Genomic DNA, 55400 nt, shown 5'->3' with positions numbered 1-55400 from the left:
CGGCAGGACAGGCGGCTCTCGGCGCCCCGGAGCACGGCGACGGACCCGGCGGCGCGGGCGACCCCGGCGTGATCGTGCTCGCGCACGGCTTCAGCGGTTCCCTCGACCGGCCCGCCCTGCGCCGCGCCGCTGCCGCGTTCGCCCGGCACGCGGCCGTGGTCGCCTTCTCCTTCCGCGGGCACGGCCGCTCCGGCGGCCGTTCGACGGTCGGCGACCGCGAGGTCCTGGACCTGGCGGCGGCCGTGGCGTGGGCCCGCGCGTGCGGGCACCGCCGGGTGGCGACGGTCGGCTTCTCGATGGGCGGCTCGGTCGTCCTGCGGCACGCCGCGCTCTACCGGCCCGGCGCCCCTTCCGGTTACACACCGTCAACCCCCGATCCCGTGATGCACAGGGGGCGCACGGTCGCGCGCACGCAGGACCGGACCCGCGCCCACGACACGGCCCGCACGGACGACGGGCCGCGCGCGCATGACGGAGGCGGGGACGCGGGCGCCGACGCCCACACCGACGCCGTGGTCGCCGTCAGCGCGCCCGCCCGCTGGTACTACCGCGGCACCGCCCCCATGCGGCGGCTCCACTGGGCGATCCAGCACCCGCTCGGCCGCCTCGTCTCCCGCTACGGGCTCCGCACCCGCGTCCACCACCGCGACTGGGACCGCGTACCGCTCTCCCCCGTCGCCGCGGCACCGCTGATCGCGCCGGTGCCCCTCCTGGTGGTCCACGGCGAGCAGGACCCGTACTTCCCCCTCGACCACCCGCTCTCCCTCGCCGAGGCCGCCGGCCCCGCGGCATGCGAACTGTGGCTGGAAGCCGGCTTCGGACACGCCGAGAACTCCGCCGAGCCCGCACTGCTGCACCGCATCGGCGACTGGACGGCCACCCGGATACACGCCACCGCCGCGAGGCCGCATCATGGGAGCCGCGACAGGGCGGCCGGAGCACCCGGCAGCGAGGGCACGGACGGCTGAGAGGGACCCACCATGGCCAGCGGCACGATCCGCTACTGGGCGGCGGCGAAGGCCGCGGCAGGAACGGCTGAGGAGCCGTACGACGCCGGCACGCTCGCCGACGCGCTCCGGCGGGCCCGCGAAGCGCACGCGGAGCAGCCCGAGTTCGCGCGGGTCCTGCTGCGCTGCTCCTTCCTGGTCGACGGCGACCCGGTGGGCACCCGCGCCCACGACGCGGTCGGCCTGCGCGAGGGCGGCACGGTCGAGGTGCTCCCCCCGTTCGCGGGCGGCGCCCGATGACCGAGGACCGCACCCCCCACGGGGATCCCTACGCGTCCCGCGCCGAGTCCGCGGGGCGGCCCCTGCCGCCGTCGCAGCCGCAGCCGCAGCCCTCGGACGAGGAGTACGCGGCGTACCGGACGTGGGCGGGCCAGTCGTTCGAGCCGACCTACGAGGTGACCCGGATCACCGACCCCCTCCCGGACGGGACGGCACCGCCCGGTCCGGCGCCCCGCGGTGCGGACGCCACCTTCGAGCTGCCCCGCATCACCGACGACGGTCCTCTCCCGCCGGAGGCGCCCGGCTCCGGCACCCACCGGCAGGCGCACCCCGCGGCCGACGCCCCCGCCGGTCCCCTCCCGTACACGCACCCCGCCCCGCAGGCGGCGGACGACGCGGCGCACCGCCCGCTTCCCGACCCGTACCCGGACGGGTCCCCCCGCGCCGCCCGGCCCACGCCGCCCGGCACCCCCGGCGCCCTCCCGCCGGAGCACCGCACGGCCTCTTGGCCCCTGCCGGAGCCCGAGCCGCACGCCCAGCCGCTGCCCGAGCCGGGACAGCCGATGCCCACCCCCTACGGACAGCCGATGCCCGAGCCCCACGGACAGCCGATGCCGCACGGACCGTACGGCGGACAGCCGCAGCCACCCGCCGAGCCGGGCCCTCACGGCGGACAGCCGCAGCCGTGGACGGACCCGTACGCGGGCCCCGGTCCGTACGGCGGGCAGGCGCCGTCGCAGCCGTATCCCGCGCCCGGGCCCTCCAGCGCGGAGCAGCAACCGCACGGCGGGCCGTCGCAGCCGATGCCGTCCCCGCAGCCGTGGCCGGGCCGGCCGCATCAGCAGCCCGCACAGGCTCAGCCGTACGCACAGCCCGCGCCCGCCGCACAGTTCCCGGCCGCGCAGCCCTCCGCCGCCCCGCCGCCTCACGCGCAGCGGCAACCGCAGCCGCTCCCGCAGGGTGAGCCGCACGGCGCCGCGTTGCCGCATCCCGCCGGGCACCCGGGCGGAGCACAGGCCGGGGAGGGCACCGCCGGGGGACCGCACGCACCGGGCGCGGGTGCCTCGGCCTCCGGTTCCCGCAGCGGCGTGCGCCCCCGTACCGGATCGCCGATCATCGCGCCGGGCCTGCCCTCGGCGGGGGCCACCACGCTGCTGGCGGCGCTGTTGGCGGTGACCGCGCCGCTGGGGCACTGGGCGCTGTCGGGGGCCGTGGTGCTGCTCCAGGCGGTGACCGCGGCGGGCTGGTACCGCCTCAACGGCATGTGGCCCGCACGGCAGGGCATCGCGCTGGCGTTCGTGGCCGGGCTGACGGCCGACGCCGGCCTGCTGCTGACGGACGGGTCCGGCGGCCGGGCGGACGCGCCGACGGTGCTCCTCGGGGCCGCCGGGGTGTGGTGCGTCCTCTCCCTCGTGCTGCAGTTGCGCAACAACTCCAGTCCGGACGAACGCCTGTACGCGGTCACCATGGGCTTCGCCGCGACCGGCCTGACGGTGCTGGCCGCGGGAGTGATCCCCACCGCGCCGGAGGCGGTCACGGTGGGCGCGGCCGCCGTCGCGGGCGCCGCACTGGTGCGGGCCCTCCCGCTGCCCGCCGCGCTCTCCCTCCTCCTCGCGTCGGCCGCCGCGGCGGGCGTCGGCGCGGCGACCGCCAGGCTGAACGGCGTGGACCTGGTCACGGCGGCGCTGCTCGGGCTGGCTGCCGGGGTGTGCGCGCTGGTGGGCCTGCGGGTGGCGAGCTACGACTGGCCGTCCCGGTTCGTCCACATGACGGCGGGCGTCGCGCTGCCGCTCACCCTGGCCACCCCCGCGCTGTACGTACTGGGCCGCACCCTGCTGTGAGCCCGCGGCCGGGGCACCTCGACGGGCGCCCCGGCCCGATGGCGGCCTCCGCCCGGAAGGCCCGCGGCAAGTTACGCTCGCGCTAGCCAGCCGACTCATGGGGGATACGGACACAATGCGCGCACTACGCATAGGGCTTGTGATCCTGGTGGTTCTCGCCGGGCTCTTCGTGGCGGCCGACCGGATCGCCGTCAACCTCGCCGAGGACGAGGTGGCCAAGAAGCTCAAGAGCGAGCTGGGCTCCGCCTCCTCGGAGGATCCGGACGTCTCCATCGAGGGCTTCCCCTTCCTGACGCAGGTCGCCGGCAAGAAGCTGGACAAGGTGACCGCCTCCCTGAAGGGCGTCACCGCGAAGGCGGGCGGCCGGGAAGTGCGGCTGAGCAGGATCGACCTGGCGGCCGGTGACGTGAAGGTGGGGGACGACTACAACTCCGCCGTCGCCGAGCACGCCACCGGGACCGTCCACCTGTCCTACGCGGACCTGTCGAACGCGGCGGACGACGGGGTGCGGGTCGGCTACGGCGGTAAGAACACCGCGGGCAAGGACCAGGTCAAGGTCACCGCGAGCGTGACCATCCCGCTGGTGGGCAAGGCCATCGAGCGCAGCGTCTACAGCACGGTCAGCGTGTCCGGCAGCGACACGGTGCGGCTGCACGCGGACAAGGTGCCCGGGTCCAAGATCCCCGGCGTCGAGGACGCCATCCGCAAGAAGATCGACTTCGACCGCACGATCGACAAGCTGCCCGAGGGGCTGAAGCTGGAGAAGGTCGAGGCGGACAAGGACGGCGTCGACGTCGCCATGGAGGGCACCGGCGTCCACCTGGCCGGCTGACCCTCTCCCTTTTCCCGTTCCCCATCCCCCCCGCCCCCCCTTCCCGCCGACGCCCGCTCCGGGCCCCACCGGACAGCCGGACAGCCGGACGAGAATCGTGGTCCCGGCATGCGAGACGGCGGACCCGCGCAGAGGTTCGGCCCGGCTTCCTGCCGCGATGGGCGCCACCTGGGCGTACCGATCCATCCCACATCCTGGTCAAAGCCGTCTCAGATCGCGGATCGGCGGTGACACGGCCCCGCCGTCGTCCTTACGATCGGGCACATGAAGCGACAGGCGGACCTCACGAAGCGCCGGGCAGTGGACCTGTGCCGCATCGCCGCCATGCTCTGTCGCGGCTCCCGCTGACGCCGCGCGTGCAGCGCCCCCGGCGCTCCCGGCGCCCCGCGCACTCCGTGCCCCCGCACGCCCCCCGAGCAGCCCACCGTCCGGTATGCCGCACCACGCACGCGTACCCCGCGCCCGACTGCCGGGCGGACCGCGCTCCACGCCCGCGCCGGCCCGTACGCCCTACTCGCCCTCCCGCCGCATCACCCATCCCACGAGGAGAGACAGCATGAGCCGCAGCGACGTTCTGGTCGACGCCGACTGGGTCGAGGCCCACATCGACGACCCCAAGGTGGTCATCGTCGAGGTGGACGAGGACACCTCGGCCTACGACAAGAACCACATCAAGAACGCCATCCGCATCGACTGGAAGCAGGACCTCCAGGACCCGGTGCGGCGCGACTTCGTCGACCAGGAGGGCTTCGAGAAGCTCCTGTCCGCCAAGGGCATCGCGAACGACGACACCGTCGTCCTCTACGGCGGCAACAACAACTGGTTCGCCGCCTACGCCTACTGGTACTTCAAGCTCTACGGCCACAGCGACGTCAAGCTCCTCGACGGCGGCCGCAAGAAGTGGGAGCTGGACTCCCGCGACCTGGTCGTCGAGACCCCCGAGCGCCCGGCCACCCAGTACAAGGCCAAGCCGCAGGACACCTCCATCCGCGCCTTCCGCGACGAGGTCGTCGACGCGATCGACACCAAGAACCTGGTCGACGTGCGCTCCCCCGACGAGTTCAGCGGCAAGCTGCTGGCCCCCGCGCACCTGCCGCAGGAGCAGTCCCAGCGGCCCGGCCACGTGCCCAGCGCCCGCAACATCCCCTGGTCCAAGTCGGCCAACGACGACGGCACCTTCAAGTCCGACGACGAGCTCACGGAGCTCTACCAGGACGAGGGCGTCGACCTGGGCAAGGACACCATCGCCTACTGCCGCATCGGTGAGCGCTCCGCCCACACCTGGTTCGTGCTCCACGAGCTGCTGGGCCAGGAGAACGTCAAGAACTACGACGGCTCCTGGACCGAGTACGGGTCCCTCATCGGCGTCCCCGTCGAGCTCGGCTCGAACTGACCCCCGCCCCACGATCCACTGCAGGGAGAACCCCCATGTGCGGAGCACAGGCAGGCGGCCCGGACACCGCCACCCTCAAGCCCGGCGAGACCACGATCCAGGGCAGCGTCACCCGTGACGGCGAGCCCGTGACCGGGTACGTACGGCTGCTGGACGCCACCGGCGAGTTCACCGCGGAGGTCCCCACCTCCGCCACCGGCCAGTTCCGCTTCTACGCCGCGGAGGGCACCTGGACGGTCCGCGCCCTGGTGCCCGGCGGCACGGCGGACCGCACGGTCGTGGCCCAGGACGGCGGCCTGGCCGAGGTCGCCATCGCGGTCTGAGGCACCGGCACCACCGGCCCCTGCCCCTTTCCGGTCGCCGGCCGGGAGGGGGCAGGGGCCTCTCCTATGCTGGGCGGATGACAACCCGCAGCAAGCTCGTCATCAAGGTCACCGCGGGCGCCGACGCCCCCGAGAGGTGCTCGCAGGCGTTCACGGTGGCCTCCGTGGCGGCGGCCAGCGGCACCGAGGTCAGCCTGTGGCTGACGGGCGAGTCCGCCTGGTTCGCCCTGCCGGGGCGGGCCGCGGAGTTCACGCTGCCGCACGCGGCCCCGCTGCCCGACCTGATGGACGCCGTGCTGGCGGCCGGCGGCCGGATCACGCTGTGCACGCAGTGCGCGGCGCGCAGGGACATCGCGGAGAAGGACGTCGTCGAGGGCGTCCGGATCGCGGGTGCCCAGGTGTTCGTCAGCGAGATCATGCCGGAGGGCGTGCAGGCCCTCGTCTACTGACGTTCCCCCGGGCCCGCCGCGCCCCCGCCCCTGTCCCGCTGCACGGGCGCCCCCCTCCGCGGGCCGGCTGCGGCGACGGCGACTAGACTCGGCCGGGTCACAGCACCTCGTGCAAGAAACACCGTGCAAGGAGAGCCGCCCCGTGCTTGAGGCATTCTTCACCGCCCTGATGGTCCTGGTCTGCGTCGGCACCGTGGCCTTCGCCGGGCTGACCTTCAAGAAGCTGTACCAGGGCCAGCGCTGAGCGCGGCCGCTGCTGTCCCGGACCTTCGAGACGACTGAGCCCACCATGATCGAGATTCCGTCCGACCTCCACCCGGACCTCGTCCCCCTCGCCTTCCTGCTCGGCAACTGGACCGGCGCCGGAGTGGCGGAGTTCGAGGGCCAGGACAAGTGCAACTTCGGCCAGGAGGTGACCTTCACCCACGACGGCCGGGACTTCCTGGAGTACCTCTCGCACTCCTGGGAACTGGACGCGGAGGGCAGGAAGGTGCGCCCCCTGGAGACCGAGACGGGGTACTGGCGGATCGACGCCGACCGCAAGGTCGAGGTCGTCATGGTCCGCGACCAGGGCATCGCGGAGGTCTGGTACGGCGAGCTGGCGGACCAGAAGCCGCAGATCGACCTGGCGACCGACGCCGTGGCACGGACCGGGGCGGCGGGCGCGTACAGCGGCGGCAAGCGCCTGTACGGCTATGTCAACGGGGACCTGATGTGGGTGGGCGAGAAGGCCACGCCCGAGGTGCCGTTGCGTCCTTACATGTCGGCGCACCTGAAGAAGGTCGTCGACCCCAAGGAGTGGGCGAAGGACGTCGTGGACCTGCCGGACGACGGTATCGCCTTCTTCCGCTGAGAGGGGCGCCGGCGTCGTCACAGACCGACGCCGAGCGTTTCAGCAGTGTCACGATTGTGCAGCCTGCGCAAGAAGTGCTTCCCCCCGTGCGGCTCCTGTCCTTCTTCCCCCGACTGAGCACTCACTGAAAGTGCAGGTCAGCAGCGCTACACGTACGCTACCGGTCGGTCTTTTCACGGTCCGTACGCGCAGTTGATGCGCACATCTGAGTGATAAGAATGGCGTCAATCCATTCACCGGCACGGGCCTCGGCGGCCCGGTGACGCGCTCCCCACACGCTCCCGCCGCCGCGCCCTGCTGCCTCAACGGGGAAAAGGCTCTTTCTGTGAATCGTTCCCGTATCACCACCGCTGCCGCCACCGTCGCCCTCCTCGGCGGCCTGGCCGCCACCCAGGTGGCCACCGCGGCCGGTGCCTTCGCCTACGACAGCGGCGCAGACCTGAACGTCGGTCTCACCTCGGGCATCCTCTACGACAAGAACTCCGGCCGGGTCCTCGGCGACGGCATCGGCGGCAACTTCGGCAGCCACGGCCCGGAGGCCACCACGGCCACCGTCACCGTGACCGCCGTCAAGGGCGTCACCTTCACGGCCAAGCCGAAGGTCGACAAGGGCGCCGTGAAGTCCTGGAGCGCCAAGAAGGTCGTCATCGTGGCCGACCTGGCCGCCAGCGGCGACTCGCTGGAGAACATGGACCTGCCGGCCGCCCTCTCGGGCAAGAAGCAGACGCTGCGCGCCGAGATCAAGGGCGACAAGGCGGACCCGGACACCAGCAACAACAGCATCACCCAGAGCTACAGCGTGGACGCCACCAGGCCGAAGCCGAGCGAGAAGCCCACCGGGAAGCCGACGGACGAGCCGACCGGGAAGCCGACGGGCAAGCCCACAGAGAAGCCCACCGGCGAGCCGACCCAGAAGCCGACCCAGCCCACCCAGAAGCCGTCGGAGAAGCCCGGCGACGACTCCTCCGACGACGCCAACACCCCGGCACCCGCCGGTGGTTCCGACAAGGGCAACGGCTCCGGCGACCTCGCCGAGACCGGCGGCGGCTCCCACACCCCGATGCTCATCGGCGGTGCCGGCGCCCTCGTCGTCATCGGCGGCGCGGCCGTCTACCTGGCCAAGCGGAAGAGGACCGCCGGCCAGAACTGACCCCGCCCCCCTTCCGGCAGGCGGGTCCGGGTGCCACGGGGGCACCCGGACCCGCACCGCTTCTACACTGGACCTCGTGGCTACCACCGACTGGCAGAGCGATCTTCGGGCGCGCGGATACCGGCTCACTCCGCAGCGTCAGCTCGTGCTGGAGGCCGTGGACAAGCTGGAGCACTCCACACCGGACGACATCCTCACCGAGGTCCGCCGCACCGCCGGCAGCGTCAACATCTCGACGGTCTACCGGACGCTGGAGCTCCTGGAGGAACTGGGCCTGGTCTCCCACGCCCACCTCGGACACGGCGCTCCCACCTACCATCTGGCCGACCGCCATCACCACATGCACCTGGTGTGCCGGGACTGCACCGAGGTGATCGAGGCCGACCTGTCCGAGGCCGAGCCGTTCGCCGCCACGCTGCGGGAGCGCTTCGGGTTCGAGACGGACATGAAGCACTTCGCAATCTTCGGGCGGTGCGCCACCTGTCAGGCGAAGGCCGAGGAGAGCGGCGACGGCCCGTCGTAGGCTGGGCGTATGTCCTCCAGCAGTCCCGCCCCCGCCCCCAGCCCGCTGCTCACCCTGCCGGGCGCCGTCGCCGCCGAAGCGCCCGACGAGGGTGTCGCCGCCCACTACGGCGACCTGTTCAAGGAGCAGCGCGCGCTGGCCGACGGGGCCGGTTTCGTGGACCTCTCGCACCGCGGTGTGGTCACCGTCTCCGGCACGGACCGCCTCTCGTGGCTGCACCTGCTGCTGACCCAGCACGTCGAGCAGCTCCCCGCCGGGCAGGCCACCGAGGCGCTGATCCTCTCCGCCAACGGGCACGTCGAACAGGCCCTCTCGCTCGTCGACGACGGCACGGCGGTGTGGCTGCACACCGAACCGGGCAAGCAGGGCGAGCTGATCGCCTACCTGGAGAGCATGCGCTTCTTCTACCGGGTGGACATCGCCGACCGCACCGGCGACGTGGCCGTCGTCCACCTGCCGGCCGGCTCCATCGCCGAGGTGCCCGCGAGCGTGCACGCCGTGCGGGAGACCGCGCACGGGCGGGACCTGTTCCTGCCGCGGGACGAGCTGTCCGCGTTCGCCGACGCCCACGCACCGGCGGTGGGCGTGCTCGCCTACGAGGCGCTGCGGGTCGAGGAGCACCGGCCGCGGCTGGGCCGCGAGACCGACCACCGCACGATCCCCCACGAGGTCGGCTGGATCGGCACCGCCGTCCATCTGGACAAGGGCTGCTACCGGGGGCAGGAGACCGTCGCGCGCGTCCACAACCTGGGGAAGCCGCCGCGGCGGCTGGTCTTCCTGCACCTGGACGGGAGCGAGGTGCGGCTGCCGGTGCACGGCGACGCGGTGCGGCTGGCCGCGGGCGGCCTGGAGGGGCGGCAGATCGGTTTCGTCACCACCTCCGCCCGCCACCACGAGCTGGGGCCGATCGCCCTGGCCCTGGTGAAGCGGAACGTCGCCCCCGACGCGGAGCTGATCGTCGGCCCGGAAGCCACCGCCGCCGCGCAGGAGATCGTCGTCGCCCCCTGAAGTGCCCGGTGGGCCCTCACACCTCCAGCAGCACCGTGAACGGGCCGTCGTTGGTGAGGGAGACCTTCATGTCGGCGCCGAACTCCCCGGTGGCCACCTCCGCCCCCGACGCCCGCAGTTGAGCCACGACTTCGTCGACCAGCGGCTCGGCCACGTCCCCGGGCGCGGCACCGTTCCACGTGGGGCGGCGGCCCTTGCGCGCGTCACCGTAGAGAGTGAACTGACTGATCACCAGCAGCGGCGCACCGGTGTCCGAACACGACTTCTCGTCCTTCAGGATCCGCACCGACCACAGCTTCCGGGCGAGCCGCGCGGCCTGCTCCTTCGTGTCGTCGTGCGCCACTCCGACCAGCGCGCACAAGCCCTCCCCGACTATCCGACCAACGGTCCGGCCCGCCACGGTGACGCTCGCGCCGTCCACTCTTTGCACCACTGCTCGCATGCCGCCCATCATGCCCGGCCGCTCGCCGTCGGTGCGGCGCGGCCGCCACGAGGGGGACTGAGCGGTGCGAGCGGGGGGCACTCGGTGGCACGATGCGCACACGCGGTGCGTTCAGCAGGTACCGCGGAGCTACCGCGAATGGGATGAGGGGACACAAGCCCATGGGCACAACCGGAGCGGGCCGGGCTGAGACCTCGCGAGAACCCGGGGGCGGAACCCCCGGGGAACTACCGGAGGATCCCCGGCTGCACGCGCTGCCGCTGCACGAGTTGCGCCTGCACGAGCTGCGCGCCCTGCGGCGTTCGGCACAGCAGGACGAGGCGGACCTGAGCTACGTGCGCAGGCTGCTGCAGGGGCGGATCGACATCCTCCGCGCCGAACTGGCCCGGCGCAGCTCGGCCGGCTCCCCGCTGCTCGACCTGCTGCCGCAGATCCTGGCCGACAGCCCCGCGGGTCACCGCTCCGCCCGGCATGTGACTCTCGCCGCACCGCGCGGCGAGGAGTACCGCGCGCTCGCGGAGAAGATGCTGGCCGAGGTGGAGCTGAGCGATCTGAACGCCCGGACGGACACCGAGCTGCACGAGGCGCGGGGACGGCTGGAGGAGTACGAGGAGGAAGTCTCCCGCCGCCGCCAGTCGTTGCAGCACACCGCGGACGACTGCAGCACCGAGATCGCCCGCCGCTACCGGGAGGGCGAGGCACAGGTGGACGACCTGCTGCCGTGATCGCGCCCCGGTGCAGGCGGGGTACGCGGACGGCCGGGGACGGCCCGCCCGTGTCCGGGACGGCGGGGGTGTCCGTTTTGCGGGCCGACAGCTCCGGTTACGGTGAGGGGCACACTTTTTCGACTGCACTGTTCGTCAGTCGTCTGCCAGCCGTTCGTCAGCGCCGTACGCAGGTACGCCAGGTACGCCGAACATCACCGGAAGGTTCCGAGATGCCCGACATACTCCCCGTGCTCGCCGAGGTCGTCAGGTCCGGCTTCACCGAGGGGCGGCACCGGGGCTCGCTGGTGGTGCTGGCGGCGGACGGCAGCGTCACCTGCGCGCTGGGCGACCCGGAAGCACCCGTCTTCCCCCGCTCCTCGAACAAGCCCTTCCAGGCCGCCGCCGTCCTCCGCTCCGGCCTGGAGCTGTCCGGCGAACGGCTCGCCCTGGCCGCGGCCAGCCACTCCGGGGAGGGCTTCCAGCTCGACCTCGTCCGCACGATGCTCGCCGAACACGGCCTGACCGAGTCCCACCTGCGCTGCCCCGCCTCCCTGCCGCTGGACGAGGAGGAGGCCGAGACGTTCCTGGCCGCCGGGCACACCCGCACCCCGCTGGCCATGGACTGCTCGGGCAAGCACACCGCGATGCTCGCCGCCTGCCGGTCCGCCGGCTGGCCCCTGGACAGCTACCTCGACCCCACGCACCCGCTGCAGAAGCTGGTCCGCGAAACCCTGGAGGCGGCCACCGGCGACCCGGTCGCCCACACCGGCGTCGACGGCTGCGGCGCCCCGCTGATGGCCGTCTCCCTCACGGGGCTGGCCCGCGGCTTCCGCTCCGTCGCACTGGCAGACGCCGACACCCCCGAAGGACAGGTCGCCGCAGCGATGCGGGCCCACCCCGAGTACGTCGGCGGCACCCGGCGGCACGACACATGGCTGATGCGGGAGCTGCCCGGGGCCGTCAGCAAGATGGGGGCCGAGGCCGTGCAGGGGTTCGCCCTCCCGGACGGGCAGGCCCTCGCCCTCAAGATCGAGGACGGCGCCGGCCGGGCGCTGGGCCCCGTGGTGGCCCGCGCCCTCTCTTTGCACATGGGTGTCAGCTCCCCCGTGCTGGAACGCATGGCGACGGTTCCGGTGCTGGGCGGCGGCGTGCGGGTCGGCGAGGTCCGCGCGGCGTTCTGAGGCGTGCCGCGCCGTGCTCTGCGGCGCCCGGCTCCCGCCGCGGTCCGAGGCGTGCGGCGCCGTGATCCGGAACCCACGGCGGCTCCGGCACGGGACAGCGTCCGGTCGTCCAAAGCGTCCCGCCGGGGAAACCCGGATGCGGGCGGGCACCCACCGCGCCTAGCGTGATCGCATGGTGAACGGTCCGCAGATCCGCACCCTGTCCCCCGACGACTTCCCCGCGTGGCTGCGCGCCGTCGCCACCGGCTTCTTCCGCGGCCCGGACGTCGGCCCCGAAGAGGTCGCCGTCCGCACGCTGGGCCTGGACAGCCAGGCGGCGCTCGACCGCACCCAGGGCGCCTTCGACGGCGGACGCTGCGTGGGCACGTACCGCACCATGCCGCAGGAGCTGACCGTGCCGGGCGGCGCCGTGCTGCCCGCCTGCGCCGTCACCTCGGTCACCGTCTCGCCGACCCACCGCAGGCGCGGCCTGCTGATGGCGATGTCGGCCGCCGCGCTGGACGCCGCCAAGGAACGCGGAGAGGCGTGCGCGACCCTGATCGCCGCCGAGTACCCGATCTACGGGAGGTACGGCTTCGGTCCGGCGGCCTGGGGCGCCGAATGGGACGTCCACGTGGCCCGCGCCGGCCTCGATCGGCGGTACGCCGGCCCCGCCGACCTGGGGGACGGCGGGCGGGTGGACCTGGTGGACGCCGCCGCGTTCCGCGCGGTGATGCCCGACGTCCACGACCGCTTCCGCACCAGCGTCCACCGGCAGGGGGCCATCGACCGGAACGGCAAGTGGTGGCGGGTGGCCACCGGCGACCTGCGCTTCCCCGGTGACGGCTTCGTCCCGCCCTTCCACGCCGTCTACCGGGACGCCGAGGGGCGGCCGCAGGGCGGGGTGAGCTACACCTGCGACAACGCCTGGCAGGCCAAGCAGCCCGAGGTGTCCGTCGCCGTCAAGGACCTGTGCGCCACCTCGGCGACGGCCGAGACGGCGCTGTGGCGGTACGTCCTGGCCATGGACTGGGTGCAGCGGGTACGGACCGGGCTGCGTGCCCCCGACGACGTGCTGCCCCTCCTGCTGCCGGACCCGCGGGCGGCCCGCGTCGTCAGCCACACCGACTGGCTGTGGCTGCGCCCCCTGGACGTGCCGCGCATGCTGGCCGCCCGCAGCTACCCGTACGCCGCAACGCTGGTGCTCGACGTCCACGACAAGGACGGATACGCGGGCGGCACGTTCCGACTGGAGACCGCGGCGGCCGGGGCGGCGGGGACGGCGGGTAAGGGGACGGCACAGTGCACCGCCACCGGCGACGACCCCGACCTGTCCCTGGACGTCACGGAGCTCGCCGCCCTCTACCTGGGCGACGAGTCCGCCGTACGGCTGGCCGCGCTGGGCCGGGTGACCGGGCACCGCGAGGGGGCCGTCGAACAGGCGGACGCCCTCTTCCGTACCGCGCGGCGCCCGTGGTGCCCGGACATGTTCTGACCGGGCACCACGCGCCGGCCGCCCCGCCTCGCGGAGCCGTCGTCAAGCCGCCTTCCCCGTGGCGTGGGTGAGTGGGAGGGGAAGGCGGCATGACAGCGGCCGCCGCACGGTCAGGGGTGCAGCAGCAGGGTGGCGAGCACCAGTGCACCGGCCGTGCTGCACCCGGTGTGCCGGGCCTTGAGACCGATGCTCAGCAGCAGGAACCCGACGAGGCCGAGGACCCCGAAGCGCACCTGGACGAGCTGTTCGAAGAAGACGACGGCAGCGGCGACAGCGAGCGCGAGGAGCGGCATGGCGATCCCTCCTTCTCGGACACGGGGGCTCCGCCTCGGACGAGAACGTCCTTCCAGGACGAGGGGTTCTCCGACGCGGGGAGGAGCGAGCTGTCTCGGGCACGGGACGAGCGGCAGGTGCACGTTCAGGTGCCTGCGGGGTGCGTGCGCCCATGCATCGTCGGACGGGCGGATCGACCGGGGCCGGCGGGCCGAAGGAAAGCAGCGGCGATGGCGTCTGCCATGTCAGCGAGTTGGCGAGTTGGCGACCAACTCACCGAATACATGCCCAGTTGTCCGCCATCTGAAAACCAACAGCGACAACTGACGCCTTTCTCCTCCGAGTTGTATGGTCGTGGGCGTGACCAGGAAGTCCGCCTCCACCAGCGTCCGCCGCCCACGCGACGTGGTCGCCGACGCCCTCCGCGCACGCATCCGCAACGGCGACTACACACCCGGCAACCGACTCCCCACCCAACGCGCCCTCGAAGACGAGTTCTCCGTCGGCCGCAGCGCCGTCCGCGAAGCCCTCGCCGTCCTCACCCGCGAGGGCCTGCTGGAGAACGTCGGCCGCGGCTCCTCACCGACCGTCGCCGAACCCGACCGCCACACCGAGGCCCCCCGCAGCGCCGGAGTGGAACTCACCGACCGGCTGCACGAGGCGTTCGGCGCCGACCACGTCACCCTCGACGCGTTCTCCCTCACCACCGAAACGCTCAACAACGCCCTGGCCTGGCCCGTACGCCAGGTCATGGACGGCCGGCTGACCCCCCGCACCGTCACCGCCCGGGTCCTCGTCCCCAGCCTGGACGCCCGCCTCGCCCTCCCCCGGCTGATCGACGACCCCGACGATCCCAAGCCCCGCCGCCGGCTGCACCAGATGCAGACCAGCTACGTGCACGCCGTCGACAACTCCCTCACCTCGCTCGCCCGGTTCGGCGTCGAGGTCTCCCTCGCGGTCCGCGCCGTGCCGCTCACCCCCACCCACAAGCTCTACCTGCTCAACCGCCAGGAGGCCCTGATCGGCTACTACCAGGTCGTCCGCAACGAAGAAGCCGCCTACCAGGGCGAACAGCTCTCCCTGTACGACGTGCTCGGCCTCACCGCCAAGCTCTTCCGCTCCACCAGCGGACCCGACGCCCGCGACGAACAAGAGGTCGCCTTCGTCGCCGAGTCCCGCCAGTTCTTCGACTCGCTGTGGAACACCATCGCGACCGACTTCGAGTGAGCTCCGGGCAGACCCGCAGGGTGCGATCGGGTGACCCGCACAGTCACCGGGCGAGCGGACGGGGACAGTTGGATACAGTGCCGCCACTCGTGCGGATCCCTCCCCGAAGGCCCACCCCATGACCTCCCTCGCCCTCCGGCACGCAGCGGCCATCGGCTCGGTCGACGGCCCCCTCACCGGGCACCACCGCGAGTGGTACGTGGTCCGCCCCGAACAGCCGCTGCCCGGACTCGGACGCCTCAAGCTCGGCGCACCCCGCCCCGGAGTGCTGTGGCAGGACCGCCGCTACTTCACCTCCGAGGACGACGTCCTCCTCGACCTCGCACGGCTCGGCGTCCCCCGCATCCCGCCCGTACTCCGGCTCGACACTCCGCACGGCCTCGTCCTGCACGGCTTCGTCGAAGGCACCCCGCTGGCCGCGCTCTCCCCAGCAGGACGCCCGGTCCCCGCCGCCCACCTCCGGCAGATCATGGCCCGGTTCGCCTCCCTCAGCCGCATCCGCCCCCACCACCTGCGGGCCCGCCGCTCCCCCCGGCACCCCACCGCCCCCGCGCCCCGCCACGACCGCGACAGCGCAGGCTTCCTGCGGGGCATGCTCGCCTTCACCCAGGAACAGGCCCACCACGCCCGACGCCCGCGCTTCGGGGCACTCTTCGAGAGGCTCGGGCTGCCCGTCGACGCCCTGGGCCCCCGCTCCCGGCCCGCACGGGAGGCGGCACGGCTGACCGACCGCCCCTTCTGCCTCCTCCACGGCGACCTGCACCGCGCCAACCTCGTCGTCGGCACCGACGGCCGACTGTGGACCATCGACTGGGAACTCGCCGCTCTCGGCGACCCCCTCTACGACCTGGCCACCCACCTGCACCTCATGGACTACCCCGCACCGCAGCACGACACGGTCGTCGCCGACTGGTGCCGCACCGTCACGCCGCTGCTGCCGGGCGCCGACGCGGGGCTGGCCGAGGACCTGCCACGCCACCTCGCCTACAAGCGCGCCCAGTCCGTCTTCACCGACGCCGTACGGCAGGCCGTGACGGTCGGCGAGGCAGCCGGAACGCCGCAGTACGCCGACCGCCTGAGCCACGCCGCCGAGCTCCTGACCGCCGTGCTGACCCGCGCCGCCGACGCCCTCGACCTGACCGGCGTGCCCAGCGCCGGTGCCGTCGAAGCGGCGTACGACGACTTCTGCACCTCCACCCGCCACATCCGCACCCCGCCGACCGGTGCCCGATGACGCCCACGCCTGGAACAATCGCACCCCCACCCACGGGGTCCACAGGGGCCCGGCATCCCCCGCTCCCCGCGGGATCCCGGCGCCCGTGGCTCACGGGTCCACGGCGAGCGGCGAGGACGGTCGGCAATGCGTGAACTCACCTCGGCACAGTGCGTGATATTCGACTTCGACGGCCCCCTGTGCCGCCTCTTCGCGCGGCGCACCGCCCCCGCCGTCGCCGCCCGCCTGCGCGAGACCCACACACCGCCCTCCCCGCCCGGCACCTGGCCCGACACCACCGACCCGCTCCGGCTGCTCACCGCGGCGTTCCAGCTCTCCGAACCGACGCCCCTCGCGGTGACACCGGGACCGACACCCGCGACGCAGAAGCCGACACCCGTGGGGCAGGGGCCGACGTCCGTGGCGCCAGACCGCCTGGCGCAGGAGCCGACGCCCGTCGGACAGGGGCCGACGTCCGTGGCGCAGGGCCCCTCGGCGCAGGAGCCCGCGCCCGTGGGGCGGAAGACGGCGTCCATGGGGGCGGGCGGGAGCGCCTCGGAGATGGAACGGGCCCTGGCGCGGGAGGAGAGCGCCGCCGCGGAGAGTGCCTTCCCCACCGCATACGCGGACGCCCTCGTGCGGACCCTCCATGCGACCGGCCGCACCCTGGCCGTCGCCACCGACAACTCCGCCGCCGCCGCGGAGCGGTACCTCGCCGGGCGCGGGCTGCTCGACCTGTTCGCGGGCCGGGTCTGCGGGCGGGTGGGCGACGCGGGCGCACCGCGGCTGAAACCCGACCCGGACTGCGTCCTGCGGGCCCTGCACGCCGCGGGGGCCGCCCCCGCGGACACCGTGATGATCGGCGACTCCCCCAGCGACCTGCGCGCCGCACAGGCGGCCGGTGTCGCCTTCATCGGTTACGCCCGCAACGAGCGCAAGGAGGCGGAGCTGCGCGGCGTCGGAGCCGAAACGGTCGTCGACTCGCTGCGGGACGCCCTGCTCAGCATCGACCCGCTGGCCCACGTGTGAAGGCCCGCCGCCATCCGTACGCTGGCACCATGACCGACGCACCCACCCCCGCCAGCGACGAGCCCGCGCACGACCCCGAGATCCTGGAGCTCGCCCAGAAGGTGTTCGACCTGGCCCGGCACGGCGACACCGACACCGTCGCCGCCTACGTCAACGCGGGCGTCCCGGCGAACCTGACCAACGACAAGGGCGACTCCCTCCTCATGCTCGCCGCCTACCACGGCCACCCGGAGACGGTCCGCGCCCTCATCTCCCACGGCGCCGACCCCGACCGCGCCAACGACCGGGGCCAGACCCCCCTCGCCGGCGCCGTCTTCAAGGGCGACACCGAGGTCGTCCGCGTGCTCTTCGAGGCCGGTGCCGATCCCCGCGCCGGGGCGCCCTCCGCCGTCGACACGGCCCGTATGTTCGAAAAGCGGGAACTGCTCGCCCTCTTCGACGCCGACTGACCCCGCGCGGGCGCTCCCACGCGGGACCGCCCGCCCTGTCCGGGGGCGGGTCAGACCATGTTTCGGCCGCTCCCTACGCCTCTTTAAGCGCACTGCTCAACGCCGCTTCGAGGAGACCGGCCTCCCGGTAGTGGTGTCCCCGCATGCCCAGGGCGACGGCTGCCGCGACGTTCTCCTCCCCGTCGTCCACGAACAGACAGCGCTCCGGCGCCACCCCTGCCCGCTCCGCCGCCCTCCGGTAGATGGCGGGGTCCGGCTTGGCCACCCCCTCCCGGGAGCTGTTGACCACATGGTGCGCCAACCCGTCGAGCCCCAGCAGCGCGAGCTCCTCCTCCAGTTCCGCCGTCGCGTTGCTCACCAGCACCAGCGGCACGCGGGCGCGGACCCTCCGCAACACGGCCACCACCGCCTCGTCCGCCCGGAACGGCGCCTGCGCCAACGCCGAGGCCAGCTCCCGCGCCGTCCCCCCGGCGACCCCCCGAGAACCGAGCGCCTCCGCGACCGACACCGTCCACTCCGCCTTGGTGGTCTCCCCCAGCAGCAGCGGCCGTCCCCGCTCCGGCGCGAACGCCAGCCGCGCCGTCGTCCCGGCCTCCAGCCCGGCGAGCTGTTCGAGACGGGCCAGCCGCCCCGTGTCGTAGAACCGGATCACGTTGTCCACATCGCACAGCACCGCATCGAACGAGGGAACGGACGAGGACCCGGGCGCGGGCGATGGTGTGGGCAGCGGCGTCGTCATGCGCGCTTCCTAGCACGCGGACCGGATCTCCGAGAAGAGCTCCGCCACGACGATCGGCCGCATCCGGGGTCGCTTCCCGACCCGACAGCCGTTGCCGACCACCACCGGCCCGTCGCGCTGACGCCCACTTACCGCACTGCTGTCCGCTCTTGAAGCCGGTACGTGCTTGGGGAGCCGGTACCTGCCCTTCGGGCCGATGCCCGCTTGCGGGACCGACGCCCGCCCGTCGAGCCGAAGCAGCCCGCCGGACCGACGCCCGCCCTCAAAGCCAGTACCCGCCCGCCGCGCTCACACCCACCCACCGAGCCGGTACCTGCCCCTCGGACCGATGCCCACTTGCGGGACCGACGCCTGCCTTCGGAGCCGGTGCGTGCTCCCGGAGGCGACACCTGCTCTTGGTGCCGACGCCTGCCACTGGAGTCGGCGCCCACGTGTTGGGCCGACACCCATTTCCGGGGTTCCACCGGCTTGCCGGGTGCCAGCGACTTGCCCGGTTCCAGGAGGGTTGCGAGCTGTCATCGGCTGGCGAACCGTCCGCTGGTGAGGGCCGCCCGTCGGTGAGGGCCCTCACTCGGGTTTGCGGGCCTCGATGAGGAAGCGGGACGAGTGCGCCACGAAGGGGCCCTCGGCACGCATCCGGTCGTGCAGCTCGCGCAGCTTCTCCCCGTACCGCTCCACCGTGAACCCGGGCACCATCCAGACGACCTTCCGCAGGAAGTAGACGACCGCCCCGATGTCGAAGAACTCCATCCGCAGCCGCTCCGACCGCAGGTCGACCACTTCCAGACCGGCTTCCTCGGCTTCGGCCCGCTCGTCCTCGGGGCGCCGCCGACGGCGGGCCTCCGGCTGCGGTCCGAGGAAGTGCTCCACCAGCTCGAACACCGAAGCGGGCCCCACATGCTGGGCCAGGTACGCACCGCCGGGCTCCAGCACCCGGGCGATCTCCGACCACCAGGCCCGCACCGGGTGCCGACTGGTCACCAGGTCGAACCCACCGTCGGCGAACGGCAGCGGCGGCTCGTCGTCGTCCGCGACGACGACCACCCCGCGCGGCTGCAACAGCGCGGTCGCCTTGGCGACATTGGGCGGCCACGACTCGGTGGCGGCCATTGTGGGCGGCAGCTTCTCCGCCTCCGCAAGGACCTCTCCACCGCCGGTCTGCAGATCCAGCGCGGCGGAGGCGGTGGCCAGCCGCGCACTCATCAGACGCTGGTACCCCCAGGAGGGGCGCTCCTCGGTGGCACGACCGTCCAGCCAGGAGAAGTCCCAGCCCTCCACGGAAGCGGAAGCAGCCTCCTCCAGCAGAGCGTCGAAAGAGCGAGCCGGTTCCGCGTCTGAAGGTGCCATGACCGCATCTTCCCCGGCCGACCCGCCGCCGCCAACCGTGTTTCCGACGGCGGGCCGCCGCGCCGGTGACCGGCGGACACCGGCCGGCTCACCCGTAGCGGGCCGTCCGTACCGGGCCGTCCGTTGCCGGGGCATCCTTCATCGGGGCACCCCTCACCGGGCAGCCTTCCGTCACCGGAGCCCTCCGTCACCGGACGGCCGGGTGGTGGTCAGGCCAGGGCTGTGGAGACCCGCACCACCTCCCCGGCTTCCAGCGCGACGTAGAGGTTGCCGTCGGGCCCGACCGTGAGGCCGTGGGGTTCCGCTTCGGGGGCCGCCAGGGGGTGTTCGGTGAGGTGCCCGTCCGGGGTGCGTACCGCGATGCTGCCGGTCCCCCACTCGGTGACCCAGCAGGTGCCGTCCGGGGTGACCGCCACCGCGTGTGGGCGCGCGGCACGGTGGGGAAGCGGATACTCCTCCACACGGCCGTCCATGGTGATCCGGCCGAGCTGTCCGGCACCGATCTCCACGAACCACAGCTCTCCGGCTCCGCCCCTGTCGGGGCCACCGGCGATCCCCACCGGTGCGGCACCCCGGGTGGGGAGGGTGTGCACCGTCACCTGGCCGTCGAGGTCGATCCGGCCGATCGCGTCCGCCTGGTTCAACGTGAACCACAGGGCGTCGTCGGGGCCGGCCACCAGCGCCGAGGGGAAGCACCCGTCCAACGGCAGCGGGAACTCGGTGACCTCACCCTCCGTGGTGATCCGGCCGATCCGATGGACGTTGATCTCCGTGAACCAGAGCGCACCGTCCGGACCCGCCGCGATGCCGTACGGGCCGCTCTCGGGCGTCGGCAGGGCGAAGGAGCCGGCCTGTCCGTCCACCGTGATCCGACCGATGCGGTGGTCGCGGTAGCGGCTGAACCACAGGGCGCCGTCCGGGCCGGGGGTGATGACCGTCGGGCCGCAGCCGGGCACGTCCAGCGGGTGGGTCACCGTACTGCCGTCCGCCGCGACACGGGCGATCGCGCTCGCGTGGACGAGGGTCACCCACAGGGCGCCGTCCGGCCCGGTGACGACGTCGTAGGGGCCCGTTCCGACAGCGAACGTGGCCGCCGTGCTCATCGCCGGTCCCGCGGAGGACGCCGCGGCGGGTGGGGAGGAGGGGGTGGACGAGGTAGGGAGAGATGACGCGGGGAGGGACGACGCGGGGCCGGGTGGCTCGGGGGCGGACGGGGTGGGGGTCATGGGTTGCTCCTGTCGTCGGCCGCCCCCGCGGGCAGCGGGGTCGGTCGGTGCCGTGCGTGCCCATCCGGGGCGGGTTTTTCGAGGGCGAGGTGCGCGCCGCGCCAGCGCTGGCGGAGCCTGCGGTCGTGGCTCACGACGACCAGGGCGCCGTCATAGACGTCCAGGGCCTCCTCCAACTCCTCCGCCAGGGCGGGCGAAAGGTGGTTGGTGGGCTCGTCCAGCAGCAGGATGTCGACCGGCCGGGTCACCAGTCGGGCCAGCTCCAGCCGCTGTCGTTGGCCCGTCGAGAGCCGGGCCACCGGCACCTGCGGTTGCTCAGGGGCGAACAGACCCAGGGCCCGCAGCCGTTCCGCGTGCTCCTCCAGCGGGCCGGGCCGTCCCCGGGCGTAGGCCTGGAGAAGCGTCATCCCGGGGTCGGCCGTGCACTCCGGCTCCTGGGCGAGGTGACCGATCCGGCCCCGGCGCGAGATCCGGCCCGTGTCGGGCTCCGCCTCCCCCGCCAGCACGCTCAAAAGGGTGCTCTTCCCGGCGCCGTTCGGCCCCGTCACCAGCAGGCGTTCGCCTGCGGCGACCGTCAGTCCCGTGCGGGCCAGTCTGCCGCGGACCTCCACGCCCTCCGCGTCGAGCACCGTGCCCCGCAGGCCCGATCCGCGCGGCACGGCGGTGAAGCGCAGCGGTGCGGGCGGGGGCGGAACGGGATCGGCCAGCAGCCGGCGCAGCCGTTCCTCGGCGTTCCGCACCCGCCCGGCGAGGGACTGCTGGACACGGCCGCCCGCACGGTCGTACGCCATCTTGTTGCCGTCCTTCATCCCCCTGCCGGGGGCGACCCGGCGGGCCGTGGTGGCGGCGGTCTGCCGGAGCTGCTCGGTCTCCGCCCGCCATCGCTCGTGTTTCTCGGCCCAGCGGCGTCGGGCGGCGGCCTTCTCCCTCAGGTAGCCCGCGTAGCCGTTGCCGTAGCGCACGACCTCCCGCCGGTCGGCGTCCACCTCCAGCAGCGTGCTGCTGACACGCTCCAGGAACGTGCGGTCGTGGGAGACGGCCACCGTGGTGCCGCGACGTGCGCGCAAGTGGTTCTCCAACCAGCCCAGCGCGGCCTCGTCGAGGTGATTCGTCGGCTCGTCCAGCAGCAGCACTTCAGGGCTCGCCGCCAGGAGCGCGGCCAGCCGCAGCCGTACCCGCTCGCCACCCGACAGGCCTCCCACCGTGCGTGCCCGGTCCACCAGGCCCAGGCCCAGCCCGTGCAGCGCCCGTTCGACGCGGGCCTCGGCCTCGTATCCGCCGCGCAGCTCGTAGGCGGTCAGCAGTTCCCCGTACTCCCGTTGCACCTCCGCAGGGGAGGACGGCAGCGTCGCGGTGCCGTCGGCCGACATGGCCGCCTCCAGCACGCGCAGCCGCTGTTCCATCCTGCGCAGCTCGCTCATCGCGCCGTCGATGACCTGCTGGACGGTGAGCGTGGCCGGCAGTTGCTCTTCCTGCGGGAGATGGCCGACGCCGCCCTCGGCGTGCACCGTGATCTCCCCGTGGTCGGGTTTCTCCTCCCCCGCGAACAGACGCAGCAGCGTCGTCTTTCCGGAGCCGTTCTCGCCGACGACCCCGGCGCGGTCACCCGCCGAGAGCGCGCAGCTCACTCCGTCCAGGACCGTCCGGCCCTCGTACGACTTCGTGACGGCGGAGGCCGTGATCTGAGTAGGCATGGGTGTTCTTCTCCACAGCGATCGAGAGGGAAATCGAGGGGGAAGCAGCCGAAGCAGGCCGCAGGACCGGGGAAGAAACGCTCCGGATGAGCATCAGCAACTCCTCATTCCACGTTCGCCGCGCCGGTGGCGGACCCCGCCTCACACACGACCGAGACTTTTACCGCGACGCTTGTCGCGTTAAGATGGTGACACGGTCGCGGCCCGGCCGCAAGAGCGAGCGGAGACGGAGGCCCCGGCGCGGGGCGCGGGAGCCTGACGAGGTGAGGGTGAAGGGAGAGGGCATGGCGGCGACGGAGCGCGAGCAGGAGATGGCCGACGAGGAGAGGGAGGCCAGGGCGGGTGAGGGGCAGGGGGGCGGCGGTGCCGGCACGGCACCGGCCCCCGGGGCCCGGCGACCGGGGGGCCGGACCGCGCGCGTCCGCGAACAGGTCCTGGGGGCCGTCGGCCCGCTGCTGGTCGAGCACGGATACGACGGGCTCACCGTCGACGCCGTCGCCGCCCGTTCCGGGGTGCACCGTGCGACGGTCTACCGCCGCTGGCGCGATGTCGGCGGGCTGCTCGCCGACGTACTGGAAGCGGCCGGTGCCGACAACTGGGCACCGCCGGACACCGGTTCACTGGAAGGTGATCTCCGCGCGCTGAACGAGGAGGTGCACGCCGCGCTGACCGAGGAAGCCTCCTTGGCCGTGGCCCTGATCGCCGCCTCCTTCCGGTCCGAGGGCGCCGCCGAGGCGCTCCGCCGGTTCTGGGAGGACCGCTACGAGCGGTGCGCCGGCGTGGTCGGGCGCGCCGTCGCCCGGGACGAACTCGAACCCCCCGTCGACGCCCGAAGACTGCTGGTGGCTGCCACCGCGCCCCTCTATCACCACACGGTGCTGCTCCACACCGCACCGGACCCCGCGCTCCCCGCGGACGCCGCGCACACCGCGGTGCTCGCGGCGCGGGCGGGGGCTTTCGCGGGCGGCGGGAGCCATGCCGGGCCTCCGTCCGACACAGCGGGCCCGGCGACGTGACGCGCACCGGGCCCCCACGCGGGGACGGAGCCCACCGGTCCGCCGTCGACGCGGCGATCCTGGCCGTGGCCGGTGACGGACGCGGCACCGTCGAAGGCGAGGAACGCGGCAGCGGCCGCGATGTCGTCGGTCGCGACACCCGAGCGGCTCATCTGGCTTCGGGCCACCGGGAGCGGAACCCGGGCCGCCACCACGGTGCCGTGCCCCGCCGGGTGGGCCGACCGACGGCCGTACGGGCTGACCGGGCGCTTCGGCGCTCCCGCGCCGCGCGGGCCCTCCGGTACTCCTCCGCCTCCCCGATCAGCTGCTCCAGTCGGGACCTGTGCAGTTGGCAGCGGCGAAGGGCGTCAGCGAGCATCATCCGGCATCACCACGTCCGCCACCACGCAGCTCACGTTGTCCGGGCCGCCGGCCTCGTTGGCGAGACCGACCAGAGCGCGGACCGCGCGCTCCGGATCGGGTTCCGAGCCGAGTACCCGACGCACCTCCGCCGTCGCGACCACGGCGGACAGGCCGTCCGAACACAGCAGGTACCGGTCGCCGAGGCGCGCGTCGTGGAGGCGCATCTCGGCGGCTGCGGTGCCCCGCGCGCCGCGGACGCCCACGCCGTCCCGCACCGTGGCGTCCCGCGCCGTGGCGGTGGCCGCCGACGAGGCCGGGCCGCCGGTCAACGCCCGTGCGAGCAGGGAACGCTGTGGGTGCGAGGCGGCCTCCTCGGGGCTGAGGCGGCCCTCGTCGATCATGGCCTGCACCACCGAGTGGTCATGCGTGATCTGGAAGAGCCCGCCGTCGCGCAGCAGATACGCGCGGGAGTCGCCCAGGTGCACGAGAGCGAGGCGGGAGCCCGTCCACAGCAGGGCCGTGAGGGTCGTACCGATGTCCCGCCCTGTCTCCGCGGCCGCCAGGGGGTCCGGGGAGTCCGCAGAGTTCACGGAGGGTACCGCCACCCCGCGCACGGCCCGCTCGGCCTCCGCGACGGCGTCCTCCAGGGCGTTGAGCAGGTCCCCGGCGGGACCGGCGACCACCTCGGCCTCCAGCCGTTTGAAGACGTCGACGGCGGCGGCGCTCGCGGGGCCTCCCCCGCTGCCGAAACCGTCGGCCACGGCCAGCAGCCGTGAACCGGCGTACGCGGTGTCCTGGTTGCTCTCCCGGACACGTCCGCGGTCGGACAGAGCCGCGTAACGGATCACCGGCAGCGGGCCGCCGTCCCCCCGAGCACCGTGCCCTGTCGACGTCCCGTGTCCCGTCGGCATCTCCTTCCCCGGTGCCTGCCCCGTCGGCGTCCCGTGCGCCGCTGCGGCCCCACCGGCCGTCCCGGGGGCGCCGTCGCCGTAACGGTCATCGTCGCCCTTGTCGACACCGTCATTGCCGTGCACTCCGCTCACGAGAAGATCCCTCCCTGACAGGTGGTCGACGAGGAAGGTGGCCAGGTCGCGACCGGCGGCGGTCTCGGCCTCGACCGCCGCCCAGAAGGCCCGCACCTCCTGGGCGGCCCCCGCGGCCCCGGGCGCCTCCGCCAGCTCGCACACGCGCCGGATACGCGCCAGGGGCATGCCCAGGCGGCGCAGCCAGGCCACGAGGCGCGCCCGCTCCAGTTGGGCGGGGGCGTAGCGGCGGTACCCGCTGACCGGATCCACCCGCGCGGGGGTCAGCAGACCGAGCTCGTCGTACAGCCGCAGGGCTTTCGGCGACAGCCGTGCCGCCCTGGCGAACGCCCCGATGCTCAGCAGTCCCATGCCCGCCCTCCCTCGTCGAACCGGGTGCCTTGCCCGGCCCCGCCGATGCTGTGGCCTCCCCCCAGGGGAGGGTCAACACAGCGGTGACCCCGCTCGTGCGCCTAGCCTCGGTGACATGCGTGAACGGGAGCCCGGGCCGGTGACGAGGCACCATGTCGGCGTGGTCGCCTCCTTCGACTTCCGCCGCGAGGACGAACTGCGGCGATGGTTTCCGCCGACCGTGGACTGCACGGTGACGTTCACGCGGAGGGTCCCGTTCCGGGACAACCTCGAACTGGCCTCCGGCCTCGGCAGGCCCGAGCTGCTGGCGGAGCCGGTGCGGAAGCTCGCCGCGTACGGCGCGGAGGCCGTGGCGTACCTGTGCACCGCGTGCAGCTTCGTCGACGGCGTGGCCGGTGAACGACTGCTGCGCCGGACGATGGCGGAGCACGGGGCGCCGCGCGCGCTGACGACCAGCGGTGCGGTCACCGCAGCGCTCCGCGCCGTCGGCGCCCGCACTCTCGCCGTCGTCCACCCCTACCAGGAACCGGTCGACCGCCGTCTCGCCGCCTACCTGGAGGCCTCCGGCTTCGACGTCGTGGCCCTGACCTCTCTGCACCTGGATTCGGTCGAGGCCGTCGACACCGTGACCGGCCGGCAGGTGCTCGACGCCGTCACCGAAGGGGACCACCCCGAGGCCGACGCCGTGTTCGTGAGCTGCACCGCCCTCCCCACCTACGACGCCGTCCCGCTCCTCGAAGCCCGCCTGAGCAAACCCGTCGTCTCCGCGAACCAGGCCACTGCCTGGGCCCTGCTACGCAGCGTGGGCGCACCCCCGCACGGCCCCGGCCAACGGCTCCTCCCCGAGCCCCTCCCCGACACCGGCCCCCACTGACCTCCCCGCCTCACCCGCCCGACGCCCTCCCTCCCGGGCGCCGGGCCGGGCCACCGGTCCGGTACGCGGGCACGTCGACGGACGCCTGGTCGGGACACCGCTGACCGCCTTGACCCCCGTTCGGCGAGGCGCGGATGGGCACCCCCTCGCCCGGGAACAGGGCCTTGGAGGGCGGATTCCCCGTGAGGCGGGATCTTCACGGGGCGGGCTTCTCGTAGACCGATACGTGTCTGCGGCTGGCGGCGGTGAACGGGCTGTGGTCCCAGTCGGTGCAGCGCTCGCGGAGGCGCAGCCCGGCGAGCCGGGCCATCAGGTCCAGTTCGCTGGGCCAGCAGTAGCGGAGCCGTAGCGGCCGCAGGGTGGTGCCGTGCTCGTCGAAGGTCACACGCTGGTAGGTGACCGCCTGCTCGACCGGGTCGTGGAGCAGGAACTCCATGTCGACGGCAGTGTCGGAGAGGGCGCGGGTGGCGAGGCGTTGGTGGCGGTCGAACTCGGTCAGGTCCTGGACGAAGCACTCGACCACGAACACTCCGCCCGGTTCGAGGACCTTCGCGACGTTGCGGAAGCAGTCGACCTGGCGGCTCTGGTCCGGGAGGTTGAAGAGGGTGTTGAAGACCAGGTAGGCGAGTGGGAAGGTGCCGTCCACGGCCACGTCGGCCATGTCGCCGATCGTCACGGGGATGTCCCGTCCACCGGGCTTGGCACGCATCTGTTCGACCATGGCGGGTGAGCCGTCGATGCCGTGGACGGAGATGCCGCGCGCGGCCAGAGGGACGGCCACCCGGCCGGTGCCGATCGCGAGTTCGAGGGCACGCCCGCCCGCCGGTACGAGGTCGGCCAGGAAGTCGACGGTCGGGGTGGGTTCGTAGACGTCCTGTTCGTCGTACTCGTGGGCGTAACGGTCGAAGAAGGCAGGGTCGTTGAGTCCGGTCACAGCGGAGGAGCCCACCACCGCACGGCGCGACGCGCCAGCGAATAACCGCGCTGACGGGGTGCCGACGGGCCGGGGCGCAGCCCCCTCGGCCCCCTCACGAGCCGTCGGCGGAGCGGCGGGTCCGCCACGCCTGCCTGAGCACTTCGAGCTCACTGCGGGGAAAGTCTGCACCCCACTTGTTGCGGTATCCGCTCTCGCCATGGACCGTCGCGACCTCGTCGAAGCAGCGCACCACCGCGCGGGCGAGATCGTCCACCCTCAGCACCCCGGACCAGAGTTCGGTTCCGGCGTCGTCGTGGTCGCTGCCGTGCCGCAGTTCGAGCAGTCGGAGCCGGACCTCGTCCCGCTCCTGGCGGAAGATCCAGCGGAACGCGGTCGGTTCCGCCTCGAACTGCGCGCGTGTCTCCGGTTCGCCGGCCACGATCCGGGCCACCGCGGTCAGCAGATCCTCGGGAGCACTGCTGAGGTACGAAGCAGTGAGCTCGGCCTTCGCTGCGGGCGATGCGATTACGCAGTCGGCCCAGCCGTGTCCGACCGGCGTCCAGGTGATCCGGAAGTCAGCGGCCACGGCGCTCACCGAGGCGAGTGAGACGGTGCTGAACTGCGCGGAGGTGCCGGACGTCAGCCACAAGGGCCGACACCCGCTCCCCGCCTTCCGGCCATGCGGTCACCGAAGCACTGTATCTGCCGCGGCCTTCGGCGCCAGGGGCGTCGAGCCCCGCCGGGACCGGCCCGCCACCTGCCTGACCCGTCTCACCGAGCACTACGGTCGGCCACTGTGGATGCCACATTGGGCCACGTCATGTGCTGCAACAAGAAGGAGTGGGTCTGGTGAGTTCGATGGCGCAACCGGACGGAGCCGCAGGCGAGTGGCCGGAGCGCGTCGCCGCCGTACGACGTGGACTTGCCGCGCACGGACCACCGCGGCGTCCCGACGGCGCTCCGGACTTCGCCACCGTCAGGCTGCCTGAGCACGACTGCGACCAGGTGCGTGACCTCCTGGTGGAGGAGCAAGCGGGCACGGTCGTGGAGGTCGGGCTCGGCTATGCCGGCTCGGCGCTGGCCATCGGCGAGGCGCTGCTGCGCGCTGGTTCGCGGACCCCACGGCATGTGGTGATCGACCCGTTCCAGTACACGGCGTACGACGGTGTGGGGTGGGAGCTGCTGCGCGACGCCGACCTGGACGACGTCGCGGAGCTGGTGACCGAACCATCGCAGCAGTTCCTCGCCAGACTGGCCGGAGCGGGCTTCACCGCGGATGCGGCGTTCGTCGACGGCAGCCACCACTTCCACGACGTGTTCGTCGACCTCCACTTCCTGAGCGGGATCGTCCGCCCCGGCGGCATCGTGCTGCTCGACGATGTCTGGTGGCCGTCGGTCGCCGCCGCCGCGGCGTACTTCGAGACCAATCTGGGGTGGCGCCCGGTGCCGGACGCGCTGGCCGACGGGACGACCGACCCGGCCGGCGGCCGGCCGCGAACCCGGGCCTACCGACTGCCCGCTCCGCACCCGAAGCCCGACTTCAGGGAGTTCCAGCCGTTCTGCTGAACGGAATGCCGGCCCGGACACACCGGCCCCCCCAGGTGCAGCCACCCGGGTAGTCCGCGCGGTCGGGAGCCCTCCGCGCGACACTTGCAAGCAGGGTGCTTGCAAAAGTTAGCGCGTTGGGTGCACTCTGGGGGACATGGCCTCGCTCAACGTCGGGAACCTCGGCGAGTTCCTGCGGGAACAGCGCCGGACCGCGAAGCTGTCGCTGCGGCAGCTCGCGGAGGCCGCCGGTGTCTCGAACCCGTACCTGAGCCAGATCGAGCGCGGCCTGCGCAAGCCGAGCGCGGAGATCCTGCAGCAGTTGGCCAAGGCGCTGCGGATCTCGGCGGAGACGCTGTACGTGCAGGCCGGGATTCTCGACGAGCGGGACCGGGAGGACCTGTTGCAGGTGCCGGCCGCCATCCTGGCGGACTCCTCGATCAACGAGCAGCAGAAGCAGGCGCTGCTCCAGATCTACGAGTCGTTCCGCAAGGAGAACGCGGCCCACCGGGCAACGGCGCGCGAGGCGGCGGAAGCACCACAGGCACAGCCGCCGCCCGACGGGCCGGCGGAGCAGTAGAGGCCCCTGCGGCAGCGGTGCCGCCGCCGGGCGCACCGGGCCGCCGCCCCGCACGCCACCACAAACGAACCGGATCCAGCGAGCTCAGCCACGAAAGGCGTACCCTCATGCCCCTCGCGAACGACCTGCGCAAGACCCTTACCGACCCCACGCCGCTCTACTTCGCCGCGGGCGTCGTCGACAAGCTCCGCGAAGAGGCGCCCCAGGCCCTCGCGGCGGTCCGGGAGACGGACCCCAAGGAGGTGCAGGCGAAGCTCACGCAGCAGGCCAAGGAGACGCAGGCCAAGGTCAGCGAGACCCTCTCCGGCATCGACACGGACATCAAGAAGCTCCGCGAACAGGCGCAGCACCTCGCCCTCCAGGGGGTCGGCGTCGCCGCGGAGTACGCGGTCAAGGCCCGCGAGACCTACGACGACCTGGCGGTGCGCGGCCGGGAGGCCGTCAAGAACTGGCGCGGCGACGGCGAGCACGAGGCCCCCGAGGTGACCGTGGAGCGCGGCCCGGCCCAGCCGGTGAAGATCGCCGAGCCTCCGGTGGAGGAGGCGCCCCTCGACAGCTCCTCGCGGGACACCGCCGGTGAGGCCCAGGCGGCCGGAACCGGTAACGGCACCGCCAAGAGCGGCGCCGCGAAGAACGGCGCTGCGGCCAACGGCACTGCGAAGAGCACCACCGCCAAGGGCGGCACTGCCAAGAGCACGGCTGCCAAGAACGGCACGGCCCGCAAGGCGCCGGCGGCGCGGAAGCCGGCGACGCCGCCGAAGAGCGAGTCCTGAGGCCGCGTGCGTTCGGAACGGGGACGGGCCGGGCACCATTCTCGTGCCCGGCCCGTTCTGCTTGTGCTGGGGTACGGTGGCGGCAAGAGCCCCCGTGCACGAGAACCGCACGTCAGAGACCGACCGGGAGAGTGAGCACGATGATGTTCGAGCGCTTTCAGCTCACCGTGATGTCGCTGATCAGCCTCGTGCTGCTCGCCCTCGCGGTCTTCACGTTCGTGGACGCCGCGCTACGGCGGGAGGACGCCTACCGCGCGGCCGACAAACAGAAGAAGCCGTTCTGGCTGATCGTCCTGGGGCTCACGGCCGCGGTGAACATCTTCCCGATGCCGTTCTTCATGCTGCAGATCATCGGCCTGATCGCCACGATCGTGTATCTCGTGGATGTCCGCCCCGCCCTCAAGCAGGTCACGGGCAACAGCCGGGGCGGCGGGCGCGGCTGGGGCCGCCGCAGAGGCAGCAGCAGCGACGGACCGTACGGCCCGTTCAACGGTCGGTGATCCTCTCGGCGCTCGTGCCTCCTCCCACTCCTCCCACCCTGTCGTTGCCGGGGCCACTTCCCCCGTCCTCGCCGGGGGGCGGGTGGGTCACCGCTCGCGGTCCAGGAGGAGCACCGCCACGTCGTCGGTCAGTTCGCCGCCGTTGAGCCGCCGCACGTCGCTCATCGTGGCGTCCAGCAGTCGCTCGCCGCGGGCTCCTTCCGTCAGCCGCCGGGTGACGATGTCGAGCATGCCCTGCTGTCCGAGCCGCTCCCTGCTGTCCCTGCGCCCCTCGTCGACGTGGCCCTCGATCAGCCCGTCCGTGTACATCATCAGGCTCCAGGAGCGGCCGAGGGTGACCTGGCGGCGCGGCCATCGCGCGTACGGCAGCAGGCCGAGCGCCGGCCCGCTCTCGTCGTAGGGAAGCAGTCGGGGTGCTGCGCCGGAGCTGCCCGCGAACAGCGGGGAGGGGTGCCCGGCCAGGCACACGCCGGCGCTGCGGCCGTCCGCGGCGATGTCGACGGTGCACAGCGTCGCGAAGATCTCCTCGCTGGCCCGCTCGTTCTCCAGCACCTTCTGCAGGGTGCCCAGCAGCGCGTCGCCGCAGAGTCCGGCGAAGGTGAGGGCGCGCCAGGCGATGCGCAGCTCGACGCCGAGCGCCGCCTCGTCGGGGCCGTGACCGCACACGTCACCGATCATGGCGTGCACCACACCGTCCGGGGTGCGGACGGTGTCGTAGAAGTCGCCGCCGAGCAGGGCGCGGGAGCGGCCCGGGCGGTAGCGGGCGGCGAACCGCAGCTCGCTGCCTTCCAGCAGCGGCCGGGGCAGCAGTCCGCGTTCCAGCCGGGCGTTCTCCTGGGTCCGTAGCCGCGTCTCGGTCAACTGGCGTTGCGCCAGGTCGGCCCGTTTCCGGGCGACTGCGTAGCGGATGGCCCGGACCAGCAGCCTGCCGTCCAGTTCGTCGCGGAAGAGATAGTCCTGGGCACCGACCCGTACGGCGTCCGCGGCCCGTTCGGCGTCGCTGCCGTCGGTGAGTGCCAGCACCGCCTGGCGCGGGGCCATGCGCAGGACGCGCCGCAGGATCTGCAGCTCGTCGGCCGCACCAGGCATCGCGGCCTCACCGGGGACGACGGCATCACCGGGGACGGAGGTTCCACCGGAGACGGAGGTTCCACCGGAGACGGAGGTTCCACCGGAGACGGAGGTTCCACCGGAGACGGAGGTTCCACCGGAGACGGAGGTTCCACCGGAGACGGAGGTTTCACCGGGCATCGGAACCCGGTCCGGGATCGCCCCGCCATCGGCCGTAGCACCGGCCCCGCCCACAGCGGTCACAGCGGTCTCATCGGTCTCATCGGTCACGCCGGTCATACCGTCGTCGGCACCGGCGGCGGCGCCCCGCGTGGTGCGGGGGGCCGCCGGGCCGGGGCGCTCGTCCTCGTAGGGGAGGGCGAGGTCGAGCAGGATGCAGTGGACGTCGTCCGTGAGGAGTCGCGCGGCCTCGGTGAGGTTGCGGGCCGTGCGGACCCGTACGGGCTTGCCGTAGGCGTCGAGCATGCGCGGCACGCTGGCCGTCCCCGTGGGGTCGTCCTCGATGACCAGCAGGGTCAGGCTGCCGCCGGTTCCCGGTGCGGCCTGCCGGGCCGGCACCTCGGCGGACCGTGCCGCCGCCCCGGCCGCGGGCGCGCTTGCGGGCATGCTGAAACCTCTCCCTCCCCCGAGGGCGTGGTGCGCACGCCGTGCGGCGGCCACCATGACTCGGCCCGGAACGGCGCGCGGTGGTCGGGCGCTCGTCATCCCGGGCTCCGAGGAGGGACCTTAGCGTTCATGACGGCGCGGACGGAATGCCCGTCCTTCATCCGCCACGGTCATATGCCCGCGCCACGGCGGGAGTTCGTCGCAGGTCAGCGACCGTTCCACCGACTCGCTCATGACCAAGCTCACGCGAGGCATGTTCGGATGAATGGCACAAATGCCCCCATCGTGCCGCACTCAGGCCGCCCCGTCCCACCTGTCGGACCAGGCTCATCCGCGGGTGCCGCCCCGTCACCCTCGTACGGCCCGCCTCACTTGTCGGGGCGGACGACGCCCAGGATCGGCATGCTGCCCGCGCCCTCCACGGTGATCTGCCGCCCCGTACGCGGCGCGTGCAGCAGCGCACCGTCACCGGCGTAGATCCCGACGTGGCTGGCGTCCTTCTTGTAGATGATCAGGTCGCCGGGGCGCATCGTGGCGACCGGCACGTGCGGGAGCCGTTTCCACTGCTCCTGGGAGGTGCGCGGGATACGGACGCCCGCGGCCTCCCAGGCGCGCATCGTCAGCCCGGAGCAGTCGAAGGTGTCCGGGCCCTCGGCGCCCCAGACGTAGTCCTTCCCGAGCTGTGCGGTGGCCCACTTGAGGGCCCGGCGGCCGGCCGGGGACGCCTTGTCGTGGGTGCCCTTCAGCGCCCCGCTCTTCAGCCACTTCGCCTGCGCCGCCTCGGCTGCCTCGTCCTGGAGCTTGCGCAGCCGCTCCCGCTCGTCCTTCTGCAGGCCCGCCTCGATCTTCTTGGCCTTCTGCAACCGGCCGGTGATCTTCTTCTTGGCCGCGGCCTTCTTCTTGCGGGTCTTCTCCAGCTTCGTCCACGCCTGGGAGGCGTCCTTCGCGTCGCCGCTGAGCCGTGCGCGGGTCCGGGTGAGCGTGCCGATGAACGAGCGGGTGGCCTGCTGGCCCTTGTGTGCGAGGGAGAGGCCGCGCAGGAAGCCCGCGGGGTCGTCGTCGAGCAGGAGCTGCGCGGCCGGGGGTGCGCCGCCGTTGCGGTACTGGGAGCGGGCCATGGCGCCGGCGGTGTCGTTGAGCTTGTCGAGTTCGCCCTGGGTGGTGTCGATGCGGCGGGCGAGTGCGACGAGGTGTTTCTGCTGCTTCGTGGTGGCGGCCTCGGCGGCGTTGTACGCGTCCGTCGCCGACTCGGCCTTGTCGTGCAGGCGCTCGATGTCCTTGCGGATCTGCTCCAGGCTCGGTTCTCCGGTGCGCTGTCCTGTCGCGCCGGCGGCGGGCCGGTCGGGGTCGGCGTGGGCGGTGCCGAGTGCGGGCCCCGCGAGCAGTGCCATGGTGCAGGCGACGACGAGCGGGCCGTGCCGCCCGTGCGCGGGGAAGGTCGAGCTGATCAGCGGCCGTCTCACCCGGGCCACCCCATTTCCGTATGGTCAACTCAGGCCGGTGGAGCGGATAGTGCCATGCCGTTCCGAAAGACAACAGAGGGACGTACTGACGAGTATCGACGTGAGCGTTCGCCGGGAGGTGGTGACGGGTGCCGCTGTGTCCCACCCCCGCCTCCGCCCGCGACCGCGACCGCACTTGCGCCTGCGCCCGCGTACCGGGAAGGCCGTGGCCGGCGCTCCGGGCACGCTCCGTGGCCGGGCGGTCCGGCTGTGCGGGGCGTACCGGGCTGACCGCCGAGGTTCACTCCGCGTTCACCCGACCCCGTCGGCCGCTTCACCTGATCTGTCTAATTTCGGCCTTACGAAGAGCGCGGCACCCCCGGTCACCGGGACCGCGCCCCATAGCCAGAGAGCCCGACGGCCGGCCGGCCGTCGCTCCCGGGCCCAGGAAGGAACTGAACGAAAGTGAAGCTTCAGCGCACGAGCCGGCTCCGCACCGCAACTGTCGGCGCTCTCACGGTGTGCGGCGCCCTGGTCCTGAGCGCCTGCGGCTCGGACGACAACTCGGGCGGCTCCGGTGGCGAGACCAGCAAGGCCGCGAGCAACATCAAGTGCGACGGCGAGGGGAGACTGCTCGCCTCGGGCTCCAGCGCCCAGAAGAACGCGATGGACGTGTGGACGCAGACCTACCAGTCCGCGTGCGAGGGCACCCAGCTCAACTACAAGCCGACCGGTTCGGGCGCGGGCATCCAGGAGTTCCTCCAGGGCAAGACGGCCTTCGCGGGGTCGGACTCGGCGCTCGCGCCGGGCGAGGTCGCCAAGTCCAAGAAGGTCTGCAAGGGCGGCCAGGCGGTCGACCTGCCGATGGTGGGCGGCCCGGTCGCCGTCACCTACAACCTCAGCGGCGTCGACGACCTGGTGCTGGACGCGGACACACTGGCCAAGATCTTCGACTCGAAGATCACCAAGTGGAACGACCCGGCCATCAAGAAGCTCAACCCGGACGCGAAGCTGCCCGGCACCAGGATCCAGGCGTTCCACCGCTCCGACGAGTCGGGCACCACCGACAACTTCACCAAGTACCTGAAGACCGCTGCGCCCTCCTCCTGGAAGCACGCGCCCGCCAAGGCGTGGGCCGGCAAGGGCGGCCAGGGCGCCGACGGTTCGTCCGGCATCGCCACCAACGTCAAGCAGAACGACGGCGCCATCGGGTACGCGGAGCTCTCCTACGCGAGCGGCAACGACCTGAACACCGTCAAGCTGGACACCGGCGCGAAGAATCCGGTCGAGGCGACCACGGACAACGCCTCCAAGGCGATCGCCGAGGCCAAGGTCGTCGGCCAGGGCCAGGACCTCTCGCTGGACCTGAACTACCGGACGAAGGCCGCGAACGCCTACCCGATCGTGCTGGTGACGTACGAGATCGCCTGCAGCAAGGGCAACAAGCAGGAGAGCCTGGGCGCGACGAAGTCCTTCCTGAAGTACACCGCGAGCGAGGACGGCCAGAAGGCCCTCGCGGACAAGGGCTACGCCCCCATCCCGGAGGAGATCATCACCAAGGTCCGCTCCACGGTCGACAGCCTGAAGTAAGCACTCGACAGCCCGACGTCAGCGACCTGGCGTCGGCGAAACGGAGGCAGCGGCGGCCGGCACCGCGCGGTCGGCCGCCTCCTCCACACATGCAAACCGTGCCCCAAATGTCAGTGAAAGCTCGCAATTGTCGAGGCGGGTGTCACGACAGTCGCCGACCGCACGGAACGCCGAACGATCCGGTGCACCGCCGAAGGGCCGCTCCGCGACGCCATGCCGCGCGCAACAGCCCGCACCAGCCAGACCGGAGAAACCATGGCTACCGAGACCCCGCCCGCCTCAGCGGGCCCCGCGGCCCCCGTGCAGGCGACCGCGCCCAAGAGCCCCACCCGCAAGGGTGACCGAATATTCCTCGGCCTCTCCCGGGGCTCCGGCATCGCGCTTCTGGTGATCATGGCCGCGATCGCCGTCTTCCTCACCTGGCGGGCGACGCTCGCCATCAGCGCCGACGAAGCCGACTTCCTCACCGCCTTCGAGTGGGACGCCAACGCGGACCCGCCCCGCTTCGGGATCGCCGTCCTCGCGTTCGGCACCGTCGTCAGCTCGCTCGTCGCGATGGTGGTGGCCGTACCCGTCGCCGTGGGCATCGCGCTGTTCATCTCGCACTACGCGCCGCGCAGACTGGCGACCCCGCTCGGGTACGTCATCGACCTGCTGGCAGCCGTGCCCTCGATCGTCTACGGCCTGTGGGGCGCGCTCTTCCTCGTCCCGCACCTGACCGGCCTGTACGAATGGCTGGACGACTACCTCGGCTGGACCGGCGTCTTCTCCTACGAGGGCGGGGCCGCCCGCTCCCTGTTCACCGCCGGGATCCTGCTCGCGATCATGATTCTGCCGATCGTCAGCAACGTCTCCCGCGAAGTTTTCCGGCAGGCGCCGAAGATGCACGAGGAGGCGGCCCTCGCACTGGGCGCGACCCGGTGGGAGGTCATCCGCATCTCGGTGCTGCCCTTCGGCCGCTCCGGCGTGATCAGCGCCGCCATGCTGGGCCTGGGCCGCGCGCTGGGCGAGACGATGGCCGTCGCGACGGTCCTCTCCCCCAGCTTCCTCCTCCACGCCAGCCTGCTGGAGCCCGGCGGCGGCACCTTCGCGCAGAACATCGCCGCCGGCTTCAAGGAGGCCGGAGCCACCGGGCGGGACGCGCTGATCGCCTCCGGCCTGGTCCTGTTCGTCATCACCCTGCTGGTCAACGGCGCGGCCCGCCTCATCATCGCGCGCCGCAAGGAGTACTCGGGAGCGCAAGCATGAGCCGGACCGCCGTGGCCGACGCCGCCTCCCCCGACCTCGCCGCCACCGGCCCCACCCTGCACCGGCCCCGGCTGCCGCGCTGGGCCCCGCTCGGGCTGGCCGCGCTCGCCGCCGCACTCGGCGCCGGCACCGGCCTGGTGGCCGGGCTGGACAGCCGCGTCCAGTGGGGGCTGATCGCCGCCGCGCTCTACGTCGTGCTCACCGCCGTCCTGGCCTCGGCCGTGGAAGGCGCGCGGCAGGCCAAGGACCGGCTGGCGACCAGCTTCATCTGGGTCTGCTTCCTGCTGGCCGTCGTTCCACTGGCCTCCCTCGTCCTGGAGACGGTCACCCGCGGCAGCAGGGCGCTCGACGGGCACTTCCTGACCCACTCCATGAACGGCGTCATCACCATGGACGAGGGCGGCGGGATCTACCACGCGCTGATCGGCACCCTGGAACAGGTCGGCCTGGCCACCGTGATCGCCGCGCCGCTCGGGCTGCTGACCGCGGTCTACCTCGTCGAGTACGGCAGGGGCCGGCTCGCGAAGGCCGTCACCTTCTTCGTGGACGTCATGACCGGCATTCCCTCCATCGTCGCCGGGCTGTTCGTCCTCTCGTTCTGGATCATCATCCTCGACTTCGGCTACTCCGGCTTCGCGGGCGCGATGGCGCTGGCGATCCTGATGATGCCGATCGTCGTGCGCTCGACGGAGGAGATGCTCAAGCTCGTACCGGACGAACTGCGCGAGGCGTCGCTGGCACTGGGCGTACCGAAGTGGAGGACGATCCTCAAGGTCGTCCTGCCGACCGCGGTCGGCGGCATCACCACCGGCGTCATGCTGGCCGTCGCCCGCGTCGCCGGCGAGTCCGCGCCCGTCCTGCTGCTGGTCTTCGGCTCCGCGCAGATCAACGCCAACCCCTTCGACGGCGCCCAGTCCTCGCTCCCGTACTACGTCTACGAGCAGTGGGCCAACGGCAACGAGCCCTCCTACGACCGCGCCTGGGCGGCCGCCCTGGTGCTCATCGCCTTCGTCATGATCCTCAACCTGGTCGCCCGCGGCATCGCCCGCTGGAAGGCCCCCCAGCACTGAGGCAGCTTACGAACCCCCAAGGAAGTGACCCCATGGCCAAGCGCATCGACGTCAGTGGCCTCAGCGCCTACTACGGCTCCTTCCGCGCCATCGACGACATCTCCATGACCGTCGAGCCGCGCTCGGTGACCGCCTTCATCGGACCGTCCGGCTGCGGAAAGTCCACGTTCCTGCGCACCCTCAACCGGATGCACGAGGTGACGCCGGGCGGCCGCGTCGAGGGCAAGGTGATGCTCGACGACGAGGACCTGTACGGCACCGGCGTCGACCCCGTCTCCGTACGCCGCACCATCGGCATGGTCTTCCAGCGGCCCAACCCGTTCCCGACGATGTCCATCTACGACAACGTCGCGGCCGGTCTGCGGCTCAACGGCGACCACCGCAGGAGCGAACTCGACGACGTCGTCGAGAAGTCCCTCCGGGGCGCCAACCTGTGGAACGAGGTCAAGGACCGGCTCAACCGGCCCGGATCCGGCCTCTCCGGCGGGCAGCAGCAGCGGCTGTGCATCGCGCGGGCCATCGCCGTCGAACCGCAGGTGCTGCTGATGGACGAGCCCTGCTCGGCGCTCGACCCGATCTCCACCCTCGCCATCGAGGACCTCGTCGGGGAGCTCAAGTCGCGCTTCACCATCGTGATCGTCACGCACAACATGCAGCAGGCGGCACGGGTCTCGGACCGCACCGCCTTCTTCAACCTCGCCCAGGTCGGCGCGCCCGGCAAACTGGTGGAGATCGACGAGACGGAGCGGATCTTCTCCAACCCGTCCGTGCAGGCGACGGAGGACTACATCTCCGGCCGGTTCGGGTAAGCCCCGGCCCGCCCCCTCCACCCACAGACCGCCCGCGGTGCTGCATGGCGGTGCCACCGCGGGCCTCCTCCTGCCGGCGGCAGTCACGGGCCCGCCCCCTTCCGACGGGGGCGGGCCCGGCACTCAGCCGAAGACGAGCCGGACCGCCCAGAAGATGACCGCCGCGACGACCGCGGCGGCGGGCATGGTGATGAACCAGCCCATGATGATGTTCTTCGCGACACCCCAGCGCACCGCGCTGACCCGCTTCGTCGCGCCGACACCCATGATCGCCGAAGTGATCACGTGGGTGGTCGAGATGGGCGCGTGGAACATGAACGAGGCGCTGTACATGACGGACGCGGCGGTGGTCTCCGCGGCGAAACCCTGCGGCGGGTCCAGCTCGATGATGCGCCGCCCCAGGGTCCGCATGATGCGCCAGCCACCCGCGTAGGTGCCCAGCGACAGCATCGCGGCCGAGGCGAACTTGACCCAGATCGGGATCTCGTTGTGCTGCTGGACATCGGCGATGGACAGCGCCATGACCACCACACCCATGGTCTTCTGCGCGTCCTGCAGGCCGTGCCCCAGCGCCATGCCCGCCGCCGAGACGGTCTGCGCTATCCGGAAGCCCCGCTTGGCACGGTGCGGGTTGGACTTGCGGAACAGCCACAGGATGACGCACATCACCAGGTAGCCGAGAACGAGTCCGACCAGGGGCGAGAGGAACATCGGGACGACGACCTTCTCGACCACGCCCGACCAGACCACCGCGATGCCGCCGGCCAGCGCCGCGCCGACCAGACCGCCGAACAGCGCGTGGCTGGAGGACGACGGCAGCCCGAAGTACCAGGTGACGAGGTTCCAGACGATCGCACCGACGAGCGCGGCGAACAGGATGCCCATACCGCGGTCGCCCTGCGGTGTCTCGATCAGCCCCTCACTGACCGTCTTGGCCACACCGCTGCCGAGAAAGGCACCCGCGAGGTTCATCACGGCAGCCATGGCCAGCGCCGCCCGCGGGGTCAGCGCCCGGGTGGAGACCGACGTCGCGATGGCGTTCGCGGAGTCGTGGAAGCCGTTCGTATACGTGAAGAAGAGCGCGACACCGACGGTCACGATCAGCGCGAAGGTGTCCACGGAGCGTCAGGACTCCTTGACCGCGATGGTCTCGACGGTGTTGGCGACGTGCTCGAAGGCGTCCGCGGCCTCCTCCAGCACGTCCACGACCTGCTTGAGCTTCATGACCTCGATGGCGTCGTACTTGCCGTTGAACAGGTGCGCGAGCAGCTTGCGGTGGATCTGGTCGGCCTGGTTCTCCAGCCGGTTGACCTCGATCCAGTACTCGGTGAGGTTGTCCATCGTCCGCAGGTTCGGCATCGCCTCGGCGGTCAGCTCCGCCGCCCGCGACAGGACCTCGATCTGCTGCTCGACACCCTTGGGGAGCTCCTCGATCTGGTAGAGGACGACGAGGTCGACGGCCTCCTCCATGAAGTCCATGATGTCGTCGAGGGAGGACGCCAGGTTGTAGATGTCCTCACGGTCGAACGGGGTGATGAAGGAGGAGTTGAGCTGGTGGAAGATCGCGTGCGTCGCGTCGTCCCCGGCGTGCTCCGCTGCGCGCATCCGTTCGCCGAGTTCGGTTCGCGCGGAGGAATCCGCCCCGAGCAGTTCCATGAGGAGTTTCGAGCCGGTCACGATGTTGTCCGCGGAGGCCGCGAACATGTCGTAGAAGCTCGTCTCCCTGGGGGTCAGACGAAAGCGCACTGGGGGTCCTCGGGGTGCATCGATGACGGTCTCGTTGATGCTAGGCGCATCATCCGGCCACAGCGAACCGGCGTCCCCAGTGTCACCCATGGAGGCCCGCGCGCTGAAGCGGGCTCCGAGAAGTCCGGTATCCTATACCCACGAGGGGTATATGGGGCCCCGGTGCTCCGGCCCCGTCCGCCTCTCGTCACCACCTGGAGGACCCCAATGACGCCGCCACAGGGCACGCCTCAGACGCCGGACACCGTGGCCGAAGCCACCTCCGAGTGCTGCTCGGCACACGCGGCCACCGGAGAGCACGGCTACACCAAGAACAAGGACGCTCACGTCAAGCGACTGCGCCGCATCGAGGGGCAGATCCGCGGGCTCCAGCGGATGGTCGACGAGGACGTCTACTGCATCGACATACTCACGCAGGTCTCCGCCTCCACCAAGGCACTGCAGTCCTTCGCCCTCCAACTCCTGGAGGAGCACCTGCGCCACTGCGTCGCACACGCCGCGCAGGACGGCGGCGCCGAGATGGACGCCAAGGTGGAGGAAGCCACCGCCGCCATCGCCCGCCTCCTGCGCACCTGACCCGGCGCGGAGGAGGGGCCGACCCGTCCGTCGGCCCGGTGCGGCTAGCGGGTCGGTCCGGTGACATCGTCCAGTTCGACAGCGGCGTGCCGCAGCACCTCGTCGATACGGGCCGCGCTCAGCGGCCCCTTGGCGGCGGACGCGGCGATCATCAGCTCGCCGCACAGCTCGATCTCCGCGAGGGCCGCGTGATCCTGGTGATCCGGCGTCAGCGAACCCCGTCGGCGACGGCCACCACGGCCGTCGCCCCTGTCGTCGCGCTTCGGTACAGGCACCCGTATCACCTCCCGTGCTCCGCGTATCCGCTGGGCGAGGAGTGCCACGGCCGGCCCCGCGCCCAGCTTCCCAGCGTAGGGAGTACCGCACCCTCCGCGCATGGCCCTTCCGAACCATTTACCGGATCAACGCCCGGTCACGGAGCGGCGATCTCGCCCGCCCAGATGTCCCCGGACGCAGGCATGGTGATACGGACAGGCGTCCCGAAACCGGACAGCCACGTCGTGGACGAGACGGTCAGGTCCAGGCCCGGGTCCGGAGCCGGGTGAGGTGGCGGGGACGCGGGAGACGCCGAGGTCGCGGAGGGGGCGGGGGTCTCCTCGGCGGCGCCCGGAGCACCCGCCGTTCCCGAAGTCCCCTCAGCCCCCGCAGTACCCGCGGTTCCCGAGGGCCCGGCGGCTCCCGCGCCGGCCGTCGCGTCCGTGGTGAAGGCGAACCGGTGCTGCACCTTGCGCAGCCGCCCCTGCGCGTCGAGGTAGGCGTCGAAGGGCACCGTACGGCCGGAGAACCCTTTCTCCGCCACGCGCAGCCGGTGCCGGGCCCGCGGTGGCGCCGCCTGTGCCGCGCGCTCGATGTCGACCACCCCGCTGTAGTGCCACACCCGTACGCCCTCCAGCTCGGTGACCCCCTCGTAGCCGACCCGCCGGGCACCCCGCAGCAGCTGTGCGGAGGTGACCGGATCCGTCACCCCGCCCGTCACCAGGTTGCCGTCCGGCAGCCCGGCGAGCGCCACCCGGACCCACTTGTCGCCGGGCACGCCCGCGCGGTTGCGCATGAACAGCGCGTCAGGGGTGATCAGCTCGGTGACGGGCCTGCGCTCCCCCGGCCGCGCCCCGTCCGCGCCGGGCGGCAGGGTGATACGGAGCCTGCCCAGGGCGCGCGACAGATCGAAGGTGCCCCGCCCGTCGATGGTGACGCGGGTGCCGCCGCTGGCCATCTCCATGGCGGTGCGCACCCGCGCGGAACCGGCGCGGGCCAGGGTGTCGGCGGCCTTCACGACCGCGGCCCGTCCCGGGCTGGAGGGACGGGCCGCGGTGGGGACCCCGGCGGTGGCGGAGGCGCCGTCCCCGGAGCAGCCGGCCAGCGCCACGGTGGCCAGTACCGCCCCCACCGCGACTGCCGGGAGGGGCGACCGTACCGTCGCGCCTTGTGCCCGGAACCACGGCGCCCGCACCGGCCGCACGGAACGCGCCGTCCTCACCGGCCGTGCCACCCGCACCGACCGCGACGAGGGCAGCAGCCGCGCCGACCGCAGCAGCCGCATCGACCGCGCCGGTCGCGCCGGCCGCATCGATCGCGCCGCTCGCTGCGACCGGGCCGGCCGCACCGGCCACGTCGGTCGGCCCCACCGCCGCGGCCGGGCCGGCCGCACCGGCCGCGCCAGCCTCGGCAGCCGCATCGACCGCTTCGTGTTGCCCCATGGCCGTCGCCTCAGCCACCCGGGCCGCCCCACTGCCATCCCGCCGACCTCTCGTTCCGGGTCGCTGCCGTACCGGTCGCGGGCCGGTCCGGATCCGTCGGTTCACCGAGGCAACGAGAGGCTGTCAGGGCCCGTCACGGCCCGCGTACGGTGGTCACGTGCGAGAGCGAGCCCCCGAACACCAGCCGGACCCTCGCCCCGCGGACGCCCCCGCCTCCGGGGTGCGGCCCGCCGCCGGGCGGGCACACACCGCGTCGCTGAGCGAACGGGGCGCCTTCTGCTCCGCGTCCTGCACCTGCGGCTGGCGCGGCCCCGCACGCCGCGCCCGCGACCGCGCCCGCGCGGACGCTCTCGCCCACGAGGCCGGGTGACCGGCACCGGCACCGCCGCCCCCGACGCACGCCCTCGCGACGCAGTCCGCCTCCCTCCGGCACGAGTTCCGGCCTCTCCGGTACGAGTTCCGGAACGCTCCGGTACGACAGCGCCCCCGCCGTACGGAACGGCGGGGGCGCAGGCGCGTGAGGGGGCAGGCCGTGCCGGAGGGAGGCGGCGTGGTCTCAGGCCGCCAGATCCCGGTCCGAGGTGCGGCGCGCAGCGGTGCCCTCCCGGTGACCGGCGGGGCGGCCGTCGCCGCCCGCCTCCGGGCCGTTTCCGCCATCCCGGCCCGCCGGGGTGGCGCCCGCCCACAGCAGCGTCTCGATGCGGGCGTTGCCGGCCACCAAGCCGACCAGCGGGGTGAGCGCCCACATGGCGACGGGGGCGAGCAGCAGCGCGACGGCGGTGCCCAGCGCGAGGCCGCCGACGACGTCGGTCGGGTAGTGGACGCCCATGTAGACGCGGCAGAAGCCCTCCAGCACGGCGAGGGCGATGGCGACGAGGCCCGGCTTGCGCTGGACCATGAAGATGCCGACGGCGATGGCCATGGTGAGGGTGGCGTGGTCGCTCACGAAGGAGAAGTCCGTCTTGCCCTGGACCAGGACGTCCACCCCCTTGTGTTCCAGGAAGGGGCGGGGCCGCTCGACGAAGCCGCGGATGGGGATGTTGACGGCGAGGGCGACGAGGGCCGCCAGCGGCGCCCAGACGAGCCCGGCGAAACCTGCCAGGGCCTCCTCCCGGCTCTCGCGCTTGCGGGTGACGCCCCACCAGGCCCACAGGGCCAGCGCGACGAGCCCCACGGCGATGCCGTACTCCCCGACGTACTCCATGGTCCGGTCGGCCCAGGTGGGTGCGTCTTTGGCCAGGCCGTTGATGTCGTAGAGAAGTTCGACATCGGGGTTGTCCCAGAGTGCCATCGCGGTGCGGCCCCTCACTTCGGCTGTGTGCTCATGGCTGGATCTGCGCTGACGACCCCCCGTGGTCGCGGTGCGGAAGTCCCGTTCCGCGGAGAAAAACGCACTGCGGCAGGCGAACCGTTCCGTGATTACCGAACGATCACCAGGACGTTACCCAAGGGTGACCCATCGACGCAGCTCAGGGCCTATGCCTCACGGATTGTTGACGCAATCCCTGCGCTGCGCACACAACCGCGCGCCGGCTCCGTCCCCACTGGCGGAGGGGGTCCGAGGAGGCTCACTTGGCGCTCGGGCGGGTCGCCCCGAAGTAGTCCGGGCTGTCGATCGGGTCGTACCGGATGGTCGCTCCCGTGTAGGGGGCGTTGATCATTTTGCCACCCCCGACGTAGATGCCCACATGGTGGATGGAGCGCGAGCTGGTCAGATCGTTGGCGAAGAACACCAGGTCCCCGGGGAGCAGCTCGCTGCGCTTGGGATGCGGCCCGGCGTCGTACTGGTCGTTGGCCACCCGGGGCAGCTCGACGCCGACCTTCTTGTACGCCGCCTTCGTCAGGCCCGAGCAGTCGAACCGGCCGCCCTGCTCCGGGGTGCCGTTGCCGCCCCACAGATACGGGGTGCCCAGCTTGCTCTGCGCGAAGGCGATGGCGCCGGCGCCCGCCTTGGTCGGGTTGAGCGGCCCGGTGGGCGCGGCGAAGCTGTCCTCCATCCTGCGGATGGTCGAGACGTAGTTCTTCGTCTCGCTGTACGGCGGCACCCCGCCGTACTTGATCACCGCGTACGGGCCCGCGTTGTACGCGGCCAGCATGTTGTCCGTGGCATCACCGGAGACGTGTTTCACGTTGCCGGCCAGCGAGCAGTCGTACTTGGCCGCCGAGGGGATGGCGTCCTCGGGGTCCCACACGCTCGTCTTGCCGTCCTTGTTGGCGTCGAACCCGTGGACCGCCCAGGTGCCGGGGATGAACTGGGCTATCCCCTGCGCCTGCGCTCCGCTCTGCGCGTCCGCCCGGAAGCCGCTCTCCTGTTTGAGCTGGGCCGCCAGCACCGCCGGGTTGAGGGCGTCGCACAGCTTGCCCCACTTCTGCACGAGCCCCGCGTAGGCGGCGGGCACGGAGCCCTTGGCGAGCCCGACCGCACCACCGGCACGCCCGAACAAGCTGGCCGAAGCCACGTAGGTGCCCAGCACGAGCAGCGCCACGAACAGGGAGAAGACCCCCAGCCCGCCGCCCACCACCAGCCACACCTTCTTCCGGCTCACCCCGCCAACCCTCCCCCACAGGACACCAGTTCACTTCCCGACGACGCCCCTCATCATTCCAGCCCACGCGCCCCAGCGGAACGGCGGACAAAAAGCACGGGTGTGAACACGTCGCACGGTCACCCCCGGAACGCTCCCCCGGTGCCTCACCGGGCTCCATCTGTGCTCCACCCGTGCTCCGTGGGGCTCCCGTCGACAGGTCAACGGCGCACGGATGCGTACGGTTCCGGCAAGCCACCCACGAGCAGGGGCACTTAGGGCAAGCGCGGCACCCCCTCATGTCACCGGGGCGTGGCACAATCCGTCAGAGACCAACCCTGAAACGAGGCGGTGAGTTCACCATGTTCCTGGCGGCTGACAAAGGCGATATCACCACCATCATCGGCGGAATCGCTCCCGACTGGGGGCCGTTCGGCTCGCTCGGGCACGAGGCACGCGTGATGATCGAGGTCATCATGGCCGTGGCCATCCTCCTGTGCCTGGGCATCGCCATCTGGGGCGCTGCCAAGCAGCGCATCGGCGCGACCGCCCTGCGCGACACCTTCAGCGCCGAACAGGGGAAGGGCCTGATCGTCGCCGGACTGACCGGCGTGTTCATCATCGGCTCCCTCGGCACCCTCTTCACCATCGTCTACGGCATGGCCGTCTAGCAGGCGCACCCCTCCTCCGCCGGCAGGCGCCCGCCCACCCTCGCCCTTCCCGGGAGCCCCATGGACATCGTCAACCCTGCCCTCGACGACTACCTGCTGGCACACTGCACGCCCGCCGACGACGTCCTGCGCGACCTCGTCGAGGAGACCCACGCCCTGGTGCCCGGCACCTCGATGCAGATCACGCACGACGAGGGCGAGTTCCTCACGCTGCTCGTCCGACTGGCGGCAGCCGCACGCGGCGCCGGCCAGGGCACCGTGACCGCCGTCGAGGTCGGCGTGTTCACCGGCTACTCCTCGATCTGCATCGCACGCGGCCTCCCCCCGGAAGGCCGGCTCCTCGCCTGCGACGTCTCCGAGGAGTGGACGGCTGTCGCCCGCCGCTACTGGCAGCGCGCCGGCCTCACCGACCGGATCGACCTCCGCCTCGCCCCGGCCGCCGAGACGCTGCGCGCCCTGCCCCGGGACGAGTTCGTCGACTTCGCCTTCATCGACGCCGACAAGACGGGCTACCCGGCCTACTACGACGAGCTGGTGCCCCGGCTGCGCCCCGGCGGACTCCTCGTCCTGGACAACGTACTGCGGGCGGGCCGCGTGGTGGACCCGGCCGCACAGGAGGAGGCGGACATCGCCGTCCGCCACACGAACGACATGGTCACCGCCGACGACCGTATGCAGTCCGTCATGCTGCCCCTGCGGGACGGGGTGACGCTGGCGCGCAAGCGCCCGTAGCCGCAAGCAGGCACGGCCGCCACACCGCTCCACGGCCCCGTCTCTCTCCCCCCCGGGACTGCCCCCCGGACCATCGATCGTGGGGGAGTGCCGCCCTCTCTGTACCTACTAGTATGTACACTGCTGTGTCATGTATGCGAAGCAGTACGAGATCACCCTCCCCGCCGACTACGACATGCACGTCATCCGCGACCGCGTCGCCCGCGGCGGCCACCTCCTGGACGAACGAGCCGGACTGGGCCTGAAGGCCTACTCATCCGCGAACGCGGCCTCGACGGCTCCCCCGTCAACCAGTACGCGCCGTTCTACCTGTGGCACGACACCGCCGCCATGAGCCACTTCCTGTTCGGCGACGGCGGATTCCACCGCATCGTCCGCGACTTCGGCCGCCCCACCGTGCGCCACTGGACGGGCATCGCCTGCGTCGCCGGCCCCGCCCGGCACACCTCCCCCCGCACAGCCACCCGCCGCCTCACCCCGCTCCCCACGGCAACCGACACGGAGAACCCCACCACTTCGGGCTCCCCCGCCCCGGGCTCCCCCTCCCAGGGCGCCACCACGGAGGGCCTCACCGGCGAGACCGTCACCGGAGAGGGCCTGGCCGCGCTCGTCACCCGCGCCGTCGAGGACCTGCACACCCTCGCCGGTCACCCCGGCCTCCACACGGCAGCCCTCGCCCTCGACCCGCACCACTGGCAACTGCTCCGCTTCGCGCTGTGGCAGGACACGGACGCGGCCACGGCGGCGGGGACCGTGGCGGGGTCGGAAATCGCGGACTCCGCCACCGAACGCTACGAGGTCCTCCACCTGTCCGCGCCCGGCCTGGCCCAACTCCCGCACGGCCGCGCCTGGTAGCCCGGCCCTCAGCCGGGCCCCGCCCCGAACGGGTCCGACTCCGACAGCAACTTGTCGAGCCGGGCCTTGTCCACCTTGTTCGTCACCTCCGCCGCCTCCTGCCGGTCCCGTACGCACTTGGCCAGCGTGAACGTGGACGTCACCAGGAAGACCAGCCCCAACCCGAGGAACCCCCGCTCCCACTGCCCCACCGGCATCCGCACGATGCCCACGAGCAGCGCCAGCACAGCCACCCCGAAAGCAATCGCCGATTGCACGAAGAACGCGGTCGTCGTCGGCCTCTGAACCGAAGCAGTCGTCTCACTCATGCCCTGAGCGTCCCAACACGCGGGCCCGCCCGCATGGGTACGGCTACTCACCGCGTACTCATCCCGGCCCCAGGGCATCGTGCCCGCACGAGGGTGCTCGGGGGGCGCACCTGGCGCACCCGCCGAACACCCCGGCCCCGCCCGGCCACCCCGCTCACCACCCGGCGTTCACTCCCTTCACACCGCCCACCCCACCGGCGCACGCGTAGACAGCCCCCGAACGGCAATAACGCACACAGCAGGCACCCGCCCACTGTTCGAGATGCTGCCGAACACCTCCCCTGCACTCGGCACATGCGCGGTGTGACCCCGCTACCGTCATCTGAGGAGACAATGCAGTGACGGCAGTTGAGCGACAGAGGTCGAGGGGGCCAGCCCGGCATGAACATCGGCGGCGGCGACGAGTACGACGGGCGTACTCGCACGAGCGACAACGCGCCCGGCGCACTGGAAGGCGGCCGTACGGCGACGCGTACGCGCCTACCGGGCAGTGAGACGGGCGGCAGCGGCGGGCGCCCACCCACCCGCCCCGGCCGCAACCTCATCACCGTCGTCGCGGTGATCGTCCTGCTCATCGCCGCCATCGCCTTCGCCAACCGCGGCGGGGAGGGCGGCGACAACGCGGGCGACTCCACCGACGACTCCCCCCGGACCGGCTCCGGCCCCCACCCCACCGCCCCCACCGGTGAAAAACCCGTGAAGAATCCCACCGCCGGCATCCCCTCCGACTTCCCCCACACCGAGCAAGGCGCCCAAAGCGCGGCAGCGAACTACGTGGTTGCTTTGAACGGGCCGGACATGTACACCGCAGCCACCCGGAAGAAGGTCATCAAGTCCGTCTACGCCCCGGATGTTGCCGCTGAACGCCAAGCCGATGTCGAGAAGGCCTACGGGAACCCCGAATTCCTCGCGAAGGTCGGCTTGGACGAAGACGGCAAACCTCCCAAGGGTTCGACGTTCGTGGCCCGGGCGATGCCCGTCGGCGCAAAGGCGGTCGATTACGCACACGACAAGGCCAGAGTCTCTGTCTGGTACTCAGCCCTGTTCGGTCTGGCCGGCGAGGAGTCCAAGCATCCTGTGGCCGAGAGCTGGTACACCAATAGCTTCGATCTGACCTGGACGAACGGCGACTGGAAGATCAGGAACGTCAAGCAGAAGGACGGCCCCACGCCTGTCGGCAGGGATCAGGCTGCCTCCCCTGCCGACGAAATGGCCGATGCAGTGGATGGGTTCGGAGGGTTCACCTATGCCCGCTAGTCGACGTCGTACTTTCGCCCTCGCGACTGTCCTGGTCGGCGTCCAGGCAACAGGCGTGCTGTCTGCGACGCAGGCCGTAGCGGAGCCGGGCGAGCCCTGCTACGGCCCAGCCAACAACTACTGCGAGCAGGGCGGTGACGGTGGAGGCGGCGGCTCCCCAGGCACCGCCACCGACCCCACCGACCCCCTCTCCTCCCTCGCCAAAGGCTGTGCCGAAGCCGCAAGCTGGATGGTGAACAAGCTGGCGAAGCTCGTGGACTCCACCACGAAGGTGGACTTCACGAACACGGACTTCCTGCGCCAGTACGCCGTGGTCTTCGCGGCGTCGACGATCCTGACGCTGACCCTGTGGCTGCTGGCGGTGGCCAAGCGGGCCGTGCGCGGGGTGCCGTTCACGGAGGCGATCACGGAGGCGGTCGGCTTCCTGTGGCTGACGGTCCTGGCCTCGGCCTTCACCCCGTTGATCCTGTACACGGTGGTCTCGGCGACGGACTCGGTCACGGACATCGTCGCGGCGGGTACGGACAAGGAGACGGACAAGTTCTTCGGCACGTTCGCCACGGCCCTCAAGAAGGGCAACGACATCGGCGGCGGCCCGATCATGCTGATCGTGGTCTCCCTGGTGTCCGTCCTGGCGGCAGGGGTGCTGTACCTGGAGCTGGTGGTACGCGCCGCCCTGCTGTACGTGGGCGCCCTGCTGGGCACGGCCGTCTACGCGGGCCTGGTCGACAAGAACATGTGGGGCCACGTCCGCCGCTGGGCAGGCATCATGATCGCCGTGATCCTCGTGAAACCCGTCATCGTGATCGTGCTCGGCCTGGCGGGCGCCCTCGCGGGCGGTGACGGGCCCGATTCGGTCTCGGCGGTGGTCTCGGGCCTGGCGATCATCCTGCTGGCGATCTTCGCGAGCGCCATGATCTACCGGTTCGTGCCGGGCTTCGGTGACGACATCGCCAGCCACCGCCAGGCGGTGCGCGCCTCCTCGCGCGGCGCGGCTGCCGCGGTGTCGTCGCCGGCGGCGCTGGTGCGTCAGGGCATCACGACGCACGGCGGCCGCGGCGGCGGCCAAGGCGCAGCCGCCGCCAACGCCTCGGGCTCCGGACCGGGCGGCGGCCCGGCTTCCGGCCCCGCCGTCTCCGGCGGTGTGGCCGCCCACAGCTCCCGCGGCGGGGGCGGCGGGACCGAGGAGGCCTCCGCCCCGCCCCGCCAGGCGGCACCGCCGTCCGCGGCCCCGGTGCCGTCGTCCACGGGCGGCACCCCGCACTCGTCCCGCCCGCCCCGCCGGGGCGCACCCGGCCCGGCGGGCTCCGCGGGCCGTTCGCAGCCGAACCGTCCTCGTCCTTCGGGAGGTGACCGCGGATGACCTCGCCGTCGCACACGGCGGGTGCGGGTCTGTCGACCCAGCGCCGCACGTACATGATCGGCCGGGCCCGGCCGAACGCGATCGTCGGCAAGAACCGCGACACCGGCGAGATCGCGCTGATCGTGGTCGGCGCGTTCTTCGGCATGATGAGCGGCCTGCTGATTCCGGTCCTCTCCCTCCGTATCCCGGCCCTGGTGGGTTTCCCGGCGATCGCGCTGGCCGCGGTCTACGTTCCGTACAAGGGCCGCACGTTCTACAGGTGGTTCGAGATCAACCGTTCCTACAAGCGGCTGTTGCGCCGCGGTACGGCTTACCGTTCGGATGCGGCCGAGGCGGGTACGGCTCTCGACGGCCGCGAGGTGGAGATCGGCCCGCCGCCCGGTGTGGGCCGTATCGCGTGGCTGTCGGCGCCGTTCGGGCCGGACGAGATCGCTGTGCTGCTGCACGCGGACCGCCGCACAGTCACCGCGGCCATAGAGATCGAGGGCCCGGGTGTGGGGCTGCGCGACAGCGAGGACCAGGAGGCGCTGGTCGACCGCTTCGGCACCCTCCTCAAGCACGTGGCGAACGGCGACGGTTACGTCACGCGGCTGCAGATGCTGGCCCGTACGCTGCCCGCGGACCCCGACGCGCACGCCAAGGACGTCGCCCAGCGCGGCGACGGACGTGCCGCACCGTGGCTGCGCTCGTCGTACGACCAGTTGCAGTCGATGGTCTCCACCTCCAGCGAGCAGCACCGGGCCTACCTGGTGGCGTGCATGCACTACGGGCGGGAGCTGGCCACCGAGGGGGCCACCATCGCCAAGGCGGCCCGGCACACGGCGGGGCGCAAACTCTCGCGCGACGAGGGGCTGGCCATCGTGATGGCCCGCGAGTTGACGGACATCTGCGCCCGGCTGGCCGAGGCCGACATCCGGGTGCGGCAGCCACTGGGCCAGGCCCGGCTGGCCTCGCTCGTGCATTCGATGTACGACCCGGACCACCCCATCGACCACATCCAGGCGATGTCCAAGCGCAACGCCTGGCCCGCCGAGCTCGACGCCGTCGAGCCGACCTACCTGAAGGCCAAGACCCGCGAGTCGACGACCCGCGCCCCCTGGTGCCACGCCACCGCCTGGGTCAAGGAGTGGCCGATGACACCGGTGGGCGTGAACTTCCTGGCGCCGCTGCTCGTTCACACCCCGGACGTGATCCGCACCGTGGCCGTGGTGATGGACCTGGAACCGACCGAGCTGGCCATCGAACGCATGCTGACGGAGAAGACGAACGACGAGGCGGAGGCGAGCCGTTCGGCCAAGATGAACCGCACCGTCGACCCGCGGGACGTGGCCGCGCACGGCCGCGTGGACCAGCGCGGCGACGACCTGGCCTCGGGTGCGGCCGGCGTCAACCTCGTCGGCTACATCACGGTCTCCTCCCGCTCCCCCGAAGGGCTCGCCCGCGACAAGCGCACCATCCGGGCCTCCGCGGGCAAGAGCTACCTGAAACTGGAGTGGTGCGACCGCGAACACCACCGCGCCTTCGTCAACACCCTCCCGTTCGCCACCGGAATACGGCGCTGAGGCGCGGAAGGAGCCCCGCATGAGACCTGTCTGCCTCGGCACCGTACCGCCGCCCCACCCTCGCCGCACCGCCGCTCCAGGCCGGAGGTAGCCAGCATGGCCGCGCTCGATCCCCTGTCCGCGATCACCGAAGCGTTCACCAGCTTCCTGTTCGGCAAGACGGAGACGACCCGCCTGCCCGTCCGTACGTCCACGGGGCAGGCGCAGGCCGTCTACCTGCCGACCGCCGCGCCCGGCCTCGGCGACTCCGGCGTCATCATCGGCCGCGAGGTCTACAGCGGAAAGGGCTACATCTACGACCCCTTCCAGCTGTACGGCCAGCAGCTCCCCGCCCCGCACTGGCTGGTTCTGGGCGAGTCGGGCAACGGCAAGTCGGCGCTGGAGAAGACGTACGTGCTGCGGCAGTTGCGCTTCCGCGACCGGCAGGTCGTGGTGCTGGACGCGCAGGGCGAGGACGGCGTCGGCGAGTGGAACCTGATCGCGGAGGAGATGGGCATCACCCCGATCCGCCTCGACCCCACCGCCGCGCTCGACCAGGGCATCCGCCTCAACCCGCTGGATCCGGCCATCACCTCCACCGGCCAGTTGGCGCTGCTGCGCACCATCATCGAGGTCGCGCTGGGCCACGGACTGGACGAGCGCTCCGGCTTCGCCCTGAAGGTCGCCCACGCCTACGTCAACGCCACGACGAAGGACCGGCAGCCCCTCCTCACGGACATCGTCGAACAGCTGCGCCACCCCAAGCCGGAGTCGGCCGAGGCGATGAACGTCGCCCTCGACGACGTCCGCGACTGGGGCCTGGACGTCGCCCTCGTCCTCGACCGGCTGGTCGACGGCGACCTGCGCGGCATGTTCGACGGCCCCACCACGGTCGGCATCGACCTGGACGCGCCCCTGATCGTCTTCGACCTCTCCCACATCGACCGCAACTCCATCGCCATGCCGATCCTCATGGCCATCGTCGGTGTCTGGCTGGAACACACCTGGATCCGCCCCGACCGGCGCAAGCGGATCTTCCTGGTCGAAGAGGCCTGGCACATCATCAACAGCCCCTTCGTCGCGCAATTGTTCCAGCGGCTGCTCAAGTTCGGCCGCCGTCTGGGCCTCTCGTTCGTCGCCGTCGTCCACCACCTCTCCGACGTCGTCGACGGCGCCGCCGCCCGCGAGGCCGCCGCCATCCTCAAAATGGCCTCCACCCGCACCATCTACGCCCAGAAAGCCGACGAGGCCCGCGCCACCGGAAAGGTCCTCGGCCTGCCCCGCTGGGCGGTCGAGATCATCCCCACCCTCTCGCCCGGCATCGCCGTATGGGACGTCAACGGCAACGTCCAGGTCGTCAAACACCTGGTCACCGAGTCCGAACGCCCCCTCGTCTTCACCGACCGGGCGATGACGGAGAGCTCCACGGACCCGGGCTTCGCCTTCGAGACGGCTCTGGAGGCGGACCTGGACACGGAGAGCGAGGCCCGCGCGCTGGCGATGGAGCGCTCCTCGTCCGGCGGCCCCTCCTCGGGATCCACCGTGGCATGACCCGCCGTACCCCGGCGTCGGGGAGCGCGCCGCAACCGACCCGCCTCGCTTGAATACCGGTGCCGATGCGATACGACCCAGACGACGACCGTGAGCACCCGCCCCACCACGGCGGGCGCGCCCCGTACCGGCCACGCCGCACGACCGGCGGCGCGGGCGGCGGCATCCCCGACGGGCTGCTGGTCGGCGCACTGGCCCTCCTCCTCGGCCTCGCCGTCTTCGTATGGACGGCGACCGGACTGGCCGGCCTCTTCTCCCACGGCGCCTGGCCGGACGATGTCACCTTCGGCAGAACGCCGCTCGCCATCCGCGAACTGATCGCCCGCCCCCACGACGTCGCCGGAGCCTGGCCCGCCACCCCGCACGGACAACTCTCCGGCTACGGCCTCTTCTGGGGAATCTTCGTCGGCCAGCTCATGGTGCTGCTCGTCCTCACGGTGTTCGTGATGGGCACGATCGCCCGCGCCCGCGCCGTCCGCCAGGCCGGAAGGCGCACCCGGCACCGCCCGGCGGAAGCCACGGACACCACCGCCGCCACGGAGACCGCCACGGCAGTGGAAAGCCCTTCCGCAGCGAAGAGCCCGACCCGGGGCGCTGCCTCCGACCCCGCTCGAACAACACCACAGCCGCCGCTCGACGTCGGGCCCGCGGTGCCGAACACCACCGTCGGGGCCACGAGCACCGCGGGCGAGGCGCCCTTTCCCGGCTACGCGGGCGCTCCGGACGGTACGCCCTCACCCGGCAGCGCCGGGGTTGCGAACGGTACGCGCCACCTGGGCCCGGACGGAGCCACCGACGGCGGCGCAGCAGTGAACGGCACAACAGCCGTCCCCGGACCCCCCAACGGCACCGGCCAACGGGGCGGCGGCGCAGGCACCGACGACGCGGCGTCCCGACTCTCCGGTCTCCCCGGCCTTGCCCCTGTTCCCGGACAGCACCGTGCGGGCGACAGCCACGAGGACGCCGTGGCCCAGGCCATGGAGGCCCCCGGCGCCGCCCTCGTCACCTGCGCCACACCTGAGCTGTGGACCGCCACGAAAACGGCACGCGCCAAACTGGGCCCCGTCCACCTCTTCGACCCGACGCACGCCTGTGACACCCCCGACCGCCTCCGCTGGTCACCCCACCACGGCTGCACGGACCGTGCGACGGCCGCCTCCCGCGCGACAGCTCTCCTGGCGCCCCTGCGCTCGCCGCGTCCCATCGATGCGACGACACACACCACGGCTGAGACGATGCTCCGCTGCTGGCTGCACGCGGCGGCGTTGGACAAGCGCCCGTTCCGCGAGGTGCACCGCTGGTCCCTGGCGACGGGGCAGACCGGGGACGCGGTCCGCATCCTGCGCACCCATCCCCAGGCCATGGCAGGCGCCGCGGGTGAGCTGGAGGCCGCCCTGACAGGCCACCCGCAGCTGCGCGCCGACGCCCTGGCCCTGATCCGCAGGGCTCTCGCGCCCCTCGGACAGCTCCACGTCCGCAACGCCTGCACCGCAGAACGAGCCGATCGGCTCGCGGTGGAATCGTTCGTCGCCGAAACGGGCACGCTGTATGTAGTGGGCGCGGATCCGGAGCTGCTGCCGATCCTCAACGCACTCACCGAGAGCGTGGTCGAGCACGGCCGCCGCATGGCCGCACGGTCATCTGACGGCCGGCTCGACCCACCACTGACGGCGGTGCTGCGGCTGAACGTCCCCGACGGACGAGGCCGCCTCGACGGCTCGGCCACCCTGGGCGGCCCGAACACCGATCGCTGACCCGAGAGACCGTCCCCGAAAGCCTCCGAGCCCGGGTCGCCGCACATACCGAAACCGCGTACCGGCAGAGAGCCACGGTACGCGGGCAAAAGAAAAGCCCCGTTGGCTGGGCCAACGGGGCTTTCCCTACACAAAGTTCGGCGGCGTCCTACTCTCCCACACGCTCCCGCATGCAGTACCATCGGCGCTGAAAGGCTTAGCTTCCGGGTTCGGAATGTAACCGGGCGTTTCCCTCACGCTATGACCACCGAAACACACAACACACACCAACACACACCCACGAAAGGGTTGTGTCGGGGTTGTTGTCTCAGAACCCACACAGTGGACGCGAGCCTCTATGGACAAGCCCTCGGCCTATTAGTACCGGTCACCTCCACCCATTACTGGGCTTCCAGATCCGGCCTATCAACCCCGTCATCTCCAGGGAGCCTTAACCCCTCACAGGGGGA

General features: G+C 72.2%; 55 protein-coding genes, 2 rRNA genes and 1 pseudogene (1 of these 58 running past the window's edge). 38 read left to right on the top strand and 20 right to left on the bottom strand.

Annotated elements, in window-relative coordinates; translation table 11 throughout:
• From H297_RS0121190 to ygfZ, 11 genes are all read left to right on the top strand, one after another.
• Window positions 1-968: the 3' portion of an alpha/beta fold hydrolase gene (locus H297_RS0121190; RefSeq protein ID WP_027738692.1), read on the top strand. 151 nt of this gene lie to the left of the window's left edge; the window shows 968 of its 1119 coding nt (coding positions 152-1119); its start codon lies beyond the left edge, outside the window; it ends in the stop codon at window positions 966-968.
• Window positions 969-980: 12 nt separating this feature from the next.
• Window positions 981-1247, top strand: a complete 267-nt coding sequence (locus H297_RS0121185; protein WP_027738691.1) for a MoaD/ThiS family protein — start codon at window positions 981-983, stop codon at window positions 1245-1247.
• Window positions 1244-3067, top strand: coding sequence for a hypothetical protein (locus tag H297_RS40405; protein WP_051352051.1), 1824 nt, complete (start codon window positions 1244-1246; stop codon window positions 3065-3067). Before H297_RS0121185 ends, H297_RS40405 begins: the two co-directional genes overlap by 4 nt.
• Window positions 3068-3182: 115 nt before the next feature.
• The gene (locus H297_RS0121175) at window positions 3183-3899 is read left to right on the top strand and encodes an LmeA family phospholipid-binding protein (protein ID WP_027738690.1); all 717 of its coding nucleotides are present in this window, start codon (window positions 3183-3185) and stop codon (window positions 3897-3899) included.
• A gap of 556 nt (window positions 3900-4455) precedes the next feature.
• Complete coding sequence (locus H297_RS0121170) at window positions 4456-5292, top strand: sulfurtransferase (RefSeq protein ID WP_027738689.1); 837 nt, start codon at window positions 4456-4458, stop codon at window positions 5290-5292.
• A gap of 35 nt (window positions 5293-5327) precedes the next feature.
• Window positions 5328-5615 carry a DUF1416 domain-containing protein gene (locus H297_RS0121165; RefSeq protein ID WP_027738688.1) on the top strand — a complete coding sequence of 96 codons (288 nt, stop codon included), beginning with the start codon at window positions 5328-5330 and terminating at the stop codon, window positions 5613-5615.
• A 77-nt stretch (window positions 5616-5692) separates the two neighbouring features.
• Complete coding sequence (locus H297_RS0121160) at window positions 5693-6064, top strand: DsrE family protein (RefSeq protein ID WP_027738687.1); 372 nt, start codon at window positions 5693-5695, stop codon at window positions 6062-6064.
• Window positions 6065-6353: 289 nt separating this feature from the next.
• Complete coding sequence (locus H297_RS0121150) at window positions 6354-6917, top strand: heme-binding beta-barrel domain-containing protein (protein ID WP_027738686.1); 564 nt, start codon at window positions 6354-6356, stop codon at window positions 6915-6917.
• Window positions 6918-7242: 325 nt separating this feature from the next.
• Window positions 7243-8067, top strand: coding sequence for an LAETG motif-containing sortase-dependent surface protein (locus H297_RS40400; RefSeq protein WP_051352050.1), 825 nt, complete (start codon window positions 7243-7245; stop codon window positions 8065-8067).
• A 76-nt stretch (window positions 8068-8143) separates the two neighbouring features.
• Window positions 8144-8590: a Fur family transcriptional regulator gene (locus H297_RS0121140; RefSeq protein WP_027738685.1), complete on the top strand. Its 447-nt coding sequence runs from the start codon at window positions 8144-8146 to the stop codon at window positions 8588-8590.
• Between the two features lie 9 nt (window positions 8591-8599).
• On the top strand, window positions 8600-9598 hold the full coding sequence (gene ygfZ / locus H297_RS0121135) for a CAF17-like 4Fe-4S cluster assembly/insertion protein YgfZ (RefSeq protein WP_027738684.1): 999 nt from the start codon (window positions 8600-8602) through the stop codon (window positions 9596-9598).
• A gap of 16 nt (window positions 9599-9614) precedes the next feature.
• On the opposite strand, the gene dtd is transcribed toward ygfZ, so the two are convergent.
• Window positions 9615-10040, bottom strand: coding sequence for a D-aminoacyl-tRNA deacylase (gene dtd / locus H297_RS0121130; RefSeq protein ID WP_027738683.1), 426 nt, complete (start codon window positions 10038-10040; stop codon window positions 9615-9617).
• Window positions 10041-10201: 161 nt separating this feature from the next.
• On the opposite strand from dtd, the gene H297_RS0121125 reads away from it, so the two are divergent.
• The 3 genes from H297_RS0121125 to H297_RS0121115 all read left to right on the top strand — a co-directional run bounded on the left by H297_RS0121125 (window position 10202) and on the right by H297_RS0121115 (window position 13402).
• The gene (locus tag H297_RS0121125) at window positions 10202-10765 is read left to right on the top strand and encodes an RsiG family protein (RefSeq protein ID WP_027738682.1); all 564 of its coding nucleotides are present in this window, start codon (window positions 10202-10204) and stop codon (window positions 10763-10765) included.
• Window positions 10766-10977: 212 nt separating this feature from the next.
• Window positions 10978-11928: an asparaginase gene (locus tag H297_RS0121120; RefSeq protein WP_027738681.1), complete on the top strand. Its 951-nt coding sequence runs from the start codon at window positions 10978-10980 to the stop codon at window positions 11926-11928.
• A 172-nt stretch (window positions 11929-12100) separates the two neighbouring features.
• Complete coding sequence (locus H297_RS0121115) at window positions 12101-13402, top strand: GNAT family N-acetyltransferase (RefSeq protein WP_027738680.1); 1302 nt, start codon at window positions 12101-12103, stop codon at window positions 13400-13402.
• A 110-nt stretch (window positions 13403-13512) separates the two neighbouring features.
• Here the strand turns inward: H297_RS0121115 and H297_RS0121110 are convergent, their stop codons facing one another.
• Window positions 13513-13695: a hypothetical protein gene (locus H297_RS0121110; protein ID WP_027738679.1), complete on the bottom strand. Its 183-nt coding sequence runs from the start codon at window positions 13693-13695 to the stop codon at window positions 13513-13515.
• A gap of 340 nt (window positions 13696-14035) precedes the next feature.
• Here H297_RS0121110 and H297_RS0121105 point away from each other — a divergent pair, with 340 nt between their 5' ends.
• The 4 genes from H297_RS0121105 to H297_RS0121090 all read left to right on the top strand — a co-directional run bounded on the left by H297_RS0121105 (window position 14036) and on the right by H297_RS0121090 (window position 17593).
• The gene (locus tag H297_RS0121105; RefSeq protein ID WP_027738678.1) at window positions 14036-14902 is read left to right on the top strand and encodes a FadR/GntR family transcriptional regulator; all 867 of its coding nucleotides are present in this window, start codon (window positions 14036-14038) and stop codon (window positions 14900-14902) included.
• A gap of 118 nt (window positions 14903-15020) precedes the next feature.
• Window positions 15021-16136, top strand: a complete 1116-nt coding sequence (locus H297_RS37615; RefSeq protein WP_051352049.1) for an aminoglycoside phosphotransferase family protein — start codon at window positions 15021-15023, stop codon at window positions 16134-16136.
• Between the two features lie 126 nt (window positions 16137-16262).
• Window positions 16263-17144, top strand: a complete 882-nt coding sequence (locus H297_RS40395) for an HAD-IA family hydrolase (RefSeq protein WP_051352048.1) — start codon at window positions 16263-16265, stop codon at window positions 17142-17144.
• A 29-nt stretch (window positions 17145-17173) separates the two neighbouring features.
• Window positions 17174-17593, top strand: coding sequence for an ankyrin repeat domain-containing protein (locus H297_RS0121090; protein ID WP_027738677.1), 420 nt, complete (start codon window positions 17174-17176; stop codon window positions 17591-17593).
• A 73-nt stretch (window positions 17594-17666) separates the two neighbouring features.
• On the opposite strand, the gene H297_RS37605 is transcribed toward H297_RS0121090, so the two are convergent.
• The 4 genes from H297_RS37605 to abc-f form a co-directional block, all read right to left on the bottom strand.
• A complete protein-coding gene (locus tag H297_RS37605) occupies window positions 17667-18332 on the bottom strand; it encodes an HAD-IA family hydrolase (RefSeq protein WP_037794968.1) in 666 nt (221 codons plus the stop codon).
• A 567-nt stretch (window positions 18333-18899) separates the two neighbouring features.
• Window positions 18900-19679 carry a class I SAM-dependent methyltransferase gene (locus tag H297_RS0121080; RefSeq protein WP_027738676.1) on the bottom strand — a complete coding sequence of 260 codons (780 nt, stop codon included), beginning with the start codon at window positions 19677-19679 and terminating at the stop codon, window positions 18900-18902.
• A gap of 209 nt (window positions 19680-19888) precedes the next feature.
• On the bottom strand, window positions 19889-20782 hold the full coding sequence (locus H297_RS0121075; protein WP_027738675.1) for a virginiamycin B lyase family protein: 894 nt from the start codon (window positions 20780-20782) through the stop codon (window positions 19889-19891).
• 119 nt (window positions 20783-20901) lie between these two features.
• Window positions 20902-22599 carry a ribosomal protection-like ABC-F family protein gene (gene abc-f / locus H297_RS0121070; protein WP_027738674.1) on the bottom strand — a complete coding sequence of 566 codons (1698 nt, stop codon included), beginning with the start codon at window positions 22597-22599 and terminating at the stop codon, window positions 20902-20904.
• 311 nt (window positions 22600-22910) lie between these two features.
• Here abc-f and H297_RS37600 point away from each other — a divergent pair, with 311 nt between their 5' ends.
• Window positions 22911-23615, top strand: a complete 705-nt coding sequence (locus H297_RS37600) for a TetR/AcrR family transcriptional regulator (RefSeq protein WP_051352058.1) — start codon at window positions 22911-22913, stop codon at window positions 23613-23615.
• A gap of 347 nt (window positions 23616-23962) precedes the next feature.
• Here the strand turns inward: H297_RS37600 and H297_RS0121060 are convergent, their stop codons facing one another.
• On the bottom strand, window positions 23963-25351 hold the full coding sequence (locus tag H297_RS0121060; RefSeq protein ID WP_027738673.1) for a MerR family transcriptional regulator: 1389 nt from the start codon (window positions 25349-25351) through the stop codon (window positions 23963-23965).
• Window positions 25352-25466: 115 nt separating this feature from the next.
• On the opposite strand from H297_RS0121060, the gene H297_RS0121055 reads away from it, so the two are divergent.
• Window positions 25467-26225, top strand: a complete 759-nt coding sequence (locus H297_RS0121055) for an aspartate racemase/maleate isomerase family protein (RefSeq protein ID WP_027738672.1) — start codon at window positions 25467-25469, stop codon at window positions 26223-26225.
• Window positions 26226-26421: 196 nt separating this feature from the next.
• Here the strand turns inward: H297_RS0121055 and H297_RS0121050 are convergent, their stop codons facing one another.
• Entirely contained in the window at window positions 26422-27159 is a 738-nt protein-coding gene (locus tag H297_RS0121050; protein ID WP_027738671.1) for a class I SAM-dependent methyltransferase, read from the bottom strand.
• A gap of 94 nt (window positions 27160-27253) precedes the next feature.
• Entirely contained in the window at window positions 27254-27790 is a 537-nt protein-coding gene (locus H297_RS0121045; RefSeq protein WP_486589599.1) for a hypothetical protein, read from the bottom strand.
• Window positions 27791-27999: 209 nt separating this feature from the next.
• Between H297_RS0121045 and H297_RS0121040 the strand changes: the two genes are divergently transcribed.
• From H297_RS0121040 to H297_RS0121025, 4 genes are all read left to right on the top strand, one after another.
• Window positions 28000-28707 (top strand): class I SAM-dependent methyltransferase, encoded by a 708-nt coding sequence (locus H297_RS0121040; protein ID WP_027738669.1) that lies wholly within the window; start codon window positions 28000-28002, stop codon window positions 28705-28707.
• Window positions 28708-28843: 136 nt separating this feature from the next.
• Window positions 28844-29266 (top strand): helix-turn-helix domain-containing protein, encoded by a 423-nt coding sequence (locus H297_RS0121035; protein WP_027738668.1) that lies wholly within the window; start codon window positions 28844-28846, stop codon window positions 29264-29266.
• A gap of 107 nt (window positions 29267-29373) precedes the next feature.
• Window positions 29374-30039 carry a hypothetical protein gene (locus tag H297_RS0121030; protein ID WP_027738667.1) on the top strand — a complete coding sequence of 222 codons (666 nt, stop codon included), beginning with the start codon at window positions 29374-29376 and terminating at the stop codon, window positions 30037-30039.
• Between the two features lie 140 nt (window positions 30040-30179).
• Window positions 30180-30539 carry a DUF2516 family protein gene (locus H297_RS0121025; protein WP_027738666.1) on the top strand — a complete coding sequence of 120 codons (360 nt, stop codon included), beginning with the start codon at window positions 30180-30182 and terminating at the stop codon, window positions 30537-30539.
• 87 nt (window positions 30540-30626) lie between these two features.
• Here the strand turns inward: H297_RS0121025 and H297_RS0121020 are convergent, their stop codons facing one another.
• Window positions 30627-32075 carry a SpoIIE family protein phosphatase gene (locus H297_RS0121020; RefSeq protein WP_486589607.1) on the bottom strand — a complete coding sequence of 483 codons (1449 nt, stop codon included), beginning with the start codon at window positions 32073-32075 and terminating at the stop codon, window positions 30627-30629.
• Between the two features lie 509 nt (window positions 32076-32584).
• A complete protein-coding gene (locus tag H297_RS0121015) occupies window positions 32585-33688 on the bottom strand; it encodes a C40 family peptidase (RefSeq protein WP_486589598.1) in 1104 nt (367 codons plus the stop codon).
• Window positions 33689-34123: 435 nt separating this feature from the next.
• On the opposite strand from H297_RS0121015, the gene pstS reads away from it, so the two are divergent.
• The 4 genes from pstS (at window position 34124) to pstB (ending at window position 38375) form a co-directional block, all read left to right on the top strand.
• Entirely contained in the window at window positions 34124-35248 is a 1125-nt protein-coding gene (gene pstS, locus H297_RS0121010; RefSeq protein WP_027738663.1) for a phosphate ABC transporter substrate-binding protein PstS, read from the top strand.
• A gap of 255 nt (window positions 35249-35503) precedes the next feature.
• Window positions 35504-36496, top strand: a complete 993-nt coding sequence (pstC, locus tag H297_RS0121005; protein WP_027738662.1) for a phosphate ABC transporter permease subunit PstC — start codon at window positions 35504-35506, stop codon at window positions 36494-36496.
• On the top strand, window positions 36493-37566 hold the full coding sequence (gene pstA / locus H297_RS0121000; protein ID WP_027738661.1) for a phosphate ABC transporter permease PstA: 1074 nt from the start codon (window positions 36493-36495) through the stop codon (window positions 37564-37566). Before pstC ends, pstA begins: the two co-directional genes overlap by 4 nt.
• A 32-nt stretch (window positions 37567-37598) precedes the next feature.
• Window positions 37599-38375: a phosphate ABC transporter ATP-binding protein PstB gene (gene pstB, locus H297_RS0120995; RefSeq protein ID WP_027738660.1), complete on the top strand. Its 777-nt coding sequence runs from the start codon at window positions 37599-37601 to the stop codon at window positions 38373-38375.
• Window positions 38376-38498: 123 nt separating this feature from the next.
• Here the strand turns inward: pstB and H297_RS0120990 are convergent, their stop codons facing one another.
• Both H297_RS0120990 and H297_RS0120985 read right to left on the bottom strand, forming a co-directional pair.
• On the bottom strand, window positions 38499-39494 hold the full coding sequence (locus tag H297_RS0120990) for an inorganic phosphate transporter (protein WP_027738659.1): 996 nt from the start codon (window positions 39492-39494) through the stop codon (window positions 38499-38501).
• Window positions 39495-39500: 6 nt separating this feature from the next.
• Window positions 39501-40121: a DUF47 domain-containing protein gene (locus tag H297_RS0120985; protein WP_027738658.1), complete on the bottom strand. Its 621-nt coding sequence runs from the start codon at window positions 40119-40121 to the stop codon at window positions 39501-39503.
• Window positions 40122-40328: 207 nt separating this feature from the next.
• Here H297_RS0120985 and H297_RS0120980 point away from each other — a divergent pair, with 207 nt between their 5' ends.
• Complete coding sequence (locus tag H297_RS0120980) at window positions 40329-40697, top strand: metal-sensitive transcriptional regulator (protein WP_027738657.1); 369 nt, start codon at window positions 40329-40331, stop codon at window positions 40695-40697.
• Window positions 40698-40741: 44 nt separating this feature from the next.
• On the opposite strand, the gene H297_RS37595 is transcribed toward H297_RS0120980, so the two are convergent.
• Window positions 40742-40972, bottom strand: a complete 231-nt coding sequence (locus tag H297_RS37595) for a hypothetical protein (RefSeq protein WP_037794965.1) — start codon at window positions 40970-40972, stop codon at window positions 40742-40744.
• Window positions 40973-41109: 137 nt separating this feature from the next.
• Window positions 41110-42084 carry an SCO4651 family lipoprotein gene (locus H297_RS0120970; RefSeq protein ID WP_037794988.1) on the bottom strand — a complete coding sequence of 325 codons (975 nt, stop codon included), beginning with the start codon at window positions 42082-42084 and terminating at the stop codon, window positions 41110-41112.
• A 467-nt stretch (window positions 42085-42551) separates the two neighbouring features.
• Here H297_RS0120970 and H297_RS43320 point away from each other — a divergent pair, with 467 nt between their 5' ends.
• Window positions 42552-42764 (top strand): hypothetical protein, encoded by a 213-nt coding sequence (locus H297_RS43320; RefSeq protein ID WP_037794962.1) that lies wholly within the window; start codon window positions 42552-42554, stop codon window positions 42762-42764.
• A 186-nt stretch (window positions 42765-42950) separates the two neighbouring features.
• Here the strand turns inward: H297_RS43320 and H297_RS37585 are convergent, their stop codons facing one another.
• Both H297_RS37585 and H297_RS0120955 read right to left on the bottom strand, forming a co-directional pair.
• Window positions 42951-43685, bottom strand: a complete 735-nt coding sequence (locus tag H297_RS37585; RefSeq protein WP_037794960.1) for a phosphatase PAP2 family protein — start codon at window positions 43683-43685, stop codon at window positions 42951-42953.
• 277 nt (window positions 43686-43962) lie between these two features.
• Window positions 43963-44940 (bottom strand): bifunctional lytic transglycosylase/C40 family peptidase, encoded by a 978-nt coding sequence (locus H297_RS0120955; RefSeq protein ID WP_027738655.1) that lies wholly within the window; start codon window positions 44938-44940, stop codon window positions 43963-43965.
• Between the two features lie 341 nt (window positions 44941-45281).
• Here H297_RS0120955 and H297_RS0120950 point away from each other — a divergent pair, with 341 nt between their 5' ends.
• The 3 genes and pseudogenes from H297_RS0120950 (at window position 45282) to H297_RS37580 (ending at window position 47177) form a co-directional block, all read left to right on the top strand.
• Entirely contained in the window at window positions 45282-45590 is a 309-nt protein-coding gene (locus H297_RS0120950) for a hypothetical protein (RefSeq protein ID WP_016472248.1), read from the top strand.
• Window positions 45591-45650: 60 nt separating this feature from the next.
• Entirely contained in the window at window positions 45651-46322 is a 672-nt protein-coding gene (locus tag H297_RS0120945; RefSeq protein ID WP_027738654.1) for a class I SAM-dependent methyltransferase, read from the top strand.
• A gap of 130 nt (window positions 46323-46452) precedes the next feature.
• Window positions 46453-47177, top strand: a pseudogene (locus tag H297_RS37580) (DUF4865 family protein).
• Window positions 47178-47185: 8 nt separating this feature from the next.
• Here the strand turns inward: H297_RS37580 and H297_RS0120935 are convergent.
• Window positions 47186-47485 (bottom strand): YiaA/YiaB family inner membrane protein, encoded by a 300-nt coding sequence (locus H297_RS0120935; RefSeq protein WP_027738653.1) that lies wholly within the window; start codon window positions 47483-47485, stop codon window positions 47186-47188.
• 381 nt (window positions 47486-47866) lie between these two features.
• Between H297_RS0120935 and H297_RS0120930 the strand changes: the two genes are divergently transcribed.
• The 5 genes from H297_RS0120930 to H297_RS43780 all read left to right on the top strand — a co-directional run bounded on the left by H297_RS0120930 (window position 47867) and on the right by H297_RS43780 (window position 54951).
• Complete coding sequence (locus H297_RS0120930) at window positions 47867-48742, top strand: DUF8175 domain-containg protein (protein ID WP_027738652.1); 876 nt, start codon at window positions 47867-47869, stop codon at window positions 48740-48742.
• Window positions 48732-50105, top strand: a complete 1374-nt coding sequence (locus tag H297_RS0120925; RefSeq protein ID WP_027738651.1) for a hypothetical protein — start codon at window positions 48732-48734, stop codon at window positions 50103-50105. Before H297_RS0120930 ends, H297_RS0120925 begins: the two co-directional genes overlap by 11 nt.
• Window positions 50102-51667 carry an SCO6880 family protein gene (locus tag H297_RS0120920; protein ID WP_027738650.1) on the top strand — a complete coding sequence of 522 codons (1566 nt, stop codon included), beginning with the start codon at window positions 50102-50104 and terminating at the stop codon, window positions 51665-51667. The genes H297_RS0120925 and H297_RS0120920 overlap by 4 nt, the downstream gene beginning before the upstream one ends.
• A gap of 96 nt (window positions 51668-51763) precedes the next feature.
• Window positions 51764-53197 (top strand): ATP-binding protein, encoded by a 1434-nt coding sequence (locus H297_RS0120915; RefSeq protein ID WP_027738649.1) that lies wholly within the window; start codon window positions 51764-51766, stop codon window positions 53195-53197.
• A gap of 65 nt (window positions 53198-53262) precedes the next feature.
• On the top strand, window positions 53263-54951 hold the full coding sequence (locus H297_RS43780; protein WP_064744853.1) for a hypothetical protein: 1689 nt from the start codon (window positions 53263-53265) through the stop codon (window positions 54949-54951).
• 135 nt (window positions 54952-55086) lie between these two features.
• On the opposite strand, the gene rrf is transcribed toward H297_RS43780, so the two are convergent.
• Window positions 55087-55203, bottom strand: a 5S ribosomal RNA gene (gene rrf, locus H297_RS0120905).
• 85 nt (window positions 55204-55288) lie between these two features.
• Window positions 55289-55400, bottom strand: a 23S ribosomal RNA gene (locus H297_RS44440); the annotation flags it as partial.

It is taken from the genome of Streptomyces sp. CNT360 (genome assembly GCF_000424785.1).
Note: the sequence above shows the minus strand (reverse complement) of the source record. Positions and strands in the feature narration are given on the sequence as shown.

Excerpts from the sequence above, each read along its gene's own strand:
- H297_RS0121075 (WP_027738675.1), bottom strand. The coding sequence starts at position 20,782 with ATGAGCACGGCGGCCACGTTCGCTGTCGGAACGGGCCCCTACGACGTC.
- dtd (WP_027738683.1), bottom strand. The coding sequence starts at position 10,040 with ATGCGAGCAGTGGTGCAAAGAGTGGACGGCGCGAGCGTCACCGTGGCG.
- H297_RS0121060 (WP_027738673.1), bottom strand. The coding sequence starts at position 25,351 with ATGGGACTGCTGAGCATCGGGGCGTTCGCCAGGGCGGCACGGCTGTCG.
- H297_RS0121170 (WP_027738689.1), top strand. The coding sequence starts at position 4,456 with ATGAGCCGCAGCGACGTTCTGGTCGACGCCGACTGGGTCGAGGCCCAC.
- H297_RS37600 (WP_051352058.1), top strand. The coding sequence starts at position 22,911 with ATGGCCGACGAGGAGAGGGAGGCCAGGGCGGGTGAGGGGCAGGGGGGC.
- H297_RS0121025 (WP_027738666.1), top strand. The coding sequence starts at position 30,180 with ATGATGTTCGAGCGCTTTCAGCTCACCGTGATGTCGCTGATCAGCCTC.
- H297_RS0121160 (WP_027738687.1), top strand. The coding sequence starts at position 5,693 with ATGACAACCCGCAGCAAGCTCGTCATCAAGGTCACCGCGGGCGCCGAC.
- pstB (WP_027738660.1), top strand. The coding sequence starts at position 37,599 with ATGGCCAAGCGCATCGACGTCAGTGGCCTCAGCGCCTACTACGGCTCC.
- H297_RS0121030 (WP_027738667.1), top strand. The coding sequence starts at position 29,374 with ATGCCCCTCGCGAACGACCTGCGCAAGACCCTTACCGACCCCACGCCG.
- H297_RS40395 (WP_051352048.1), top strand. The coding sequence starts at position 16,263 with ATGCGTGAACTCACCTCGGCACAGTGCGTGATATTCGACTTCGACGGC.
- H297_RS0120925 (WP_027738651.1), top strand. The coding sequence starts at position 48,732 with ATGCCCGCTAGTCGACGTCGTACTTTCGCCCTCGCGACTGTCCTGGTC.
- H297_RS0121090 (WP_027738677.1), top strand. The coding sequence starts at position 17,174 with ATGACCGACGCACCCACCCCCGCCAGCGACGAGCCCGCGCACGACCCC.
- H297_RS0120915 (WP_027738649.1), top strand. The coding sequence starts at position 51,764 with ATGGCCGCGCTCGATCCCCTGTCCGCGATCACCGAAGCGTTCACCAGC.
- H297_RS0120950 (WP_016472248.1), top strand. The coding sequence starts at position 45,282 with ATGTTCCTGGCGGCTGACAAAGGCGATATCACCACCATCATCGGCGGA.
- H297_RS0120920 (WP_027738650.1), top strand. The coding sequence starts at position 50,102 with ATGACCTCGCCGTCGCACACGGCGGGTGCGGGTCTGTCGACCCAGCGC.
- H297_RS0121080 (WP_027738676.1), bottom strand. The coding sequence starts at position 19,679 with ATGGCACCTTCAGACGCGGAACCGGCTCGCTCTTTCGACGCTCTGCTG.
- H297_RS37605 (WP_037794968.1), bottom strand. The coding sequence starts at position 18,332 with ATGACGACGCCGCTGCCCACACCATCGCCCGCGCCCGGGTCCTCGTCC.
- H297_RS0121055 (WP_027738672.1), top strand. The coding sequence starts at position 25,467 with ATGCGTGAACGGGAGCCCGGGCCGGTGACGAGGCACCATGTCGGCGTG.
- ygfZ (WP_027738684.1), top strand. The coding sequence starts at position 8,600 with ATGTCCTCCAGCAGTCCCGCCCCCGCCCCCAGCCCGCTGCTCACCCTG.
- H297_RS37585 (WP_037794960.1), bottom strand. The coding sequence starts at position 43,685 with ATGGCACTCTGGGACAACCCCGATGTCGAACTTCTCTACGACATCAAC.
- H297_RS40405 (WP_051352051.1), top strand. The coding sequence starts at position 1,244 with ATGACCGAGGACCGCACCCCCCACGGGGATCCCTACGCGTCCCGCGCC.
- pstA (WP_027738661.1), top strand. The coding sequence starts at position 36,493 with ATGAGCCGGACCGCCGTGGCCGACGCCGCCTCCCCCGACCTCGCCGCC.
- H297_RS43780 (WP_064744853.1), top strand. The coding sequence starts at position 53,263 with ATGCGATACGACCCAGACGACGACCGTGAGCACCCGCCCCACCACGGC.
- H297_RS0120980 (WP_027738657.1), top strand. The coding sequence starts at position 40,329 with ATGACGCCGCCACAGGGCACGCCTCAGACGCCGGACACCGTGGCCGAA.
- H297_RS0121040 (WP_027738669.1), top strand. The coding sequence starts at position 28,000 with ATGGCGCAACCGGACGGAGCCGCAGGCGAGTGGCCGGAGCGCGTCGCC.
- H297_RS0121115 (WP_027738680.1), top strand. The coding sequence starts at position 12,101 with ATGGTGAACGGTCCGCAGATCCGCACCCTGTCCCCCGACGACTTCCCC.
- H297_RS0121035 (WP_027738668.1), top strand. The coding sequence starts at position 28,844 with ATGGCCTCGCTCAACGTCGGGAACCTCGGCGAGTTCCTGCGGGAACAG.
- H297_RS0121150 (WP_027738686.1), top strand. The coding sequence starts at position 6,354 with ATGATCGAGATTCCGTCCGACCTCCACCCGGACCTCGTCCCCCTCGCC.
- H297_RS37615 (WP_051352049.1), top strand. The coding sequence starts at position 15,021 with ATGACCTCCCTCGCCCTCCGGCACGCAGCGGCCATCGGCTCGGTCGAC.
- H297_RS0121110 (WP_027738679.1), bottom strand. The coding sequence starts at position 13,695 with ATGCCGCTCCTCGCGCTCGCTGTCGCCGCTGCCGTCGTCTTCTTCGAA.
- abc-f (WP_027738674.1), bottom strand. The coding sequence starts at position 22,599 with ATGCCTACTCAGATCACGGCCTCCGCCGTCACGAAGTCGTACGAGGGC.
- H297_RS0121165 (WP_027738688.1), top strand. The coding sequence starts at position 5,328 with ATGTGCGGAGCACAGGCAGGCGGCCCGGACACCGCCACCCTCAAGCCC.
- H297_RS0121125 (WP_027738682.1), top strand. The coding sequence starts at position 10,202 with ATGGGCACAACCGGAGCGGGCCGGGCTGAGACCTCGCGAGAACCCGGG.
- H297_RS0121020 (WP_486589607.1), bottom strand. The coding sequence starts at position 32,075 with ATGCTCGACGCCTACGGCAAGCCCGTACGGGTCCGCACGGCCCGCAAC.
- H297_RS0120945 (WP_027738654.1), top strand. The coding sequence starts at position 45,651 with ATGGACATCGTCAACCCTGCCCTCGACGACTACCTGCTGGCACACTGC.
- H297_RS0121175 (WP_027738690.1), top strand. The coding sequence starts at position 3,183 with ATGCGCGCACTACGCATAGGGCTTGTGATCCTGGTGGTTCTCGCCGGG.
- H297_RS0121185 (WP_027738691.1), top strand. The coding sequence starts at position 981 with ATGGCCAGCGGCACGATCCGCTACTGGGCGGCGGCGAAGGCCGCGGCA.
- H297_RS0120930 (WP_027738652.1), top strand. The coding sequence starts at position 47,867 with ATGAACATCGGCGGCGGCGACGAGTACGACGGGCGTACTCGCACGAGC.
- pstC (WP_027738662.1), top strand. The coding sequence starts at position 35,504 with ATGGCTACCGAGACCCCGCCCGCCTCAGCGGGCCCCGCGGCCCCCGTG.
- H297_RS0121120 (WP_027738681.1), top strand. The coding sequence starts at position 10,978 with ATGCCCGACATACTCCCCGTGCTCGCCGAGGTCGTCAGGTCCGGCTTC.
- H297_RS0120935 (WP_027738653.1), bottom strand. The coding sequence starts at position 47,485 with ATGAGTGAGACGACTGCTTCGGTTCAGAGGCCGACGACGACCGCGTTC.